The following is a 57,671-nucleotide window of genomic DNA, read 5'->3' on the forward strand; positions in this document are numbered from 1 at the left end:
TTTATCAAAGATATGCAGACCCAGGAAAGCGTTTTTGTTCACATTAATGCCGTCGCCTTTGCAATTAAAGAAAACGATAACGTTACTTTCGAAATAGAGCAAGGATTGAAAGGGGCGAGCGCTGTCAAGGTCTTGAAATCAAATTAATGATACGCAATATTGTCGTAAAAGGAATGATGCCTCCAATGATGCAAAGGCTGCGGTGCGGTTTTAGCGTCAGCGTTAAAAATAATAAGCGAATGATTGTACCTAGATCTTCCGAAGGCATGACTAACGTTAAAAATTCAGACATTTCGGAGTACGCCCTCACTTCAGTTAAATTTTACCAAGATCGCAATTATGAATATTTACAACTTATTTTTCCAGACCTAAATGGGAAATTTCCTAATGAAGTAGGTTATAATTATGATCAAAAAGTATTAGGAAATTTGAGATAACTGTTGCAAATAAAGATTTGCTCAAAATCGGTCGAAATTTTAAACTTCAGAAATACTTGTCCAAGTATTTCTAAATGGTTTTTTAACGGGAAGATCAGAAATGACTATAAACGAAAAACGTTCGCAAGAGTTTAGCAACTTGCGAACGTTTGTACTCAGAGCGGGAATGGAACTCTGGTATTAATTGCTTTAAAATCAATATTTTATGATGGGTGATGTATTCTACTCAATGAATCGCTTACTAAACATTAATTGGCTTTTACCAACGCGTCCATAAATTTACGGTTAATTGAAGAAAGATCCAACTTTTTCCTGCCTTTTACGGGTTAGAAGGAATCGGAAAGGCAATTTACTCTTGCATGGCGCTAATAAAATTATTTAACCAACGTTCCTGATTTCCGAAAATTGTTCGCCAAGGCAAGTCATATACAAGTCTTGCAGAATGTCGAAACGGCAATAATACTCAAATCCACTTCGCAGCAAAACTTTTCTTGCAGCATGGTTTTGTCGGTTTACTGCAGCTGCAACTTGTTTGATGCCCTGTTGCTGCATTGCTTCCAGTAAGAGAGGCAAAACAGAACTCATTAGGTTTTTCCCGGTTACCTCGCTGTTTAGATAAAATTCTACAAAATAAAAATATTCTGATAACTCGTAGTATTCCATTGAAGTTTCAGGTGGTATGATATCAATCATGCCGGCAAGCTTGCCGGTTGCGCTTTCCGTTATCAAATGAATGAAATTTTTACCACAGTAATAGTTCAAGATTGCGCTTTTTAGCCAGCTTTCTGCTTCTGCAAGCGCATGGATTCGTTTTTCGGGTAAGAATTGCAGGGTTCTTTGATCTGTCAGCAGGCTGTATATCTCTTTGATCAGTTCACTATGCCGCGCTAATTCCTCGGGCCGGAAGCTGTGGATTTGCCAGTCTTGATATTCCAGGCGGATGGGTTCGATCATAAGTACGGCAAAATATCGATCTCCGGGCTTGACTGCAAAATTATTTTTAAATAATGGGAACTAACAGGTTTTATCAGTGCAAATCAATACGGATCAAAGTTTTAAAACGTCACCAACAAAATAACGGCGAGTGGACTAAACGTCACGGCCGTGGCATTTTGGAAAAAGTTTAACAGGTTGAGTTAGCGGACAAATTGATTGTTATGGAACGAGCAACAGTTCCACACGGCTACCGAGGAGCGGGTGGTAAGATGGTGTGTACCTGATATAGCCATAGTCCTGAAGCTGGCTAATGCATTTGTGATAAGTGATATTACTTTGAATGCGAGATAACTTCATAAGTTTCCTTCGGGAAATGTTTATAGATTTTTTCATACCGGTGGACTGCCATAAAAAGTATATCGCCATATAGAGACTCAGGTGCCAGGCGGTAATCCGGGCGTCTTCGCTGAAGCAGTGAAATAAACGGGATAAATGTTGAGTAGAAGACATGTTAACGAAATGCCTCCCTGCTGTTTTCCAACAATTTAATGATGTCCTGGTGACGATAATAATAAGTTCCCCCAACCTTGGAGTAAGATAATCTGCCTCCTGTCCGGAGATTTTGCAAAGTGCCGGGTGATACTTTTAACAGTTGCCTGACTTCAGCGCCTTTGAGCCATTCTTTTTGGATATCTTTTTTTGTGTTTAACAAATCATTGATATCATGAAGTAATTGCAGCCTGAAATTCTGCAGATCTTCTTTGGTAATAATCTCTACATTCATGGTCTATATAATATTTAATCTTGTTGAATTAATTTCTTTTGAATGGTGGTATTGATAAAGTATATCCGGAGTCAAATAGATACAGGATATGGTTACGATAACTCATACTACCTGAAATCTTTGCGATGTTTATAATTTTATGTGCCATGGTTCTCATAATGGTGTATATTCTGACATTATGATTTTTTAATTTCCTGCAATTACTGTTTATCGTTTGCAAACAGGCAGATCCCGGGGAACAAGAATGATTTTACTGCGCCTCTTCTTGTTGAAAGAGGGGAAATACTGTAAATAACCAAAGTCATGCAGGTCACGGATACAGCGATGATAGGTAGCCCGCGAGGAAATCCGGGCCACCTCCATCACCTCGTAACTATAAGCCTCGATATGATCCGGAAAGCCAGCGCTTTGCCACAACTGCAGGAGCGTAGCAAAAAGGCCGATATGGGCAATACAGATCCGGGGATCGTTGCCGATCCGTTCAAAGAAAACCCATAAAGGCCTGTACAACTCCATACTCAGATCTTAACAGTTTGCTTGCGCTGCGGAGCAGGTTCCTGTTTTTGTTCAGCCGCCGCTTTCTGAGCAACCGGTATTGCCTGGTCCGAAGCCGGAGTGCCCTCTTTGGCTTGTGCCACTTTAGCCAAAGCTGCCCGTTGAACTTCCTGCGGTGATAAATCAGATTTCTGGCTTTGCTCAAAGGCCTGCCTGTTCACAGGTTTGATATCCAGCTTTTGGCCGTTCTCATCATAAAAGTCGATGCGCATCATCGGCGCATTCGCGACCATTTTAGCTTTTGCCTCCTGGCCGTCCTTCAATACGTTAACTTCAACCTGGTTGCCTTTTTGCAATTGCGCCAGTAAACGCGCCTGCATGTATTTCTCTTCCGCACCGACTATCGGGAATTTTTCCAATACCTTCCCCTGGTCATGCCAGCGGATCATTTTTGGTAGAAAGTTCCCGTGCTGATCCGCTTCCTTGAAGTTAAGCGCCCGCCAGGCCCAGTAGGTTTCACCGGTCGGCACCATTTTCAATTTACCATCCATTTCTTTCCTTTCCAAAACTGGTTGTTCCCGGTAAACCGCGCGACCGTCCATCATATTGTAGCGTTCCTGTAGCGTGTAGTTAAATTTCGGGCCGATAAAGAAAGTTTGTGAGAGGTCTTCCATGCCTTCTTTCTTCAGCGTCGAAGTAAAACGGTTAAAAAAGGTAAGGTCTTTAGCGGCATCATCGCCTTTCGAAAAATACAGCACCGAATGCAGTTCATCTTTTCCGAACTTGCGTGTATGGTTCAGTGTAAACTCCGTCAGGTTCTGTTCCATTTTGGTATGTAAAGCCTTGGCGATGTCTTCGCCAAAACCCATGTACTGGAGTTGATCCCTGTTGTATTCAAAACTTGCCTGATTCATAATACTTAAATTTTTAATGGTTAATACTTCTTTGATAAGATAGGTCGGATAGGTTGAGGTATCTAAAAGCCTCGGATCCGTCCGTTTCAACTGCTCATCATGCAGCCAAATGGTACTGCTGCTACGGTCGAACCGGGCATAAAGTGTTTGCTCGATGGTGAGCGGACGGTAGAGCGAGTGGGGCGTTGAGAATTGCAGCCTGCCATCCCGGTTGGAATGAACCCTGAGCAGGGCGATACCGCAGTGTTGTTCCGGGTAACCATCCAGATCCAGCTTTAGGAAGCGCCCGCGGTATTCCCCCGCCAGGATCAGATCGGCCTGTTTTTTATCCGCTGCCAGTTCTTTGGCTTTTTTGCGCAGGAAACTTTCACCATCTGCCTGGTGCTCGAAATATTTTAAAATATTCACCTCGTGCCCGATCTCATAAATATGGTGCCCCGGATGGGTATGTTCGATCACCAGAAAGCGCTTCACTTCTTTATCCGGCTCGATATCCTGTCGCCATTGCACGGGGAAGAACAATTCCTGTCGCAGGTAAGACCCGGGGGCCTCCATCTTCCAAAAGGGTTGCAACTCCACATGAAGACCCGATAGTTGCTGCGCAACATCCGGCAGGTTTATCTCGGCGGATACCGGTTTTTGCCCAAAACTTGCCGCCAGATTGGCCACCGGAAGAAAGGCATAATCGGCCTCGACAAAATCCTGCATGACATAATCAAATACATTATTCGATGCTGCACAGAATTCTGAAGCTTCACCGGCGGAAACATAGCCATGAAATACAGGTTGATCCCGACCCCGGTCAAAGGCGCCCCAGTTCCATTGTTGCTCCGCAGCTTCGGACAAAAAACCGGCAATTGCTTTGCGATCCGTTAATTCCATAGCCAAAAGATTAATGCCCGTCCCGAACGGTCTTGTTATTGCGCAGCAGCAGTTCGTGCCCGTCCTTTAGTTTTCCTTTCACGCGTTTGACCTTTTTGGAGAAAAGCCCTTTGGCGGTATTGATCCCTGCCGTCGTCAGCTGCGCCGTCACTGACGGGTCGAGGCTCATCATATCCATAGACTGCATCCCGTTGACGGCACCGTCGCGTAATGCTTCACCGGTTACGGCTTCCGGCACACTGATGCCCTCCATGCCATCCGTCCGGTCATACACTGTCAGGTCGACCGGGATAATGTTTAGCCCTACATGGATCAGTTTGATATTGATCTTTACCCGCTGGTTGTAGAGGTCGCCGCTGCCATAGACCAGTTGCCCTTTTGCGAAGAGTTGCCCGTTCAGACTAACTGAGTCCAGCAGGCGCATGCGGATCACTGTTCCCTGCACGATCTTCTGGTTGCCCTCGACCACCGCGGGGATCGCCTGGAATTGCTCCGGAGCAGTCTTCACTGCTACCTCCGGTGTTTTTTCCTTCAGCCGCTCCGGATGCTGAATATCCAGGATTTTTTCCAGCAGGCCGTTCATTTGTTTCAGTTCCGGGTCTTCGCTTACGGTCGCAGGATACCGCATGGAATCGTGTTGGCTGTAAACCGTTTGTTTAGGTATGGCGGCAGCCACCGACGCAGGCGGTTTGTTGATCACCGATTGTAACTGGTTTAAGCGCTGGCTGATCTTGGCGGCATTGGCCGCAGGCTCTTCGTTATTCCCGGCAGCCTGATCGCCAAAATGAGCGGGCTGGCGAGGGGAAAAAGAAAAGCTGTTATCCGGCGGGGCTAAAGCCCCGCTGTCCGCGCCGCGTTTGAAAAAAGGGTCTGTCTTGCGCAGTTGCGCTTGTTTATCGGAGTCGGCACGGGCGCGGTCGTATAAGCTCATTTTGTCGCCGTCCGGATGGACACCCAGTAACGCGGATGGTATTTTGTACTGGAGGCTGTGCCGGGCCCCGGTTTGCGACTCCGGGCCTTTGCCGCCGCCGAAGGCCCAGAAGCATACGGTGCTCAGGCAAAAAATAAGGAGCGGCATGCCCAGCAGTGCTTTGCGCTGGCGTTGCAGTTTTAAAGGGTTTTTGGTTTCCATGTTAATGATTGCTGATAGTTAAAACTTTATTTTCTATGGTGGTCCAGTGCTCGATGAGAAAGCCGAGGAGGTTATTGTCGCTGCGTTCCACTTCGCGGAGGTCGCCTTCGGTGATGAGGCTTTGCGCGACCTGGCTGGTGGAGCGGATGATGCGCAGGGTGGCGTAGCACCGGAAATGGTAAGGACTGGCGCGGGTATCGACCTGTACGCTGTCGACGTTGAGGCGCTGGCTGATGTTGCCGGCGATGATATTGGCGTAATAGCCGCTGACCGTAAGGCTGTCGTAGACTTTGCGGGCCGAGTTATCCGCGAGGTAAAGGGCGCGGGACAGGTTGCGCTTGTTGACTTTTTCGTCGGGGTCGAGCGAAAAGAACAGCTCGTGGAAGGCACGTACATGGCCGCGGGCGGCGAGGGGCAGGTATTCGCTTCGTTCGACGGCTTTGGCTGACCAGGCGGTATTGCCGGAAAGGACGTAAACCTTTTTTTGCAGGTCGACGGATTCGGATTTCAGGAGCCAGGCCATCAAGCAGACGGTGGCAAAGGCCAGCAGGACGATGGCGATGCTAAAAACGCGCACGTGCTGGAAGGCGGTTTCCAGGTTTTTGAGTTTCTTGAACATGGCTATTGGGATTTTTGGGACGAGCCTTTGAGCTTTTCCGTGTTGTAATTATTGTTCTGGGTTTGTTTGCTGTCGCCTTGGTGGTTGTTGACCTGGCTGTTGCCGGCAAAAGCGTTGCGCATGATGGAGCCGCTGAACCAGGAAACGGCCATTGAGGCCATCGCGGAGGTTTTGTTGAAGAGGGCGTGCCCGCCGACGTTCATAATGTAGTTGGCAATGCCGGGTACGGTAAAGTAACCAAGGATACCGATCAGCAGGAAGATCAGGTATGCCGTACTGGTATTGCCGAATTCGTTACCACCGAGGTTCCCGCTTTGGATGGCCAGCAGCATATTGACCTGGATTTTGGCAATGATGGCGCCGAAGATGTTGGCGACGGGCAGCCACATGAACACGTTGACGTAACGGGCGATCCATTGCTTCAGGGTATGCTGGAAGCCGTCGAAGATGCTCAGCCCGAAGCAGAGCGGGCCGAGGATGGCCAGTACGATGAGTTTAAACGTGCGGATCGTGTCAAGGCATAGCGCTGCTGCCTGGAAGAGGACATTAAGGACTTCGTAGAGGAATTTACGTGCCCAGTTCTTAATGCTCCAGCCGGAAAAGGCATCCGAAATGGGGTTGCCCGCGCTGGCATTGGTGCCGTCGGGGTGGCTGTACTGGTACCATTTGTCCGGGTCGGAATTGAGTTCGTCGGGCGTTTGCTCATTGTCGTTTTGCGGTTGTTCGCTGAGCATCTGCCCGATGGCCTGGTTGGAATTGTTGACCATATTTTCCGTGGCGGTCACTACCGGTTGCAGTACGCCGTTCATCAGGCGGAGCACCAGCGGGAAAAAGGCGACGCAAAAGCCGATGGCGAATGGGCGCAGCAGGGGGTAATAATCGACGGGTTCGGCTGCGGCGAGGTGTTTCCAGACACGCGCGGCGATATACCACAGGGCGGCGAAACCGCCGATGGCGCGGGCGACACCGATCATACCGCTGCAAAGCGGGATCATCTGGTCGTAAAGCTGGCTAAGCATGCCCTGCAGGCTGTGCAGCTCGTCGGCGACGCCTTCGGCATGGGAACGTAATGGGCAAAGCGCGGCCAGCGTTGCCAATGCGGCAACCGGTAATAGTTTCTTTTTCATGGGATCAGGGTTTAATGCCGTAAATAGATTGGAGCGCCTGCCTGTCCTTTTCGGTCAACGCCCGTTGTTTCGCCATGGCGGATGCCTGGTCGTTGAACCGCCGCAGGTAAGTCAGCTGGTTATGGCTTTCGAGGTATAGCCGGTCGATGGCACTGAGCCGTTCGGCATCGCTCATCCGCAGCTGGCTGTCCGTGACGATCATGGCCAGGTTACCGAGGTTTTGCAGGCTGGCGCTGATGAGGTTATTGTAGACTTTCATCATATAAGCCAGTTCACCGGGCTTGAAGCGGCCGCTCCGGCTGAATGAACCGGAAGCCTGCCGGTACACGCCGACGAGGATGGTCTGGTCGCTGATGATATCCGTAATGCGGTGGTACTTGCGCACGCTTGGGCTGACCAGGTAAAGGCCGTCCAGGAACGCCTGGTGCAGGCTGAAGTTGCCCTGCGCAACGCCTTTTACGGCGCTATAACCTTTGGACAAAACCGCGTAGCCCTGGTACATCTGGCTGAGGATATTTTTCAGGCTGGCCAGTTTTTCATAGTCGAGTATGAGTTGCTGGATGCAATCTTCAACGGATTGCGCTTTGCTTGACTGCGGCAGCATGCCGCAGAGCCCTGCCGTCAGCAGGATGGTAAAAATTAACTTTTTCATCGCTTTCAAGATCTCCTTTCACCTTTGTTTTGGTTATTGTATGCCATAAAGCCTTTTCATTTGTTCGCGTTCTTTTTGCTGCTGCTGTCGATGGAGCGCCAGTTTGCGGCATTTGGCCGTGAAGTAAGCTGCAAAGTCATGTTTGTCCTTCATGCGTTCGTAGAGTTTATCCAGCCGGTTCAGTCGTTCGGCATCGTTCAATTGCAATTTGCCGGGTGTAAGCACATCGGTCAGTTCGTCCATATCCGTTTTACATTTGGCAAGCAGTCCGGCGCTCACCTGATCGAGATATTGCAGTTCTTTTGGGTTAAGCAGTTTTTGTTTGGCCTGCCATTGTTTTTCGTTCGCGAAAAGCGAACGGATCTGCTGGTACAGGCTGTCGGTGGCGCGGCTTTTTTGGTCGTTTTTCACCACGGGCGCTACCTGCTGCAAAGTATTGAAATAAGTAGTATGCAGGACAAATGTGCCGTTCTTCAGGTCATGCGCTGCGGTCAGGCCTTTATCGGCGATGTTGTAGCCGGTTTTAATCGCGCCCAGGTAAAGCTGGTAAGCGGCCATTTGCTCGGCCATCAGCTTTTTCTTCGTGGCCTGCTGGCTGAAGAAGCCACCGGGGAACTGGGCTTTGGCCCGCGTGATGCAGAGGCAGGCGAGGGAAAAAATAAAGATGGCGGCTAAGCGCGCGGCTTTGATGAATGTATTTTTCATATAGGTCGGTTTTATAGTATCCCGTAAAATTGTTTCACCGCCGCGCGGTCGCGGCCGTCTTTGGCCCGGAGCAGGCTGAGACCGGCGTTCTGGCGGTTGAACTGCCGCAGGTGGTCGAGGTTGGTTTGCATGGCTTTGGCCGCCAGGCTGATCCGCTCCAGCCGTTCGGCATCGTCCATCTGCGCGGCGAGGTCGCTGATGACCGTAATGGTTTCGTCGAGGTTGCGCAGGCTTTCCTGTAAGATGCCGCTATAGATATTGCCCATGTATTTCAGTTCCGTTGGGCTGAAATGCGGGTCGCGCCGGAACAGCGCATTGGCGTTCCGGTATTCGCTGAGGACCTGGCTTTGCTGGCTGATAATGCGCTTAACCGCGTCGTAATCCGCGATGAGCCGCCGCACTTTGGAGAGTTCCCGGTAATATCCGGCATAGAGGTCTTTTTCCTTATTCAGCCAGCTGGAGATCTCGTTGAGGCTGTTGAGGTGCAGGGTGTTTTCGACCTGTTGTTCGGTGTTTTGCAGCGCGATGGTCTGGTTTTGCAGGCGCTGCACTTTGATGTCGATGGCGACGATCACCTTTTTGATCAGGCCTGTAAAGGCGCTGGCGGCAGGTACCTGCGCTTTGGCTTTAGGCGTGGCCGTCAAATACAACATGCCGGCAACCAGGATGATGATATGTCTTTTCATGATGCTGCTGAATTAAGTTTCCCGGCCACCAGCGCGGCGATGCCCGCCTCGATGCTGCCGTGTTTTTCCGCGTATTCCCGGACTTGCACCCGCTCTTTGCCCTCGGTGGTAAAGGCGTAATATTCCTCCGGACAAAGTTCATTTTTATAAACTTTCATGATCTGCCCGCCGATGTCGATAAAAATCTCCCGGTTATCCTTATTGACCGACAGCAGGATGGTTTTGCCTTTATCCGATAGGCCGAGGGCGTTTTGCAGTTTGTCGAACTTGCCCTGGAACTTGCGCATATCCATTAAGATTTTGATATCGGCGTTATTGATGATAGCATCTTTAATGACCGGCGAGGATATCAGGTCGTCCAGTTCCTGGGTGATGACGATAGGTACCCCGTTGAACTTACGGATGGTTTTGAAGGCGTAGCGCAGGAATTCGGCCATACCCGATTTGGCGATGGCCTTCCAGGCTTCGTCTATCGTGAGGACTTTACGGATACCGGCCAGCTTCCGCATTTTCGAGATAAACAATTCCATAATGATGAGCGTCACGACCGGGAAAAGGATCGGGTGGTCTTTGATCTGATCAAGCTCGAACACAATGAAGGGCTGGCTGAGCAGGTCGAGGTTTTCCCGGGCGTTCAGCAGGTAATCGAATTCCCCGCCTTTATAGTAAGGCCGCAGTACGTACAGAAAATTGTCCATATCAAACGCGCTTTCTTTTACCCGGTGGCTTTTCAGCACTTCGCGGTAGTCGCGTTCTAGGTATTCATAGAAAGAATCGAAGCCTGGGAATACCGTGGCGTTTTGTGCTAAATACACATAATAGCCCTGCAAGGCATTGGAGAGGGCCACGTATTCCGCTCGGTTAAAGGTTTCGTTTTCTCCTTTCCAAAGGGAAACCAGTAGCGCCTTCAGGCTTTCTTTTTTCTCGGTGTCCAGCACTTCCCCCTTGGATAAATAAAATGGGTTAAAGCGGATGGGATCCGTTTCGGTATAAGTGAAATAATAACCTTTTAGCACCTCGCAAAGCCCGAGGTAACTGCCGCCGATATCGACGGTCACACAATGCGCGCCCTGATCGTAAAGTGAGCGCAGGATGTGGTTGACCGTCATCGATTTGCCGCCACCCGAAGTGCCGCAAACCAGTGTGCCCATGTTAGAAGTAATGCCTTCCTTTCGGGGGGCGTCGAAAAGGTCGGCATAGACCGGTTTGCCGGACAAGCGGTCGCAAAAGCGGATGCCTTCACCGGCCTCGGCGCTTTTATAATTGCTTTCGAGATTGAGAAAGCAGGCGGCTTGTTCGGCAAACGTATCGAAAGTATCATTGACCGGGAAATCGCCCGCATTGCCGGGGATACCTGCCCACCAGATCTGCGCGGCGCCATCGGTTTCGGGTTTGGCGGAGGCATCCATCGCGGCCATCGCCGATAAGACCTGGTTGCCTTTGCTCAGCAGTTGTTCCTGGTAATCCGACCACACCATCACGTTGAAATGTGCTTTCACCGGCAGCCGCTGGCGTCCGATGGCCTCGTTGAGGTAATCGTTCGTGGCCTCCAGCGAGATGGCGTTCTCGCGGGAATAAGCCGAGAGCGATTGCAGGCGCAGCCTTTTCTTTTCCAGTTTTTTGAGCGTGGCCTGCGCATCGCCAACAAAAATGTATTGGTTATAGATATGGCTGGTTTGAAGTAAAAGCCCGAGTTGGGCGGCAAAGCTCACCGGGAACTTGGTCTGGTCAGTAGAATAGGGCTCGTAGGTCAGGCGGGAACCGCAATATGGCGGCAGGCTTTCGGTATCGCCCAAAGTATAGATGGCCAGCCGCCGGTTCCCGATACGCACCGTTTCGTCAAAAGTGATATCCTGGTATAAGGCCCGGTCATCGCTTTCGGCGAGGAAACAGTAACGCTCGATCAGTCCGGTTTTCTTCAGCTGGCTCTGCAAGTCTGCGGCGCCTAGAGCGATAACTTTAATTAGGCGGGTATCTTCCAACAGGCGTTTGACCTGGGCAGCTACGTCACGGAATTCTCGGACAGCCTGTGAGCCCAATAACTCTTTCGGTACCAGGGTCGGCCGGATCAGGCTGGAAAATAGCGAGCCGCCGGGTTTACTGCCCTTCGGTTTTTTGGTCAGGTAAACGATGCTGTCGTGCGCGAGGTAGGGCCTGCTTTCAAAGTAACGATTACCGGCTTGGTTCAGAAAAGTAGGACGGCCTACGGTTTCGCCTACTTTTGTTTTTTGCTTAAAAAACCAATCCTGTTTATGCAGCACGCTGTCTTTGGGCAATATCCGGATGGCTTTTACCCAGGCCTGGTGCAGGTTTTCGTAATCCTCATCCGAGAGCGTGAACACTTCCGGCAGGCTGATGCGGAAGGCCAGCGTAAACTCACCCTGTTTGGATAAGATGGCGTCGTTTTCGATCCCCAGGATGGGCAGTATGTTTTTCAGTTGTTTTTCCATGTCACGTATCTCTTTCACATTTTCAATTGGGCTGGCGAGGGGAAAAAATTAAAAGCGGTGGCGGTTGCGCGGCCTGATCTTTTGCATGTTTTCCTGGTGGTCACGCTGCAGTTGTTCCTTGTTCTGGCGGATCAGCCTCGGAATTTCCGTTTCACTCAGCGGGATGACTTCCGCTTTCAGTTCTTTTTGGATCGGATGCCGGCGTAGCAGCGCGCGTTCGTCCATGCCGTAGATCTGTGCAGTTCCTACCGGGTCGAGCCCGATCTCATTGGGTAGTTTGATTTTGATCACACCAGGCGGGAATTCCAGCAGTTTCGGGTCGATGGATACGGTTTGTTTCATCAGCGGTTCATAAAATGCCTCGTAATTCCAACCGTCATTGGTCAGTTCAAAAGATTTCAGGCTGATGACCGGGAAGAAGTGCTGCGCATGGCGGAGTTCGTGCAGGCGCAGGTCGACGATGAACCGCTCACCGGCTATGTCGATGGCTGGCAGGATACCCGCGCGTCTGGCTTCGAGCGCATCAGGATCTACGATTACGTCGAAATCCGCTTTACCGCGTAGTTGTTCGACGGGCATGTTGTACTTTTCGGCCATCCCCTGTGGGTCAAGTTCGGCCAGGGTTGGTACGGTAACGAGTTTGATGGGCCAGTCAGGGTCGAGGTCGGTCGTAGCGCAGCAGTATACCGTATCGTAATGAAACTGATAATGGTTACCCTTGTCCTGCATGTCGCTGATGAACGAAATCTTATTGTGCGGCCTGTCCGTTTGTCTTAATTCCTGTTGATGGATATCCACCTCAAAGGACGTGCCTTCTATCGTGAATATTACGGGCTCTTTAAATTTCATACTTCTGTCCTCCTGTAGTTATTTGTTGGAAAAAGCGGCGGCCGTAGGATTTCAGAACGCGGGGCACCCGTTTGCGGGCCATGGCTTTCATCAGGCCGTGTTCGCCGTATTTGCGGCTTAGCGCGAAAATTTTCATGGAGCCGAATGCGGCTGCGGGACCGCAAGCAACAAGGCAGATGATGGTCCCAGCGCCGATAATGTACAAGGAGGCGAACAGGATCATCAGCACGAGCACCAGCCCGGCGAAGTACCAGATGTATTGCGCCCTTAACCCGTGGAACTCAATGCTTTTGTTGATGCCTTTGTTAATGGTATAGATGCTGTTGTTCATGGTATGTTTTTTTAGCTTTCTTTGCAGATTGTCTTTTCGTGCTGGTGCTGTTCAGCCCGGCATTTCTAAAAAAGCGGGGGCCGGCGAGGGGAAAAAACAAAGGGTCAGGGTGGTGAAAAGCGTTCCACGCTGGCGAGGGTATCGTGGATCGCGCCGCCGTGGGAGAAAATGGCCAGTTGCTCCAAAATAAAACCCCGGCTTTTGCCCATGACGATGGAATGGTAGCCGAAGGTGAGTACGAGGCCCCCGGGTTGCAGGTGTTTAACGATCTCATCCTTCAGTTGCCTGAAAGGGCTGCAAACAATGCCTTTATAGAGTTCCATGCTTTTTCGGTAGGCGTAGGGCGGATCAAGCAGGATGCTGCCGAACTTTTCGCCCCGGTAGCCCCGCAGAAAATCCAGTGCATCGAGGTGGCTATGGGCTGGCATCTCCGGGTCGGGGTCGTTCCGCCATTCGTCAACGGCTAACCTGGTTATCCCTGCAAAGAGGTTGAGCACCCGGCCGGAGCAGGTACGTTCCACCCATTCCCGGATCGGTTTGACCGAAAAGGTATACCGGTGCAGGGGGCAGCGGATATGTTCAAAGCGGATGCTCATAACCGTACTCCTTTTGATCTCCGGTAGGTTTCATCCTTCCAGGGTTGAGCAATGTTGATCGCTGTCCCGGCTTGTTTTTCCTGGGATTCGCGGTAGGCTTTCTCCCCGGCAAGCGAAACGACAATGGCTTCTTCAAGGCTATCTTTACGCTGCTCACCGGCAGGTACGGGGCTTGTAGCCGGTGCGACCCCATCGGCCTGTTGCTGCGCCTCCTGTTTTTCGCGGATCTTCCGGGCGATCTCTTTTTCCAGCACATTGAGCTCGCTTTTCATGGCAATCAGTTCCTGCTCTTTCTCAAAAGGCTTGCCCAGCAGGCTTTGTAATTGCGGGATCTGCGCCTGCTGTTCCGCCCGTTCCTTGCTGTATTTTTCTACCAGGCTTTCTACCTTATTGATGGCATGGATAAAATAACGGGCGGCGTTTTTCGGGTTATCCGTATTGGGCGTGCCGGAACCGGCGGTATAGCGGATGCTACTGCCCGGCCTTTGGGCGTATAAGGTATTATAGTCGTTCTGGAAAAGTTTTCCTTCAGCGAAGCTTTGCGAAACCTCATGCCGTATGTACAGCTTAAAGCCGTAGAGTTCGCCCAATTCTTTAAGGGCGGGTTCGCCCGCGCCGGGTTTCCAGGACTGATACAGCCGGATCAGGTAACCGCCGATGGCTTTGGCATCGGCGCTGCCCACTTCATGGAGCCGGATGGGGTTGGATTTGCTGCCGTCTTTTTCATGTTTCAGTACTTTTTGATAAGCTTCATGATCCGCGCTCAAATCTTTTAAGGTTGCCGCCGTTTTTACGCTTTCATTTTCGAGGTTTTCCAGCGCGTAGCGGGCACGGGAGAGTTCCCGGAAATGCGCGGTCTTCAAACTTTCTGTCACCGCGATCTTTTTTTCCAGCTTGGTTTTGTCGAGCAGGCTGGTGTCCCCGGAAAGAATAGCGATGTATTCTGAAAAGTTCATCCCGCTCTTTTCGTCGATGCTGCCTTCATCGATGCTGCGCACGTTGAGTTCGCAGTTTTTCATCTGCGAGATAAACGTCTGTTTATTTTTGAGCAGGTTGAACTTATAGTTGTCCAATGATTGCTCAACGGCATAAATAAAGTTCAGTACTTTGTTGCCGTAATGCGATTTGGCGAGCTTGTTCCCCTGGCGGGAACCGCGCCCGTTGCGCTGTTCCAGTTCGCTCGGTTTCCAGGGGATATCGAGATGGTGCATGGCGATGACGCGTTCCTGCACATTCAGCCCGGTGCCCGCTTTCTCGGTACTGCCGATCAGGATACGGATCTCGCCCCGGTTCATTTTCTTGAACAGCTCTGGTTTTTGTTTATCCGTCCACTGGTGGATAAACGTGATCTGGTTTGCCGGGATGCCCTGGTCCTGCACCAGTTTGTTTTTCAAAGCGTCGTATAAATTGAAAGCGTCCGGTTTCGGGGTGCCGATATCGGAAAAGACGATCTGGGTGCCCCTTTGCGCGCTGCTGTCCCGGTAGAGTTCGGCCACTTTGCGTGCGCAAACGTTTACTTTATAATCCGGGTGGTCTTCGTACTGAACCGGGTTGATCAGGCGCATATCCGCCGCCATTTTCTTGGCGTAATTGGTCGCTATTAGCATCCGTCCTTTATCCTCTTCTTCGGAAAGGGGTAAACGGCCGATCAGCGTTGCATCACCGTTCTGCGCGAATTGCATCAGCCTTTTGATGAATTCCTCCTGTTCCGGTGTAGGTTTGATGTTCACCAGTTGCTCATCCAGCCCGGGTTTGTCCAGGTTGATGTGTTTGGCGGTTTTATAATCGGTGATCTCGTTGTAGAACAGCGCCAGTTCGGGCACTTTGATAAAATGTCGGAAGCGTTCCTTGGCAATGATCTCGTTGGTCACAGAGAACTCGAAGTCGGTGGTTTTCTTTGCGAATACAGCCGCCCAGCCATCGAAGTTTTCGATCCGCTGGCGTTCCATTTCTTTCGGCCGGAGGTATTTAAAAATGAGGTACATTTCCGTGAGCGAATTGGAAATGGGTGTACCGCTCAGGAAAGTGATACACAGGTCGCTGTCAAACTTTTGCTGCAAAGTGCGGACGGCGAAAAGCATATTGAGCGCTTTCTGGCTGCCTTCCATATTGCCCAGCCCGGCTACGCGGTCATGGCGGGTGGTAAAAGTGAGATTTTTAAACTTATGCGATTCGTCGATGAAAAGATGGTCGACGCCCATCTCCTGGAAATCGATTCCTTTGTCCTTTTTATCCGCAATATTTGCCGCAAGCGTTTTGAGTTTAACCGTCAGGTTTTCCTTTCGGATCTGCAAGCCGCGCAGCATGCGCCTGGAAACCTTGCCGCCTTCCAGCTCCAGGGTAGCAAGATCGGCGGTTACATTGGCGAGTTCGGCGGCAAAGATTTGCTGCTGGATGGCCGGCGACTGCGGGATTTTGCCAAACTGGTCATGGGTCAGGATGATGCAGTCCCAGTTATTATTTTTGATCTCGTGGAAGAGGCGCAGGCGTTTGTCCGGCGTAAAGTCGTTTTCAGCGGGGGCTAGTATCCGCGCCTGGGGATAGGCTTTGCGGTAGGTATCGGCGATTTGGCTTACGTTCGCTTTGAGCGCGAGGATCATGGGCTTGTGGCAAATGCCGAGGCGTTTCAGTTCCTGCGCGGCCATGATCATGATCAGTGTTTTGCCCAGTCCCACCTCGAAGTCGATCAGGCCCCCGCGGTTTTGAACGATGCGCCATACGGCATTTTTCTGGGCCGGGTAAGCATCTTCAATACCCAGCGCCTGTCGGTCCAGCCCAGGAAAAGTCTGGTGGTCGCCCTTGTACTCCCGCAGTACGTAACAGTTAAAAGTATCATTGTACAATTTCTGGATCGCCTGTTTTTCTTCGCCGGGTAGTTCAGCCAGCCAGTTCACAAAGCCCGTGCGGATCTGCTCGATCTTCTCATGCGCTAACTGGATAGCCTCGGTGTCTGGGTAACGTTTGGTTTTGCCCTCGCCCAGGTTAACCTCATAACTGAAATAAGCCGAGGTGTTTTCCAGGGCATGTTCCAGTAAGGTGTAACCATAGGTCGTCCGGTTGCTGTCTTTGGGTGAGATGGCGAACTCCCGCGTGATCTTCAGGTTGCTGCCTTTGACATCGACCTTGAAGCTGTCCGCATCTTTCATATAATGGATGCTGACCGGCAGTTCGAAAAAATCACTGGCAAAGCGCTCGTAATAGGCTAACGGGAACCAGCGCTCACCGAGGTTGAAGTCCAGCAGTTCAAAAGGGATCGGTTCCGGCTGCACGCGGGTGATCTCCGCCAGGCTGTGCGCCAGCTGCCGATTATCCGGGTTTTCCCCGGCGACACGGGTGGCGGTTTCCAGCTTTTTCACCACATTGCCCGAGAGGTACTGATCAACAGTTTCCCAGCGGAAATTAGCCGGGTTGAGGCAGATATGGCTTTGCAGGGCAATATGGACTTCCCCGCTGCTTAGCCCGGTGGCTTTGGCGATAAAGGCAGGGTCGACGATGCCGTTTTCGTTCAGGCAGCGCGCTAACGCGGCCAAGGGATCGTCTGTCTCAAACGTTTCCCTGGATTGGAAGACGGGGTGGTCAAGGATATCTGCTGCCACGAATTGTTCCCCTTCTTTTCGTTCGACCGAGGACAGGGTTTTAAAGCCGTATTGTTCATCGGCGAGCATGAGCCGGCGGTTGTTCGGCCGGTTGAGCTGGCCGTAATGAGCGGTGAAATCGGTATAGGCCGCATTGAGTTCATCGCGAAAATGCGGGCAGGCGATCTGTGCCGTCGCTTCGGTTTCTGCAAGCGTCAGGTAACTATCACGCAGACGGGTATATCGATCGTAAAATCCGGCCTCTTTTTGATCTGCCAATGGCGTGAACAGGGCTTGTGTACGCGTTTCATTAAGCCGGCTGATATGGCCTGCTTTGCCGTCGAGCATGACCAGGCTACCTTCCTGGTGAAAAGCATTAAGCCTGTGAAAATACAACTCGGCGTTCTTCCCAAACCGGAAATGGTCTTTTAAACTTTGGTCGCCGTTAAAGCTGAAATCATGGTTGTATTGCTGCAGGGCCGGTGCTACCTTTTGCAGTTCCTGGGCGAAGCGGTTCCCGTTCATCCAGTTGTCCGGGAGCATGTACTCCCGGAAATTGGGAAAAAACTTATAGAGGTATTGCTTATTGTCCCGCTGTTTAGCGGTCATCAGCACCAGCAGCTCATGGCCGGGTTTGTCGGCGGTATAGATGGTGCCCAAGATACGGGCGGTCGGGCCGGTGACCGTGCCGAGATCCGGCTGGCGGAGATAATCGATGGCCCGGTTGGCGCTTTCCGCAGGCTGGCTATCAAAAAGGCCTAACTGTACGCTCACCGTTTCCGCTTTCTTTTCGGGCATATCGCTGTAAGTGAGCGATGGCTTTTGCTCGGGAATAAATTCAGGTTCATCGAGGAGGCCCGCCTGCGCTTTTTGAAATGCTGCCACATCGAAATGCTCCCGGAGTCCGGTGCTGATGTTTTCGCGCAATTTAACGGCGATCTGGTTGATATCCCCGGTCTGCCATATTTCCTGCCGGGCTTTGCCGTACTGGTTCCTGCCCGGACGGACGGTATCACCGGCGACCAGGCTGGCATCACCGACCAAATACAGGTTGACCGGATAGCTTCCGAATTCGTTGCTTTCGCTACGGGTATCGACGGCCAGTTTTTCATATTCGCTGAGCCATCGTTTATGTGCGTTCTTCTGAACGATGACCAGGTGGCTGGGCGCTTCGGTATTGGCGCTGTCCTTCATCAGGTTATCGGGCATCGTCGTTACGCTGATCAGGTCGGCGTGTTCTAATAGGTATTGACGCGCATCCCGGTTACCCGGCGTATTCAGAAATGCGTCGGTCGTTAAGAAAGCCAGCAGGCCGCCGTCCGCCAGTTTGTCGAGGCCTTTGGCGAAGAAGTAGTTGTGGATGCTCCCGGCTATCGCGGCGTCGCGGTGCTCGGGATCAAACACTTTAAAATTTCCGAAAGGTATATTGCTGGCGATCAGGTCGTACTGCCCGTTTTCCTTATTAGACGTTTCTTCCAAGCCTTTGACCTGCACCTCGGTGTTGACCGCAAACGTGGATGCCAGCGCGTCCAGCACCTTGCCTGTCAGCACATCTTTTTCAACCGCGTTGATTTGCTGCAGGCCGGGAAACGCTTTGATGGCTTCTTCAATAAAAATGCCCGCCCCGCTACTGGGTTCATATAATCTTTTAGGGCTGATGCCTTGTTCCTGAAGTACGGCGTACAGGGTTTGCGGTACGATTGCCGGAGTATAAAAAGCGGTCAGCACGCTGTCACGAATGGATTGTACGGCTTCCCGGTAACCTGCTTCGTCCAGGTGTGCTCTGAGCAGGCCGTGGAGCTCCATCATCGAGGGATAAAGCTGCAGGTCGGTTTTGGAGGCATGGCGTTTCTCCCATTCCTGTTTTTCGCCTGCGGGGTACAATACGGCCTTAATGCCGCCGAAACCCGCGTATTTGCGCAGGGCGGCGGTACCGTCCGCGGATAACACATCGCCGGGTTTGTAGACCAGCGCGATACGGATCGCTTCGATGTTATCGCGTAATTTATGGAATGGGTTAAATGACATGCGGGTTTTAATTTTCGGTTTGCTGGTTTTCGAGGTATTCGGCGATCATGCCGGTGATAGCTGCGCGCAGGCCGCGATGGTCTTCGTGTTCTTCGCCGAAACCGAATACTTCGAAAATGGGTTCGCAGGCACCGATGATGTTGATGAGTTCGTAGGTGAGGATGCCACTGCGGTTCAGCCGCTGGTAGTTCTCCGGGAATTCTTCTTCCAATAGTTCGCGCATCCAGCTGAAGCGGGAGGGGCGCAGGTCACGGGTAAGTTCTTCGAGGCAAAGCGCTTCGATGACATAGGCCGGGCGGTTGTCCTGTTGCAGCTCTTCGATCAGACCGCTAATGGAATCGACCTTGGTGCTGAGGTAATGGTTCAGCCGGTGGTCTTCCTGCAAAGCGATGAGCAGGTCGGTATGATGCTGCACCATATAGTTGTGCAGCTTGCCGATGAGTAATGTTTTCATTTTGCTGTTCTTGGGTTAATCCCCCTTCAGGGGGCGGGCTACAGGCCGAAGAATGATTTGATGATGGTGGCCACGACGACCAAAAAAATGCAGGAACCGAACCAAGCGGCGGCGACTTTGGAGGTGTCCTGGTCCCCGCTGTTCCATTTCTGGTAGACTTTGACCGCTCCGATCAGGCCGACAAGGGCGCCGATACCGTACATCAGGTTGGTACCGCTTTCAAAATAACTTCTGACCTGGCTATTGGCTTGCTGGATGCCGGCGTTGCCGTCCTGGGCCTGCGTCGTTAAATAAGCCAGGGTGATCAATACCGCGCATACGGCGGCTTTGGGCAGGGTTTTGCCCCACGATTTTCTCTTGCACTTTTCCATTTCACTATCGTTTACTTATTGAATTCTGAGGCCTTTTTTGCTTTTCGCGTTCGGCCTTTTGCTTTTTTCAGGGCATGGGTTTCCCATACCCGCTCCCGGTGTTTCCGGGAGGGGCGGGAAAATGCTGCTACCGTAACCCATTTCTATCCAGTCATGGCTCTACAGCTCGGGGCCGGCGCAGCTTTTTTGGGTTGTCTCAGGGTTTCTCCTTAATGGCCCCGCGGGTTGCGGGGCCGGGGAATGGCACAGCGGGCTAAGCACTCCACCACAGATCCACCTCACTTGCACTCAGCAGCGCCGTGCCGGTATTTTCGCATTCGCTGACGACGAGGGCGTTGATCTTTTCGCGATCCTTCGTCGCAGCGACATCGGGGTAATCGTTGAGTATTTTCTGGAGTTTGGGGATGAGCACTGCGGGGGCGAAAGGTTCGTCGGTTGCCTCACCGATACATTGTCGTAATTGCCAGGCCAGATCTCCGGCAGTTCCGCCGAAAGCAGGCTGTTGTGCATAGGTCATAGGTTCCTTTACCATCGTTTCGAACTTTTCGCCTGATTGGATAACAGGTGCTTCCTTGTATTCGAATGCTGAAGGCAGTTCCCGGGTATTTTTAGTTTTGCCGGTTATCCGGTTGACCACCTTCCTGATCTCTGAACGGTAATGCTTCCAGGAGATAAAGGCGTAGTAAATAACCATAGCAGCAATTGAGGTGCTGATGTATTGTTTCCAGGTGACATTGTTTAAAAGCTGTTCCATTTTCTTATTGCTTGAGTGATAATCCCGGCAGTTATGTGCCGTTTGTTGATACAAAGCAAGCGGATTTGGAGACGCGCATAAACTTCAACTTTGAGTTGAAGCTGTATTGAAGTTCTTGAAGCCAGCATAAAAAGGGGCGTGCTTTTTTTTAGGTTGGGTTGTTTGCAGGAAAATATGACCAGACTGGGTGGGTATTGGAGGTGGGGCGTCTATGGCTAAAAAACAACTATAAGCGTAAGGGAATATTTTCCCGGCCGTTTTTGCGACTAATTCTTCCCAATTCTGTCCACCGCAACGATCTGGCTGGTACCGGAAACGACTATCTGTAACAGTCATTATATGTTGAAGAGAATCCTTTGAAGACAAAGGTCTTGGCTTCGAAAAGCATTTCGGGGGAGGCAAATAATCCTGCGGTCATTTCCCTTGATTACTTTAGTAAGGATTGGATTGAGATATACTCTACCTACATCAAGCAGCTTGAGCTGGTATTTGTCAAGGCATTTACCGTCGTAATCTCTGAATACGACATCCTGCCGGGGACCGAAATATTTAAGCAGGCTATCTTTCGGCGGTATGGTTGCCATAGGTAACTATTGTGCCTGGCTGCCAACGGCGGTGGTGATCAAGCCCAGGGCAATTAAAATTTGTGTTATATACTTATTTTTTTTGATGATGATTCTTTAATAAGCTTATTTTACGGGTACCCTGCAGCAAATCATAATTGTATCTACCAGAATTTATTATTAATGTATTGCTGCGTAACGTGTTCATCAGGGTTTCCTTATAATAGGGAAGTATTGCTATCTTCCGGTTGCCTGCGGGTTCACTAAGATATTTTTTGAAATTCAGGGAGATCAACTCGTCAGGTAGATCTTAAAAAACTGCGTTGAAACATTAGCTTTGCTGCTTTTTCTTAATTCAAAGTTAGTCCAACCGTTTTTATTCAAAAGTGATAGCACAGCTTTGCTGTAATCCAGCTGCGGGTCGTTATAGTATACGACCTGGTTATGCGAATGAGATATGTCATAGGGGGCGGCATCCAGGTTAGCTTGTACGCCGTTTTGCGTTAGTATCTTATTTATGCTTTCTGCCTTTTCTTTCAGGGCCGGCAAATAATAAATTTTGACTACTGCAGCTTTTAAGATAGTCCCAAAATTGTTTTTTAATAAAAGACCGGACACCTTTTCGTCAGCGCTTTGAATTTTGTTTTGGGATGGTTCACTTAGGCTATTCATTGAAAAGGCTACCGCGCTTTTCATTTCTATATATGCCTGGGAAACCTGTTTCAACGCCTTTGATGCCGAATCCACTTTGTGGGTGATCCTGCCAAGGCTATCATTGTATAACCGAATCTGCCTGTCTAAAGTATCCTTTTTAGCTTCAGCTATTTTGGTCTCCAGATCGGCCTTGGCATTATTAATGTTTGACAGATAACTTTGTAAGCCAAAACCGAATATGGCGATAATAACCGTTACTATAGAGGTCCAGTAGGATAATTTCTTATACGACGGTTTTTCCAGGTCTTCTACCTTTAGTTTCAGTTCCCGGACTTTTAGATCAAGTTCACGGAGTGCCAAGTCGTCCTTTAATTCTTCGTTTGCCATAAGGAGTATAGGTTTAAAAATGTTAACGCAATTTAAGTATTACTAAATAAATTTTACTGCAATTTCATAAATTCCCTAAGTATATTTATTGAGATATTATTTATTTTTCAATTTCGCCCGTTTCAGTAAATAGTTATATGATATCCAAAAGTGAAGGGTTGAAAACCGGTCAGGCCGACTGCCACTTTACTAAGTCAAACTTTGACCTTCTCAATTCATAATGCGAACGAGTTTAATATGTCAACTATTGGTTTCTCCGGATCAATAGTTATATTCATTTATAAATCTAAACTTACTTATCATGGCCGATGGAAATATGAATTCAGAATTGCTAATGATGATGATCGGGCAAGATATCATTAGTGATATCACCAAATCAGAGGATCACATCGATGCTTTGCGCAAAGCGCTTCTTTTTATGATTTTTCTCAGTGAAGAAAGTGAAAAGCCATCAATCAGGATGTTCACAGAGAGATTGCTCGGCATATTTCCCGCTTTACATTATGGATTAAAAAAAGGTAAATATCCTATGACGGGATCACATTCTTTCAGTGTCGTCCGCGATGAAAGCAACAGGAACCTTGTTACAGTAAATAGGGTTGTTGTAGCTGAATACCAGAACAAAATTCTATTGGCGAAGGAATTAGAGGATCTTCTACCCGCAAAATACCTTCGCGCAATTGTTGATTATTATAAAGAGCCTTTATTCGAGTGGGAGATTATTGCAAAAAGACACATAGGCTTTTTCGATATCATGGGGTTTAAAAATGTAGTTGAAAGATTTGAGGGCAATTATGAAGAGTTTCACTTGATTCTATCGAGAATTGTGGAAGCGGTAAAACGTGCCGAGCTTATGCATGTAAAAAAGCATCAAACTAAAAAGCACTCCTTTGAAATGAGCCACGAAGATGACGCTCCTGGTCAGCTCCGTTTTATACAATTTTCCGATTCCATTATGGTATTTACACACGATGATTCAGCTGAATCTGCAATGGCGTTGGAAATGGCTGCGCAAATCATTTTTCTGAATGCGTTATTTGAAGGCCTGCTTTTGCGTGGGGCTTTGGCGACAGGTGGAATAGTAGCCGATTTCGAAAAGAACATATTCTTTGGACAAGCTATTATCGATGCTTATCTTCTCGAAGAAAAGCAACAATGGTATGGTGTTGCCTATCATGAAACTTTTGCGGCTCTGCGTTCCGAAGTGGGTGACACTGATGATATTCGTTCAGCCACTCCCGGTGATATACCTATCAATATCCATACTCAGGTTCCCCTTAAAAGCCAAAATCCCCAGGAAAGAACAATGTGGAAGGATATGGAGGTTTTGAACTGGCCAATTATGGCGAAATACATGGCAAATGTTCCTGAGTTATTAGCGCCATTTGAATATCCGGAGAATCCCAAACTAAACTATTACTATCAAAATACCATCGCTTTTATTGAAAAATCTTACAAATCAATAAATTGATGATTTTTATGAGACTATCGAGGTTTATAACAATGACTCGAAAACAAATATGGTCGTCACTTCAATGTTCTGATGACGGCCATCCAAAGCCAACCGGGCAAAGGAACCAGTTTCGAGATTAAATGTTTGAAGTAAAAAGAACCCGAACCATCAACAGCTAACCTATTAAATGAAGACTACAGCAGAGTTAAAATTCGAAAAGATTATTAAGGAAGGTTTTCAGGAACAACTGAAACCACTCGGTTTTAAGAAAAAGGGCAATAATTTTTATCTGCAACTGGAGCACATTGGGCAGATTATCAGCGTGCAGAAAAGTGCCTGGGGTAATAAAAACGCCATCAGGTTTACCATTGATACCGGAATCTTTGTGCCCGAATACTGGACAGGCTTTTTCAATTTTCGTGACAGCGAAATGCCGGATTACCCGAAGTATACCGACTGTCTTATCCAACTAAGGATTGGCCAAATCAAAAAACAGCGCGATACCTGGTACGATATAAACGATGGCACAGATGAAGAAGAATTGATTGCGGAGATGAAAAACAATGTGGCAAACTTTATACTTCCCTTTTTTGAAACGGTGAACAATATGGAAAAAGTACTTGGTTTCCTTGAACGCGAACAGCTGATTTTAGCACCTTTGGGAAAGATGATAACTTATGCCGAACTTAAGCTATTTGAAAAAGCGAAACAGGAATATCAAAGATTATTGACAGGAGGCGCGCAACCGGGTTTTCTTGAAAACGTTAGGAAATATGCAGAAAAATACGATCTCTTAAATTAGGTTTGACAGCAATGGTCATATTTGTTTGCTATTGGGCCGCACTACTTTCATGCGTCCGGGGATAACAAGAGGCTGATCTGATATGGCGGGTTATGGCTATGCTGTATAAAAAAACGTTGATTTAGGCCCGCTTAACTGTTTTGCTTTTAAAATCGGGAAAACAAAATTGCCAGAACTTATCCGGAAAACCTCGCTAAGAAAGGAGGGAGAAGTAGCAATTATAAAATGGAATGATAGAGGTTGGCATAACCGGCATTAGCCGGTATGCCCAATCTTCGCCCAAAGTTCAGGGGTGCAGTCTCCTACGGTCAGTTCCGGGCCGATTGCGGATTCCAACTTGAACGTTCCGGAATGGTTGTTTGGCTTTGCCGGCATCCTGCCGAAATAGTCGTATAAAGCCCTGTCGCCGGGAGCAAGGCTGTCCCGATAGGCTTTGTCCTCATCCGATAAGGAATTCAAATAACCCGTATTGTTATTCATGATATTTTCTTACTCATCTTTAAATAAACAGGAATGATAAGGTAATGCAGGGAGGTAATTATTTGTTTTTAATACCTGCCCGAAAAAGAAGTCAAGGGCCTCAAAATACATTGCCTTTGGCTTCATAAATCCATCAATTTTCTGATCACAGGCTAATATCGTAAACACATACTGTGACCTGATCTCCCAATCGCCATAGTTAAAACGCAAAGGCTGCGCATCCACAAAAGGTTGTAACAGCATGGCCGAGAGGATCGGCCCGCTTTCTGTCTCCTTCAGTTCACGTTCTTCGATACTCATCTTGAAACTGCCGTCCGGCAGGTAGATCAATTTTTTATCTCCCCCTTCAAAATATTTAAAATCATATTCCACCTTTTCAGCAGGTTCATTGATGCTATCTGCGATAACTTCTTCCAGGCCATCCAGGTCTATGATCTGAATTTGTTGGATGCCAGCTTTCAGTTTCGAGGTGCAGTAGTATTCTATTGCCGCCCTGATGTCCTCAATCGTCGATTTTGCTTTTATCGGTTCACTATTTACAATCAGAAAGTCGTAAACCTGGGTAACCGGGAACAATGTATCTGGCAGGTCAAGATTATTGATGAGTACGCTGATATAGTTCCCTGTAAGCTCAAACACATCGGTTGCACAATTTTCGCGCTTCTCCCGTTGTGCAGGTGTAATGACCCTTAAGATGATCTCCGTTTCTGTTAAAAAGATCAGGTCATCACCGTCCTGCCTGATGATTTCAAATTTCTTATCCATAATCCCCTCCATTATTTACCAGGCGGGAGGCCCGTTCATATCCGTTAACTCACAGCTGGTAATTTCGTCATTCTACTCAACTTTTGTTTTGCCGGTCAGAAGCAAAACAATTTGCCTGGTTACAACTGCTTTATACTTCTCAATAACTCATCCATTTCACGCTGACAGCCGGTGATTACTGCGGTGACATCTTCCTGTTCGTTTACATTCAACAAGTCACCATCATAAATCCAGTTATCCTCCTGGTCAAACAATAATCTTCCCAATTTTAACTCCGGCAAAGGCTCATAGAGCCAATAACCACCGGTGGTATCCGGCACGAGCTGGATCCAGCGTCCCGACCGGGTTTTTACCCTTACTACCTTATCATCGAATAACTTACTTCTCATTTAAAACAAAGGTGAATAAAAAATTGTAAAAAAGTATAATGAATTGCTAAAAATATTAGCATAGTTTTGTAGTCCCAAATTGAAGTGTTATGACAGGCGAGAAACAGGCGATTATCGACAAACTCAGGCAGGATATCCTGACCTGGGAGGGCTTCAGGACCGCAACAACAGGTGAGTCCGGTCACATCGGCCTTGGTCCGCTCGAAGCAGCATTTCCCAACAGGGTTTTTCCGATAGGGGCTATTCATGAATTTATAAGCCGGCGGCCCATTGAGACGGCGGCATGTGGGGGTATAATAGCCGGGATACTCCGTGTATTGTTGGAAAAAGGGGGCATTTGCGTTTGGGTAAGTTATACCAGACGGATATATCCTCCGGCATTGAAACGGTTCGGGCTGAACCCGGATCGAGTGATCTTTGTCGATGTTCCCTTGCAGAAAGATGTGCTGTGGGTCATGGAGGAAGCGCTGAAATGCCAGGGCGTTGCGGCGGTGGTTTGTGAAACCCATGATCTCAGTTTCATGGAGTCCCGCCGCCTGCAGCTCGCCGTTGAACAAAGCCAGGTAACAGGTTTTGTGCTTCGGAAGGATGTAAAAAAAGAGAATACGACGGCCTGCGTTTCGCGCTGGCGTGTACGGCCTGTCCGCAGCCAGCTCAGGGCGGGCATGCCTGGAGTCGGTTTGCCCCGTTGGCAGGTTGATCTAACTAAGATCAGGAATGGCATCCCCGGTACCTGGATCCTGGAATGGTACCGGCAGCAGTTCCGGACAGTAACACCTTTGGCCATACCTGAAAAATCGCACCGGTATGCCTAAGCGTTTTTTGTCCCTTTGGTTCCGTTACCTGCTGACGGATTGGAAAGCGGTCCGTCAGCCCGAGCTCAGGGGAAAGCCTTTTGTTTTTGCTGAACCGGATCACGGGCGGCTGATCGTGAGAGCGGCGACTGCTACTGCTCAGCGGTTTGGTATAGCAGAAGGGATGACCCTGGCTGATGCCAAGGTCATTACACCGGACCTTGCAGTATTTGATCATAAGAAGGGACGGGAAGTGAAGCTACTTGGAGGCCTGGCAGACTGGTGCCTGCGGTATACGCCATTGATCATGCTGGACCCGCCGGACGGATTGTTACTCGATATTACCGGCTGCGCGCATCTCCGTGGAGGGGAGCGCGAATACCTGAAAGATATGGTCACCAGGTTAAAAGCTAATGGTTATGACGTCCGCCCCGGGATTGCCGATACGATCGGTGCGGCCTGGGGAGTTGCCCGCTGTGCACAAACCGGCCTGATCGTACCGGAAGGGGGGCACCGAAACGCCTTGATGCCCCTGCCGCCATCGGCGCTTCGCTTACCAACGGATTTGTTGATCAAATTGCAGAACCTTGGCCTGGATAAAATCAGCAGTTTAGTGCATATGCCGCATTCCGTGCTTCGCAGGCGGTTTCAAAAAGAGTTGGTATTGCGGCTTTTACAGGCACTCGGTCAGGAGGAGGAATTTCTCATTCCGCTGAAAGAAGTTTTACCTTATAGCGAACGGCTGGAATGCCTGGAACCTGTCCGGACCCGGGAGGCTATCGAGATCGCAGTTTTTAAATTATTGGATGCGCTTTGCAAACGCTTGTACGGGGAAGGTAAAGGCCTGCGGCAATCGGAGCTGATCTGGTTTCGTGTTGACGGGAAGAAGGGGCAAATAGGTATCGGTACCAGCCAGGCCAGTAACCGTACCGATCATCTGTTCAAACTTTTTTCATTGAAGTTCGATCAGATCGAACCGGCACTGGGAATTGAGCTTTTTGTACTGGAGGCATCGCTCGTGGAAGCCGTCTGTGAGCAGCAGGCCGGCCTTTGGGCCGGAAAGCCGGGGGCGGAGAGCGAAGAGATCGCGGAACTGATTGACAGGATCGCAGGGCGGATCGGTAACCAGGGTATCAGGCGTTACCAGCCCTCTGAACATTACTGGCCGGAGCGTGCGGCTTCACCCGGTAAGCACCAGGATAACAGCACTGACGGTGAATGGTGGAGCGACAGGCCCCGGCCTATCCAGTTACTGGAACAACCTGAACTGATCCAGGCGATGGCTTTGACACCGGATTATCCGCCCAAAATGTTTAAGTACCGGGGGAAACGCCATGTGATCGCCGCCGCCGACGGACCGGAGCGGATCGAGCGGGAGTGGTGGCTGGAGCCCGGTGAACACCGTGATTATTATATAGTCGAGGATGAAGAGGGGGGACGTTACTGGCTGTTCCGTTCGGGGCATTACGATTCGGAAGCGCCGCAGCTTTGGTATTTACATGGATATTTCGCATGAGCTACGTAGAATTACAGGTGACCAGCAATTTCAGTTTCCGGCGTGGCGGCAGCCACCCGGAAGAACTTGTCGACCAGGCGGCCGACCTGGGCTATGACGCGATTGGTATAACCGACCGTAATACTTTTGCCGGACTCGTTCGCGCTTATGTCGTAGCCAAAGACAGGAACATCCGGTTAATACCCGGTGTCCGTTTGGACCTTGTCGACGGCCCTTCTTTATTGGCTTATCCTACTGATAAGGATGCCTATACCCGTTTGTCGGCCCTGCTGACCAAAGGTAACCTGCGGGCGGAAAAGGAAAAGTGTTTTATCTATAAAAAAGATGTTTACGAACACAGTGAGGGTTGTATTTTTATCATTATCCCTCCGGGGAAACTGACGGAAGATTTTGAATTTGAACTGGTATTCAAAGCCCATGTCCGGGAATACCGGGCCAACCTGAGCGAACTTTATATAGCGGCTACCCGGTCATACCTCGGTGACGATCAGAAACGGCTTTTTCTGCTATCGGAGCTGAACGTGCCGATGGTGGCGACAAACGATGTGCATTACCACGCCCCGGAGCGCCGGGAACTGCAGGATGTGCTCACCTGTGTGCGCGAGAAATGCACCATATTCAATGCTGGCTACCGGTTGCATCAGAACGCCGAACGTTTCCTTAAGCCCGCGGCTGAAATTGACAGGCTCTTTAACCAGTACCCGGAGGCCGTAACCAACGCCCGCAGGATCGCGGATGCCTGCACATTCGACCTCAAATCGTTGAAATACCGGTACCCGCATGAACTGACCACCGAGGGCCGCAGTCCCCAGCAGCAACTGGAATGGCTGACCTGGAGGGGTGCAAAGGAAATGTACCCGGGTGGCATCCCGGAGAAAGTACGTGCATCGCTGATTGATGAGCTGAATATCATTGAGGAAACGGAAACTGCAAATTATTTTCTCACCGTAGAGGATTACGTGCGCTGGGCGCGGAGCAGGCGCATCCTTTGCCAGGGGCGCGGATCTGCGGCTAACTCGGCAGTGTGCTTCGTGCTGGGTATCACCTCCGTCGCGCCGGATAAATTCAACCTGCTTTTCGCCCGGTTCCTTTCCAAAGAACGAAACGAACCGCCTGATATCGATGTCGATTTTGAGCACGAACGCAGGGAGGAAGTGATCCAGTATGTGTTTGAACGCTTCGGGCGGGACCGGGCAGCGATATTGCCTACGGTGACGATGCTGCATTTCAAAGGTGCTGTACGTGATGTCGGCCGGGCAATGGGCCTGTCCGCAGACGTGGTCGGTAAGCTGTCCGATGCTTTCGGCGACTTTTCGGAAGAAGATATGAATTCCGGCCAGCTGCGGTCATTCGGCCTGAATGCTAAGGAACCGCTGTTGCTCAAAGTGATGCAGCTTACTTCCCAGATGATCGGCTTTCCAAGGCAATTGGGGCAGCACACCGGGGGCTTTGTGATCACTGACGGCAAGCTCAGTGACCTGTGCCCGATCTTTCATGCCCGCATGGAAAACCGTACCAATATCGAATGGAACAAGGATGATATCGACGCGCTGGGGTTCATGAAGGTGGATATCCTGGCGCTGGGTATGCTGACCTGTATCCGCAAGGCCTTCGACCTGGTAGAAGAACACTATGGCAAACAGCTAACGCTGGCCAATATACCTCAGGATGACCCGGCTGTTTATCAGATGATCACGGAAGCCGATACCCTGGGCGTATTCCAGATCGAAAGCCGGGCGCAGATGTCTATGCTGCCAAGAATGAAGCCGACCTGTTTTTATGACCTGGTGATCGAAGTCGCCATTGTCAGGCCCGGTCCGATCCAGGGCGATATGGTGCATCCCTATATCCGGAGGCGTAACGGGGAAGAGGCGGTGGATTATCCCTCGGATGAAATTAAATCGATCCTGGAGCGTACGCTGGGTGTTCCGCTTTTCCAGGAGCAGGCCATGGAACTGGCCATTGTGGCTGCAGGCTTTACGCCGGGTGAGGCTGACCTCCTCCGGCGTAGTATGGCGACTTTCAAATTCAACGGCCTGGTGACCAAATTCGAGCATAAGCTGATCAACGGTATGATCTCCCGCGGCTACAGCAAGGAGTTCGCGCAACGCATCTTTAAACAACTCGAAGGTTTCGGGAGCTATGGTTTCCCGGAAAGTCATGCGGCAAGTTTTGCCCTGCTGGTCTATGTTTCCTGCTGGTTGAAATATTACCATCCCGATGTCTTCGCGGCAGCGTTGCTGAACAGCCAGCCGATGGGGTTTTATCAGCCGGCCCAGATTGTGCGCAATGCCCAGGAACACGATGTCAAAATGTTGGAGATCGATGTGAACCATTCACAATGGAACAATACCCTTGAAGGCAAAAGCGGACGTTATTGCCAGCTACGTCTCGGCTTCCGGCAGATCAAAGGGATCCGTGAGGAAGAAATGGAAAAGTTGGTTGCCGGGCGTCTAAAACCTTATACCGAAGTCCATCAGCTTTGCGATGCCGGGTTGAGCGTAGCGACTATGGAAAAACTGGCCAATGCCGACGCATTTCGTTCCATGGGCCTTGACAGAAGGCAGGCCCTTTGGGAAGTTTCCGCATTGAACGACCGCCCGGTCGCACTTTATGCAGGTCAGCCTTCGGACAGTAAATATGAGCCACAGGTACAACTGCCATTTATGCGGGATTCGGAGCACGTGGTCAGGGATTATGCGACAACTGGTTTATCGATCAAAGGGCACGCACTAAGTTTTATACGGAATAAACTTGAATTGTTGCATATCGTAACAGCCAGCCAGGCAAACTTGACTGAAAATAAAAAAGTCATTAAAACTGCAGGGTTGATCCTGATCCGTCAGCGGCCCGGTACTGCCAAAGGTGTTTGCTTTATCACATTGGAAGATGAAACGGGTACCTGTAACCTGGTCGTTTTTCCAAAGTTATTCGATAAATACCGCAGGGAGATTCTCCACGCCCGTTTACTCATGGTCGAGGGTGTTGTAGAGCAAACAGAAGTAACCCATATCATCGTTCGCCGTTGTTTCGATATAACCAGCTTGTTAGGCGACCTGACCGCGGTGCGAAATGAACAGCAGCCGATCCTGACGCTTTCCAGGGCAGATGAGAAAGCATCGCCATTTGTTCCAATGGAAAAGCCATTGAAAACGCAGCAAGCTGAGGACAGCTTTCATAAAGGGAGGAACTTTAAGTAAGAAAATTAACTGAAAAGGTCGCCTTGTCCAGCCGTACTTGGCGGAGCATAAGCCCTGGCAGGATTTCCAACCACAGCCATTTCAGGTGGTCGTTTACCTGTCACCGGTTCCAGGTCATCCGGCCATGCGTTGAACTCCAGGTCTTCCGTGACATCGAGGTAAGTAGTGTCCAGCGGCGCGAGTTCGGGGAAATTCCGTGGCGTAGCTTCATTTGCCGTACGGTAATCCGGATCGACCGTGCAAAACTCCAGCAAGCGTGAAGGGATCTGTGTCCGCGCGATGGTACTCAGACGTTCTTTCCCCGGCTTTCCCAGCAACCATTCATAGGCAAGGTCGTCGGTTAGCATGGTGGGCATCCGTAATTTTGAATTGTGGATCTGACGCATCAGCGTGTTGGCCTGCGTGATTCCGATGGCTACGGTATTAACAAACTGGCTCGTTTCCGGATCTAACCACTCATTGTATAGGCCCGGCATAAAAAAGTATTCCTGGCTTTTTACAGTAATATAATAAGGATACTTGATAGTCTCTTTTAACTCTTGGCCTTTCTTGCCGATTTTCGGCACATGCCGGCTTTCGACGATACCGGTAGAGAGCACCAGGCAGCGGCGGTTTTTAGCGGCGTCCGCCCACATCGACCGTTTTCCGGCTTCATTGATAAACAGGTTCTCAGACCTGAAATTCAACGTGGTGAATTTAGTCCGGAATATATTGGCCTCCGCTCTTGTCTTCACAAAGCCGGGTACATATCCCCATTCGGCCTGCACGATCTCAAAATCTTTACCATCCTCAGATGGTACCAGAATGGCGCAAGGAGCATAATTAAAACCATTATGCACGCCAACATTCAGGAAATTGTATTTCCTGACCTCTTTTTCGAGGTTTTTCAGTCGAATAAACTCGGAGCGGGTGACTTTTTGGCCGTTGTAGTAACACATATCTCGTTTTTCTTATTTCTGATATAAGCGGCAACATGCCTGCCAACTTCCTCAGCCAGCTCCTGGCGGCCTTCCGGCACCGAGGTCCAGAACTTTTTATCGTCCGAATCGTAGGCTACGGTAATAACCAGGGGCTGCATGGCTGGTTGCGCAAATTCAATATGAAAAACCCTGCCGCTTTTGAGGCTGTGCTCTGCAACCAGCGCTGCTGAGCCCCGGTAAGTTATTTCAAATTGTTGAATTGCTGCCATGTTAAAGATAAAAATTAACGCGAAGAAATAATAATGCTAAATTAATTAGTATTATTGTAAATTCAAAATAGTGTAGCGGAATTTACGTTACTTCCGTAAATTTAGAGGAGAACAACATTATCTAAATACTATACCTGCTATGGAGCTTAATACCGGGACCGATATACTAGCTAAGCCCCGCTGCCCGGCTTGCCGGAGGCCTCTCATCTATGAAGTTAACATGAATTGGTTTTACAGATTAGTTAACAGGTTTCATCCTGTCCGTAAGTTTTTTTGTGTGAGCTGTATGTCGGGTAAATATGTATGGCGCAAACATTCCAGGCACTAAGGGATAGGACCCCCTTTGGCAATTCCTTCAGATATTGGGTTAACTCTAAAAGCTACTTAATTCGGCATCGATCTGTTCGCCGATGCCATCGATATCATCGCGGGTTAATCCTGAGTGCCCAACGATAATATAAACCCCTTCAACCGTTTTACAGATCGTTCCCAAAACGATACTATCCTGTACCAACTCAAAACACGGTCCCTTATGTTCGGCGCACGCTATCTCTCTGGCTTCCATATCGCATTGCTGCGAACCTACCTGGCAGTTAATTTTAATCGGATCCATCATTTCATTGGTTACGCCCCTCGATCTTTGATACTATTTTATGGAACAAGTCTTTATCTAAAGGATTTCCCTCGGTTTGCTGCCATTCTTCCTGTTGTTCAATAACCGCTATCATTACCCCTTCCTTTTCAACCCCAAAATGCCCTTCATTGTCAGTAATACGGTAATAGTTTGTTATACCATGAGTAGTTTCGGTAAATGTAAAAGAGTCAAATGGCTCTTTCTCCCTGATGAAATCGACGATTTGTTCCTGTTCCTCCATGCTGAAATGCTCTCCGGTAAACTCCCAGATCTGGTTGTCATCCAGGTTAAAGGCTACCTCTCCGAGCTCCTTTCCGGTCATATCGGTTTCCAGGATACGGTAAACGCCGGTAAAATACTTTGATTCCGGCAGACTGATTAAAATCGGTTCAATCGTAACGGTAGACTGGCTACCGTCAGGTTTCATTAGTGTTAGCGACGAAATGTTGATCATGGCACTTGTTTTCTTTAAAAGGATTAAAATTGAATAAAGTTTCAACAGCTTATCTGGCTTTATCACAGATCTTTGATGACGGTGAAATCTTGCTGGCTACCTTTTACTTTTATTTGCCTTTTAATATCACATGACTCCGTAACTTCGGCCTATGCACTTTGGAAGAAACGAAAACGATCTGACAAACTTTGATCATCACTTGCCCGCTGATCCAGAGCTGACCACAGCTACGCTGCGGGTCGTTCAGCCCGCAACTCAGTTTGAAGCTTTTGTAGGTGCGCCAAAGTGGGGCTATAAAAACTGGTTAGGCAAAATATATCCAAGGAAGACCAGAGACGCCGATTTCCTGCGCAGCTATGCCGCCCACTTTAACACGGTTGAGCTGAGTACGACATTCTACCAGCCGCAGCCTCCCGATAGGATGTATGCCTGGAAACAAATGGTTCAAAACTTTCCGGATTTTAAATTCTGTCCAAAGTTTCCGCAAAGCATTACGCACATGCGCAGGTTCCGGAACGTGGAGGAACAGACCAATGAATTTTATACCAGTATTGCTGTCCTCGGAAAACACCTCGGCCCGATATTCCTCCAGCTGGCAGATAACTTTACGCCTAATAGCTTTAACGATTTGAAAGCTTACTTAGCAACCTTGCCGACTGATGTTCCCTTATTTTTGGAGGTTAGAAATAAGAACTGGTTTGCAGACACTGGTCACCGCAAAAATTTATTTGAGTCGCTCAGGGAGTTAAATATGGGGGCCGTGATCTCCGATACAATTGGGCGGCGTGACTGCGTTCATATGGAACTGACCATTCCGCATGCCTTTATCCGGTTCGTCGATAGCGGGGATGAACAAACAGACCTGCAACGATTAGACGAATGGGCTATACGACTAAAATCATGGAAACAGCAAGGCCTGCAATCCTTATACTTTTTTATCCATGCCGGCGATGCGCCCGCTTTGACCTTGTTTGAATATTTCACCCCTAAACTCAATGAGGAACTTAACTTAGCTGTCAAAATTCCCGGCAGCGCATTATCTTAGTGATTATGGAAGATCAAATACCTTCTTTTAGTTTTGAACTGGAATACGCAGGCAATACGGTAACTTGCGAGGTAACGATGCAGGCGCGATCGTACGATATATTTTTCGATGGCCGGTTGATGGGGGCTATCGCCCATACCGGTGATGCCGCCTGGATACAGGAATCCGGGGTCATACTGCCTGATTCGATCATTGAAGAAATTGGCCTGCGGGTCGAAAGTGAATATCAATAATAATTAAAGCCATGCCGGAAATCCCTGATTTAAATGTATTCAGCAGCAATCTTGCCCGAAGACTCGTTGGAAAGACGCTGGCGTCAATCCATATCCCGATAACCCGCCAGCTCAAAGTCCCCGAAAACGTCATTCAGGAGGCGCTCGAAGGCCAGTCTTTAACGGCCATTAACAGGATAGGTAAAGAACTACACTTTTTATTTGGAAACGGGCATGTATTAAGCATCCATCTGATGCTGCACGGCACCATGTACTGGTATGAAAATGAAAATACCAACCGGTTCACGATCGCGGAATTGCTGTTTGCCGATGGTACCGGGCTGGCGGTCACCGACTGGCAAAAGGCGGTGATCCTGACGCTCGATCCTAAATCCAATGGAGCGCCGGATGCCATGGACCTGCCTGCCGGTTATTTGAAGGCGGCACTCTCCAAATTGTCCAAGCCCATCAAAACGGTGTTAACCGATGGCAAAACTGTCCAGGGTATCGGCAACGCGTATGTGGATGAAATCCTTTACGCGGCAAAAATATCACCTTTTTCAAAGGCCAACAAGATCCCTGAAGCCCATATTGAGGTTTTGACCCAGGCCATCAACAATGTGCTAACTGATGCGGAAAACCATATCCGCGGAAATTTTCCGGATACCATCACTGAAAAGGAACGTGATTTTCTGCAGGTGCACCGGCCGAAGCAATCCTTGACGCTTAATGGTGAAGTAATACTCAAAGCTGAATTGGATAAGCGTAAAACGTATTATACGGAAAGTCAGCAGTTGTTTGAATAAGTTTTTTTCAAAAGCGAAAACCCCAAGAGGTTGCTCTAAATGGCACGGAGAGGGAGGGGTTTGTACTTAAGTACTTTTTTGCAATTTCCGGTTATGGAAAGTCATTTCTAAAAACATACGGGTTCTTATTGACTTAAAATTATGCTCAAATTGGCATAATATTATCCGAACACCGTCAAGACTTCAGTCCTAAAAGGAGTGGTTCGAAAAACGCCTACTAAAGGTTCATTAAATGTGTATCAATTCGCTCAAAATGTCTTCGCGGTGCTATTGTCCAACTGGTAAAACGACGTTAAGAAAAATAGCGTTAAAAGTGAAAGGTGAAAAAAATTGGCCGCCGCTTTAATAAAAAGCAGTACGGCCACAAGATGAATATCAGTTAGATTTTCCGAGGATTGCGACGATTTTTTCACCAACACCTTTACCGGAGGCTGGATTTTGGCCGGTTACTAGTTTACCATCCGCAATACTAAAGGGTTGCCATGGTGCTACGGTGTGATAAATCGCGCCTTGTTTGGTTAGCTCAGTTTGCAGATCAAATGGCACATCAGCCCTGGCATAGCCATCTTCTTCCTCGGTGGTGAAAGAAGAGATGTTTTTGCCGTTCACGATGTAGCTGCCGTCACTGAGCTTAACGTTAAGCAGTGAAACCGGCCCGTGGCAAACAGCTCCAACTACCGCACCACGCTCCCAGGTTTCCTTAACAACCTTTTTGATCAGCGCATCGTCTGCCATGTCTACTAAAGGGGCAAGGCCTCCCGGCACAAAGATGGCATCATATTTACTGACATCAACCGTAGAAAGTTTAACAGCATTTCTCATTTTTTCCCAACCTTCGCCGGTTAAGAAATCGAGATTATCCGGGTCAGCTGCTGACTCAAGATCATCAAGATACGGACTTTCTCCGGTTAGCGTAGCAAAATCAATTTCATAATTAGCTCTTGCAAATTCTGCGTAAGGATGTGCTACTTCCGGTAAAAAATTACCTGTTCGTCTTTTGTTTGGACCAATGGTATTGGTGTTTGAGGCAATGATTAAAACTTTCTTTTTCATGATTGTTTTGACTAGATGGTAAATATTGCGCTGTTTATTTTTGCTGTCAAAGTTCGTATCGAGATTTAAGTATTGTATATCAGCGAAATTATATGACTTATAACATGACTGATAAATTCTGTCTGTACTATTATGCAAAGGCCATTTTGAACATATGAATTTGGCTCACCAGGATTCGGCTTTAGAACCCAGGAAAACTTCTTTAGAAGACAACTTTTAACTGGGTAATAGGAAAGATATAAATATGGGATGATGACCATGACAGTGTACGGTGACGGTCCTGACTTTAAGAAATGATACTGCGGCCAACGAACCGCATTTTATTTGTTAATACCGACAGGATTTCACCAACAATGGTTACCGTCGACACGAGATATCATCGATTTTCGAGATTCAATGGATTATGTCTCCTGATCTTGATTTTGACATATTTTGATGCGGGCATGTTACTTTCGCCAACGACGTTATTTATAGAGACCAGCACATTGGTTTCCGGAAAATAGGTGAGCGTGTTTCGCTCAGGTATGGAGTAGGGTACTATGATGAAAAGTGGTGCGATCCGTTCGATGCCATCGTCGTAGTTAAACAAATCAACTTTGTCACCGGCTGCAAAGCTACCATCGTCAATATCTTTTTGATTCATGAATATTACTCTACGTTCGTTTTTAATCCCGCGATACCTATCCTCTAATCCGTAAATAGTTGTATTGAACTGATCATGTGTACGAGTGGTAGCCATCAAATATTCGTTTTCCTTAAGCGTGTTGTCAGGAACCATCGTCATCGTAAATATGGCACGGTCTGCATATTTTTCGGTGATGAAATTCCCCTCACGTGCAGCGTTGGGTAAATAAAAACCACCTTTTTCACGAACTCGCTTATTATAATCCTCAAAGCCGGGAATGCACTTCTCAATAACATCCCTTACGGCATCATAACTGTTGGCATACAATTGCCAGTTAATGACAGATCGTGTACCGAGTGTTGCCATAGCCATTCTGCAAACGATTTGTGTTTCATTGATGAGTTTGTCGGATATAGGCTTTAAGATGCCTTGTGATGATTGAACAATTCCCATTGAGTTTTCCGTGCTGATGAACTGCGGTTTTCCGTTTACAACATCCAGATCGCTCCTGGAATAGGTTGGCAATATCAGGGCTTCGTGGCCGTGCACCAGGTGACTACGGTTTAACTTGGTAGAGACACAGATACTTAAACGAAGTTTCCGAAGGGCTTCGGCCGTATAGGTTGTATCAGGAGTAGCTGATATAAAATTCCCTCCCATACTGAACAGCACTTTGACTTTTTCGGCATGCATTGCCTTAATGGCCCGTACAACGTCGTAACCATGTTTCCTTGGAGGCTCAAATCCGAAAACCTCTTTTAGTCGATCCAATTGCTTTTGTGTGGGCTTTTCATTAATCAGCATAGTACGGTTGCCTTGAACATTGCTGTGCCCGCGTACAGGGCAAACTCCCGCGCCGGGTTTTCCGATACTTCCCTTTAGTAATAACAGGTTGACAATTTCTTTGAGCATATCTACGCCATTTGGCTGTTGCGTAAGTCCCATTCCCCAGCAAAATATAATCCTTTTTTTAAACGCCATCATTTGCACAGCCTGATAAATGGATGCGGCAGGTATTCCACATTTTTCAGCTAAATCTTCCAAATGATAGTTTTCAAATTGTTTGATGAAGTCATGGTAACCGGCTGTCTTTTTATCAATAAAATCGTGATCAAACACCTCGCCGGGGCTTTTCCTTTCAAAATCAAGAAGCAAAAACTCCATTGCTTTTAAAAGCGCCATATCGCCGTTTATTTTAACAGGGAGAAAAAGGTCGGCCAGTGAAATGCCATTGCCCAACACACCATTTAGCTGCTGCGGATTGTGAAACCCCATTAGCCCCGCTTCAGGTATTGGATTGATTGCAATGATCTTTGCTCCATTGAGCTTCCCTTTTTCAAGGGCGCTCATCATCCTCGGCGCATTTGTACCAGGGTTATGGCCTATGATGACGATGACATCTGTATTGTAAAAGTCGTCCAGTTTTACCGTACCCTTACCAACGCCCAGCGTAGGCATTAACGCAAAACCGGATGTTTCATGGCACATGTTCGAACAGTCAGGCATATTATTAGTGCCATATTCTTTCGCAAAGAGCTGATAAAGAAAAGAAGTTTCATTGCTGGTCCTTCCCGATGTATAAAAAGCGGCTTCATCAGCTGAATCGAGCGCATTCAGATGTTCTGCTATTTTTTTAAAAGCATCGTCCCAGCTAATTGGCTCATAATGTGTGCCTCCTTTTGGCATATACATTGGTTCGGCTAATCGTCCAAAACGGCCAATTTCAAAATCGGTTAGCATGGCGAGGTCATATACCGAATTTTTTTTAAAAAAGGCGGCGGTAACTTTCCTGGTTGTTGCTTCTTCTGCCAATGCCTTAGCACCATTTTCGCAATATTCTCCTACCGGAGACCGTTCATCATCTGGATCCGGCCATGCGCAGCTCGAGCAGTCAAAACCTCCTTTTTGATTCATCGAAAAAAGTGCCCTCATGCCTCTTATTGGAACGCCCTCCTCAAAAAGATCGCTGAATGCGGCCATTACGGCAGGAATGCCGGCTGCCCATTTTTCGGCACCTGTAGATTTTAGTTTCAGTAATTTATAAGGGTTTTCTGCAGACGGTACTTTTTTGTCTTCACTCATGGCTTTTGGCTTTGATCAACAGGTTAATAATGGATTCGGAAAATTGTCGCTTTGGTCTTCTTCAGCATTGTCCAAACAGGCGAAATCTTTTTCTACCAGCAAGCTTACCCGGCGACTCTGATCCATAAAGCCTACCTTTTCCGTGTTAATAAGTTCCTCAATCATCTTTCTTGGCATGTTCAGCTGAATTTTATCTCCGGTAAAATCCGACGATAAATGTTCATCATCAGTGATCGTGATTGCGTAATGCAAAGTTTTACTGGCAAACTCAGTTTTATCTTTCAGGAAACTACCGCTGCCCAATTGAGCAATGTCAGATTTGGTTAACCTGTATCTCACGGAATTACCTTTAATTCTAATTTTCATTGTAAGTGGATAGCGTTATATGGTCACTGGAATTATAAATACAGGCCCGTTCGTCCCGAAGAAAACCGATCAATGTCAAGTCAAATTCAATTGCGAGTTGTACCGCAAGACTGGACGGGGCGCCGATAGCGGCTACAACAGAAATACCGGCAATGGCAGCTTTTTGAATTAATTCGGAACTTGCCCTTCCGCTCAACAGCAGAATGTGCTCATTTAAAGGAACCCGTTATTAATAAATGCGTTGTTGCCGATCAATTTATCTAACTCTTTTTCGTACTATAAAGTTAATACTGCATTTATGCCTTTTTAATCATTATGAAAATAATTGTTATAAAAATTCTGATAAATAATGTCAGGAGCATTGGTGTACATTTTGGCATACTTATGACAAATGGCACTCAATTTAACTCACCATTCATAAGGATGAACTATATAAAAAGCAGTTGAGCTCAAATCTTATCTGTACTTCATTGATTGATGCTGATCTGTTGTTTATTAATTGGCAATTATTCGTTTAGTAATAACTTATACTTTAATAGCTTGGATTTGTTACTGTGCTCATATCTTGAATAACAGGCATGGACTGTTTATTTTCCATTGACACATTTGTTGCTATTTCAGGAGTTGCTGCCGCCAGTAGGTTTTTATCCCGGCTTGCCCTTTATTGGATTTAATCTTCGCTTTTTGAAATCAGCCTTTAGTTGCTCCATTATCCGCTTACATACCCCCTTGTCACGCTGCTTCTCAAAATACTTGATTAACGAGTCGAATGATTTTTTTAGGTTCTTTTTTTGCTTCTTTTTTGCCCATCATTGTCGTTTTAAGGGTTAGATCGGCAATTAATATACTGGTATTAGTTTGAAATCTTTGCTTGTAGTTCGGCTAAATATTGATAGTGCCAATGGAAGAAGTTGAACCGTTGACACTTATTTAATGGAAACGACTTTTTTCTTCCTCGAGGTCGATGTGAAAAAGATGTCGACGAATTACATCTTCAGTGATGGCACTGCGCCGGTGAATTAGCATCACCAGCCAATCCCTCTGAACTTGTAGTACCTCGTGATAGATCCTTAATGACTCTTCGGAGAAAGCAGCTGTCTCGGCTTCGGTGGCTGTCAATTGCCATTCCCTGGCCATTTGCTGTAACACCGGGTGTTCATTTAGTTTGGCGCAGTAGTTCGTGTTTAGATAATCGAATGCCAGTTGACTGAGCTGAGTTTTTAGTTCGTTATACATTTCATCTTTAGGAATTGCGTAATCGGGATCTGTAAGTTTGAATTTTTTTATAATTACAGGTAAAGAAAGCCCCTGCAACAATAATGTGCTTAGGATAACAACAAAAGTAATAAAGATGATCAGGTTACGGTGAGGAAATTCCACGCCGTTAGTAAGATGGGCCGGTATGGAAAGTGCCACCGCAAGTGATACTACTCCACGCATTCCCGCCCAACCAAGTATGAATGGGCCTTTTACACCCGGATGTCTCATGTCTGCAACCGGAATATAATTTCTGGCAAATAAGGTGATGGCCACAGCGCCGGTGATTGCTAAAAAACGGGTGATGATCAGCACAAGGGTGATGACAAGACCGTAACTAATTGCTGAAGATAGACTGACCCGCTCAAGCCCGGCAGTAATTTGCGGGAGCTCAAAGCCAATGAGCATGAACATTAGCCCGTTGAGCAAAAAAACTAAACTTTCCCATACGCTTGTCGTTCGTAACCGGGATGTGCTGGTTAAAAATTCGAGGCGGTGATTGGAAAGTAGTAAGCCACCGGAAACAACAGCCAGAACCCCCGAACTGCCAATTGCCTCACCCGTGATGTACATGGCATAAGGCGTTAGCAACGTCAGGATAATATCCATATTGGCATCGGTAGGCAATAGTTTTTGCACCTTCATAATAGCGTAGCCAACTATTGATCCGCTGCCAATGCCACCCAATACCATCCAAATAAAGGATAATGCAGCGTGTTGCCAGATAAACTGCCCCGTAGTGGCGCATATTATTGCGAAACGAAATATTAAAAGCGATGAGGCGTCATTAAGCAAACTTTCACCTTCTAATATGGAAGACAAACGTTGGGGAACTTTAACGAATTTAAGAATCGCGCCGGCGCTAACAGCATCAGGGGGAGAAACAATGCCGCCAAGTAAAAAGCCAAGCGCTAATGAAAATCCCGGGATAAAATAGTTTGCCGCCAGTGCCACAGCCAGCGCTGTAACAAAAACTACGATACAGGCAAAACATGTAATCAGGCGCCTCCAGTGCCATAGTTCTTTCCAGGATATTTGCCATGCCGCGTCATAAAGCAAAGGAGGTAAAAAGATGACAAATATAAATTCAGGTTCCATTGTTACGGGCGGTATTCCTGGCGAGAAACTCAACACCAGTCCGGCCAGCACGAGAATGACAGGGTAGGCAACCTTGAATTTATTCGCCATCATGATAAGTAGCAGCATGATAACAACAAGGCTAAGATATAAATAGAATGTTTCTATCATATATTCCAGCTTCGGGGCTTGTCGAGGGCAGTGGACAGCAGTATTAACATGGTTTGATCAAGTGTTTAAAAAAGTGCAAATCAGGTTCGAAGCCTCTCTTCCATACTCCTCCAAAAGAAAATGACCGCCCTCAAACAAGTGGATCTCTGCGTCAGGCAGGTCCTTTTTATAAGCCAATGCGCCGGGACCGTGAAATATTTTATCATTCTTACCCCAAATGATGAGACTGTTTGGTTGGTTGTTTCGGAGATATGCTTGCCATTCGGGGTACATTGGAAAGTTAGTGCTGTAATTTTGGAACAGTATCTTTTGAATTGCCCTTCTGCCGGGTTGCTCGAGAAAAAAGTGATCCATATTGTAGCTGTCCGGACTTACAGCGCCCGGATCCAGGGAACCGAACAAGTATTGCTCTTTTATTCCATCCAAAGACAACATGTAACGAACTGCTGCTTCCAGACCGGCAACGTCATTAGCTTCTGTCATAGCGCCAATTTTTTGAACATCGGGGCCTAGCCCTTCCAGGTAAGCATTGGCATTTTGTATGATCAGGCTTCTGACCAGTTCGGGCCGCTTGCTGACGATCCGGAAGCCGACAGGTCCTCCGAAATCCTGCATATAAAAGCAGATATCACGAAGTCGCAATACGTCGATAAATTGCTCTATAATTTCAGCAAGATGATTGAATGAATATTCAAATGTTGTAGGGTCAGGGCAGCTGCTATACCCGAAGCCAGGATAGTCTGGTGCAATTAAATGAAAATCAAATGACAGCCATTCGATCAGGTTCCTGAACATGTGTGAAGACGACGGAAAACCATGTAATAATAAAATAGTAGGTTTATCCGGGTTCCCAGCCTCACGATAGAAGATATCCAGGTCGTTAATCTGTGCTTTATGATAGCGAACGCGTCGGGCGGAATTGGCTTGTTCTGTTTGCATGATCTTTAATTTTTATAATTCTTTATTAACCGGGCAACGATGATAAACAGCGGCATTGTCACTGCGCTTTTCGCAACCTTTATCCTTGATTTTGTCCCGTTTTTAAAACTCAAAATTAATTGGATGGGCTTGTTTTACATTGGATTATCCTATTACTTGAATAGTAACACTTATTGTTTATGTGATATATCCACACCGGTTCCGGGTCGTAGATTTGATTGATGAAAATAATTATAAGATATCCTCAAAAATTGTAAAAAGCCGGATTATTGATACTCAATAAAATCGTATTTGCAATTCCAAATTGCCTGAAGATAAAATCAGATCATTCTAAAAATAAAAAAAATGGGAAAGAACATCAAAAACAAGGTCGTCGTAATTACGGGGGCAAGCAGTGGCCTCGGCGAAGCAACTGCTAAGTATCTGGCAAAAAAAGGCGCGTTCCTGGTACTCGGCGCGAGACGTAAGGAGCTGTTAGAAAAAATAGTTCAAGAGATCACATCAGATGGAGGGACTGCTATTTATCAGCAAACTGATGTAACAATTAAAGAACAGGTTGCTTCATTGGTTAATAAAGCAGTCGAATCCTACGGGAGAATTGACGTGATAGTCAATAATGCGGGAATAATGCCTATAGCGCCAATGTCAGAGGTACGGACGGATGAGTGGGACAACATGATCGATATCAATATTAAAGGCGTACTTTACGGGATAGCGGCTGCCTTACCACTGTTTCAAAAACAGGGTTCAGGTCATTTCATTAACATCGGCTCAGTAGCCGGTATCAAAGTCTTCAGCCCGGGCGGAACCGTTTACAGTGGGACTAAATACGCCGTACGTGCTATCAGTGACGGTTTAAGACAAGAGGTAGGCGGTACTATACGTACAACAAATATTGAGCCCGGAGCGGTTGACTCTGAATTAAAATTAAGCACTTTGCATCAACAGAGCGCCGAAAATATCAAGGAATTTTATACAATAGCCATACCCGCGATAACGATAGCCAAAGCTATAGCTTACGCGATTGAACAACCAGACGATGTAGACATCAACGAGATTGTTATCAGACCAACGGTACAGGATTTTTAATATTATATTTAAACAAATACGTCATGGGTATAGTTTCAATTAATCCCGCAAACGGAAAAACCATTAAAGCCTACATGGAGATCAGTGCAGAGGAGGTTGAACAGAAAATAGGGCAGGTGCACGAAGCATGGGAAAGCTGGAAAAAGTCAGAGTCCGGAGTCCGCAGCAAATTACTCCATAAGATGTCGGCTGTATTACGGGAGCGCAAGCAGGAATTAGCGACGTTGATGGCAAATGAAATGGGCAAGCCGATCACGCAAGGGCTTTCTGAAGTCGAAAAATGCGCGGTTTGCTGCGAATATTATGCTGAAAATGGTGCAAAGCATCTGGCAGATCGTTTCATTGAAACGGAAGCGAGTAAAAGCTTCGTTTCCTTTCAGCCGCTCGGGGTAGTTTTGGCAGTTATGCCCTGGAACTTTCCGTTATGGCAGGTATTCCGTTTTTTGGCGCCGGCGCTTGCAGCAGGTAACTGCGGGGTTTTAAAACATGCTTCAAACGTACCGGGATGTGCGATAGCCATAGAAGAGATAGTTAAGCAGGCCGGTTTTCCGGATAATGTTTTTTTAATCCTCCTCATTGGCAGCAGCAAAGTTTCGGCCATCATTGAACATAAGTATATTAAAGCGGTTACGATCACAGGGAGCACCAATGCCGGCATACAGGTGGCTACCAAAGCTGGCTCAGTGCTCAAAAAAGTAGTGCTCGAACTTGGCGGCAGTGATGCTTATGTTGTGCTTGCCGACGCAGATCTGGAAGCTGCTGCGGAGATATGTGTTGATAGCAGGCTGATTAATAGTGGGCAAAGCTGCATAGCAGCAAAAAGATTTATTGTTGAAAGTTCGGTGCTTGAAGAATTTACGGCGTTGTTTCTTAAAAAGATGCAAGCAATGAAAATGGGCGATCCGCTCGATCCGGGAACAGACGTTGGGCCACAGGCGAGGGCCGATCTGAGGGACGAACTTCACAATCAGGTGGCCAGATCAATCGAAAAAGGTGCTGTTTGTATCCTTGGCGGTGAGGTACCCGCGGGAGATAACGCCTACTATCCGCCAACCATCCTAACCAAAGTGAAACCAGGAATGGCTGCTTACAGTGAGGAATTTTTTGGCCCGGTAGCCTCAATAATAGAAGCCTCCGACGAAGCAGACGCGATCAGAATAGCTAATGACAGTATTTTTGGCCTGGGATCAGCAGTGTTCACCAACGACCTTGCCAAGGGCGAAAGAATTGCGAAAACAGAACTTGAGGCTGGTTCAAGCTATGTCAACCACAAAGTGCTCTCTGATCCAAGATTGCCTTTCGGAGGGACAAAAACATCAGGATATGGCCGAGAATTGAGCGAATTTGGTATACATGAGTTTGTAAATATCAAAACGGTTTACATTAAATAATAAATACTTTATGTAATTGCTAACAGCTGTTCTTATAAAGACTTAATCTAACTTAAACCGCCGATGCCAGGGGCACTGAATATAGTGTTCCTTGGCCATCGTTCCGCCAACCGGAATGTTTTCAATAAAAAAGTAATCAGCCTGCTGCAGACACTGGATATGCTTTTCATAGAGGTGTGTTAAATTATTTTTCTAAATTTCTGATGAATAAAACTACAATTATCTCTGCTGCAATATTTGTTTTTTTATTAATAACGTAGTAGGCGTGATTATCTGTTATTATTTATAGGTGACGTGGCCAAACTATCCGTTTGACTTAACTATGATTCCGTAGTACTGTCATTGACTTTTGATAACGGTAAAAAGCCCGCGATTGAACGGATGGACAGCTGATATCCTCGGATGCGCAGTTAGTTTGATCATATCGCAGGTTCCTCTGCTGTATATTTTGCTATTAGTGACTGGCATTATATGGGTGATCGTAATTGCTTACCTTTTAAGTTTGAATGAAATGGTCAGGCTGGTGTTGGCGGCGTTTGTACTTGTGATGCTTCGTGGGCATGATGTACAACATTGGCTGATACTACCACTACATCGTTTAGGTGCTGTCGTTGCAGGTTGTATCGTAGACTTTTTAACATTACTGTCTGGAATTTTAGTACCAATTCAATTCCAAAAAAAAAGTTAAAATAACGGAAGATCCGTAATTGTAATCTTAGGAGCTTTTTTCCTTATCTCTGAAAATGGGAGATTTCATTCATATGTTCTTTCATTAAAAAATGCGGATATGTAATGTAGCGTATGTTTGATGTAATAAAGCCATCGCATTTTATTATTTTCGTTTACAGTAAAATATATTTTACAAAGTGAAAGGAATGAATTCTATCGGGTATATTCCTTTTGGAGCATTATACAGGTTTAAGTATTCCTCCAAAACTGTTAAACTATTTGTGCGAACAATATCAGTGTTAGCGTTTGTGCTTTTGTTTTCCATAAATGGCTATTGCCAGCAGAACTTAAGTGGATATAGTAATGTTTCCAAACAGCGTTTGCTGATCCGTATCACTGCTCAATATATTCATACGATAAGCCAGGGGCAGATCGATATGGACAGTGCTATACGCATTCCTTGTAAATTTTATAAGTTAAGTCCTCTTCTTGCATATAACGAAGGATATAGTGATGGAAGACCTTCAGCAGGATCCACGTTGCTCGATGCCGGCAAATTAAATCAGGCCCGTTCTTTACTTAATAAAACCACTGGCGAGGGCCACCTTAGGCTGCTTGTTGAATTGGGGACTTATTTAGTTTTTAAGCCTGGGGATAACAAAGCCGATCTTGACGAAGCGGCGAAGTACATCAACGAGGCTCTACAAATGAGTAAAGCCGCATCGGTAAAATGGGAAATTGAAAGCAAGACCCTGCAAGGGCAGTTGCTTCAACAATACGGACGCCAGGAAGAAAGCCGGAAAGTTTTTTATGAGGTAGGGAAAATAAGCGAACGGGCAAATAATAAATTTGTTTTTGGGCAGGCTATGCTTAACGCCGGAAGCGCGCTAAATTATGGTGATCCCGAGAGACTGATAGATTTCGAAAAAGCGCTTCAGGTTTTTGAATCTTTAAACAATAAAGAGAAATCAATCGAAACCTTATCACAGATAATCATCGAAAATTTTGTTGCCAAGCGATATGACGTTGCCGAACAACTATCTATAGAAATTATTAAACGAGAGCAAGCGATAGACTTTCATTGCCGCCAATACTCTTACGACGCGCTCGCTTATATCACCAACCGAAAGGGACAATTGACTAAATCTTTAGAATATTCTAATAAGTCCATGGAAGCTATTAATTCGGGGATAGACTCTGCTTTTTTAGGTTATTTTTATGTTCGCAGAGGGATTATACTTGAGAGCCTACTTAAGCATCAGGAAGCTATTCAATGGTTTAATAAATCGCTCAATGCAAAAACAGAACTAACCAAGTTATATTGGCTCAGACCTATAGCCGGCTCAGTTCATTCGCTTATTCTTCTTGGCAAGCCGACCGATGCTTTAACCTTGCTCAAAACAACCGCCCATAAGTATGCAATTTCTTCCTATTTTGAAAAAATGCATTATTTCTATTTATTGGGGATAAGTTATGACAATCTTCGGCAAACAGCACTGGCTCAGGAGAATTATCAGCTATTTATCAGCATGGCAAAACTTTTTCCGCCAGAATATGTGCATGATGAGTTTCCCATTGCATTTTATCAGATAGCTACTTTTTACCGCAATAGTGGCAAAACTCAAATTGCCCGTGAAATGCTTGAGCGGGGCAAAGCTTTTACAACAAAGCAGGATATGCAAGGAAAGGGGTTGTATTATTCAGAGTTGTTCAAGATTGATTCTACCGAGGGGAAATACCTGTTTGCAGTTAAGGATCTTCAAAAAAGTCATGAGTTTTCTGACTCCGCTTTTAGCAACGATCAGATCAAAAAATCGGCTGAATTATTAGTTAAATATGAAGCAGAAAAAAAAGATAAAAACATTAAATTGCTGAACGGGCAAAAGCAGGTAGCGCAGTTCCGGGCGGCGGAGGCAAACAGAACAAAAAATATTACCCTGGTGGGTTTAGCATTATCAACAATTATCGTAATGTTGCTGATAAGCCTTTATGTAAACAAGCAAAAAGCTAACCAAAAACTGGAGGAAGGCAGAAGGGAATTGGATCAGAAAAACACATACCTTGAAAAAGCAAACGAAGATAAAGATAAGCTCCTGAAGGAAAAAGAATGGCTGCTCAAGGAAGTTCATCATCGGGTAAAAAACAACCTTCAGATGGTGACAAGCCTGCTTTATTCGCAATCCGTTTACCTGGAAGATAAGGTGGCAAAACTGGCTGTTAATGATAGTCTACGTCGGATGCAGGCGATGTCCCTGATCCATCAAAAGCTGTATCAGGATCAAAACTCATCAGAAATTGCTATGCCCGAATACATCGATGACCTTGTGCGCTACCTGCATGAGAGCTTTGACATAGAAAATAAGATTATTTTTAAACAGGATGTTGAACAGGTGAGCCTTGATGTGTCTCAAGCTATCCCTTTAGGCTTGATTGTTACTGAAAGTATAGTAAATGCTATAAAGTACGCCTTTATAAGCGAGCAAAAGGGTGTGGTGAAAATTATATTACAACACGACGGGGTAAATTATCTGCAATTGAAGATTTCGGACAATGGGATTGGTTTTCCTCAGGGTTTTAATACGATGGAACACAATTCGCTTGGACTTGATTTGATGCAGGGCCTTGCCAGACAATTGAATGGCGACTTTACTATCGAGACAAATAATGGTGTACATATTACCGTTACTTTTGCTGTTTTAGGCAGCGATGTTTCCCAAATCCCACAATAGATATAGAATAAATTAATATGAAGAGCAAAATATTAATTGTTGAAGACGAATTTGTGGTTGCTAATGCCCTTCGTCTGGTCATTAATCAGGCCGGACACCATGTATGCGGAATAGCTACATCTGCCGATGACGCTGAGATAGCCGCTCAGAAGCACAAGCCAGATATTGTATTGCTGGATATCCAGCTGAGCGGCAAAAGGTCAGGGATTGATCTTGCTCATCAGCTTAAATCTAATAATATTCCTTTTATTTATCTTTCAGCTAATTCAAGCCAGAAGATACTCGAAGAGGCTAAAGCAACAGAGCCATATGGGTTTTTAGTAAAGCCATTCAGAGAAAAAGATGTGCTGGTAGCCCTGGATATCGCTGCATACCGACATCAAAATAGCCAGGAAGCCAGGCTGCGGCGGGAGCTGTTTCTGCAGGATCAGCTCGTTGATATAGGTAATGAATTGTCAGACCCTGTGCAAGGCATTTTAAAGGTTACACATTTGTTGCAGCCTTATGTGCCGAACGACCTGCTCGTATCCGGGCGAAAGCCGCTGCAAGGTGCAAACTGCACCGGGTTCGGATTTTTACGTACGGGATTGGAAGAGTACCAGGTTATAGGTAATGATGAGTTGGCGGCCATTGTTGGTTTAACACCGAATTATTTTTTTGAAAATGATATTCTTAACAATGAGGTTAACGCTCTGATATATAACGCCGGCGCCTATAAAAGTGTTAATAGGCTGAATGAAATGGAGCGTAAGTTATTCGATCATTTTAAAATAGAATCTAATCTTATTTATACCGTTGTTTTGAACAACAGCATACGGGTTAATTATTTTTTCTATAGCCGTCAGCGCGACGCTTACAATCAGGAACACATCAATTTACTCAACCGGCTGAAAATCCATCTTAAAGAGATCTCAGAAAAATTGTTTGGTGAAAAAGCCAGGCCGGCGGTCCGCCCTCCGGCACAGGAGGATCCGATTATCCTGCCAGTATCACAGGTGCCGGAATTTGATTGTATTGTTGGAAACCATCCGCTTTTGGTAGCTGTGCTTGACCTTGTTAAACACGTTGCTCCCTACAATTCTTCTGTTTTGATACTGGGCGAGAGTGGTACCGGGAAAGAAAAGATAGCGGAGAGTATTCATTTGCTTTCGGGGCGCAGGGACGAACCTTTTGTAAAGATCAACTGTGCTACTATTCCGCAGGCGTTGGTGGAGTCGGAACTTTTTGGCCATGAGAAAGGAGCATTTACCGGAGCTACAGAAAAAAGAAGAGGAAAATTTGAACAAGCCAGTGGCGGAACGATATTTTTAGACGAGGTAGGGGAACTGCCGCTGGATATGCAAGTTAAACTATTGCGTGTTTTGCAGGAAAAAGAAATAACCTATGTAGGGGGGAGTGGCGTTAAAAAAGTAGATGTAAGGATTGTTGCGGCTACCAATCGAAATCTTGAAAAAGAAATTGCTGCCGGCAATTTCCGGCTTGACCTTTATTACCGCTTAAATATTTTTCCGATCACCCTCCCCCCCTTACGTGACCGAAAAAGCGATATCGCTTCGTTGGCATCACACTTTGCGAATAAGTATTGCCGGGAATTTAATAAGCCATTTACAGGAATTTCTGAATCCATGCTTGCAGAAATGTTTGCTTATGACTGGCCTGGAAATATAAGGCAATTAGAAAATGTGATAGAGCGTTCTATTATTCTTAATGACGGAAAATCTGAATTGAAGTTATGCCAAAGCCTCACAGAAAATTCGGTTGCGATAACAGGGCCGGTAATGCTTGCTACGTTGGATGACGTGAAATACGTGCAGCGGGAAACCGAGCGCGAATACATCATTTCCATTCTGAAAAAAACTAAAGGGCGTATCCGTGGCCTTAACGGTGCCGCCGATCTGCTGGATATCAAGCCAACAACCCTTGAATCTAAGATGGCCAGATTGGGAATAAGAAGAGATGATTTCCTAAATCAATCCGGTAAAGTTTAGGCAAAAAAAAAATAACTGTTTGATTATTCCCATATACTCCGAAATGAGCGGAGGTTGGTCCTTTCAACTCCGATAATTTCGGAGTCTCCCGTGGGATTTTTATTGGATATAAGGGTTGTTGTTATTTTTAAATACCTGTATTTCAGATGTTTGAATTGTGTTTTTTCGTTTTCTTTAGTTTTTAGCTCAAATGGCATGTATTTTAATTAGTCATATACATGGAGTCAACAGCAAAGCAGCGAACTTCCTTTTTTACAGACGCTAAAGGACGGAAAATTTTTTTCAGGAATTGGATGACCGACAGCAAACCTAAAAGTATAATTGTTATTGTTCACGGACTTAATTCTCATAGTGCTTATTATCAGAAATTCGCGCAAAACCTCAACGAAAATAATTATGAAGTATATGCTCTGGATCTTCCGGGGCGAGGTCAATCTGATGGCGAGCGATATTATATCGGAGATTACAAAGAAGTTATTGACACCATCGATCTGTTGATTACGATCATACAAACAGCGCTTCCAAGCGTCCCGGTGGTTTTATTAGGCCATAGTGCCGGTGGTGTATTTACTTCGGTATATGCATGCTATCATCAGAAAAAGCTATTCGGCCTTATTTGTGAAAGCTTCGCATTTCAGGTTCCTGGAACAGGCATTGCACTGGGATTAATGAAATTACTTGCGCATATTATTCCACATGCAAGGATTATAAAGCTATACAACAAAGATTTTTCAAGGGACCCAGCCTATATTTTTAAAATGAATAGCGACCCCTTGATAGTGAATGAAAAGCAACCGGCCAAAACCATGCAGCAATTATTATTTGCCAGTGAATTTTTAAAAAGAAAGATGCCCGAAATAAAATTGCCTCTTTTAATACTGCATGGCACTGCCGACCGCGCGACCTCGCCCGAAGGAAGTAAATATTTTATGGAACAGGCAGGCTCTGCAGACAAAGAGCTGAAAATATATGAAGGACATTACCACGATTTGTTGAATGATAAATATAATACAATTGTAATCAGGGATATATTGAACTGGCTTAAAATAAGACTTGCAAATTGAGATGGATTGATGGCGGGACTGCGGACTGCTAAATCAATAAAATACAACTAACCAAACACATAATATGAAACTACAATTTACTATCAATTACCTTTTATGCATTACCGGGCTTCGATGCTGTTATCTGTCAAGGCCGAACCCGTTTGATCAGCATTAATAAGCAATAAGGAACGTATTTTAAAACAACAGGCAATGATAAATTTGGAATGGTTCAGGACTTTTAAAGTTATTTACGAAGCAGGTTCCTTATCTGCGGCCGCACAAGCTTTGTTTATTTCACAACCAGGTGTAAGTCTCCACTTGAGTTCGCTTGAAAGCTACACAGGTGACCGTCTTTTTGACCGGAGCACACGGCAAATGATAGCTACAGAAAAGGGTATTTTCCTTTATAACTTTATTATCGAGCACATGAATAAGCTCGAGGAAGCGGAAAACATTTTTCACAGAAAGTCTAAATTCGAAAAAACAACTGTTAGCGTAGGAATGTCTATGGAGATTTTTCAATACATGCTTGAATCTCACGTTTCAGCGTTACCGTTTAATCTCACAACCCGCTTTGGCGATTGTCAGCAAATGTTGCAGGAACTAAACAATGGTACGTTGGATCTTATCCTGACAACACAAAAAGGGAATCAACATAACCTGGAATATACACCGTTTACTAAAGAGCGGATACTATTAGTTTGCGGAAGTAAAACAGATGCAACAGAGTTAAATGAATTGTTGCGCATTGATAACCGGCCGGCGATAAAAAAATGGCTGACGACCCAGATTTGGTATAGCACGGATGCAGATGCCGAACATTTGAAAAGGTTTTGGTGGTCCAGCTTTAATACTCTACCTGGATTCCGCCCTAACTATGTTTTACCATATTACGGGTCAATCATTCGATGCCTGTCCAATAATAAAGGTTTTGCAGTGATACCAGATTTTTTATGCAGGCAGGAGATTGCTGACAATGTTATTAAGCTTGCTTGGGAAGGTAGCCCGCCCATTGAAGATACACTTTATTTTGGTAAAAGAAAAAGTATGGCGTACTTGGACGAGATTAAACAGCTGGAAGCCATTCTGTCAAAGAGTTGGCCGGTTTATGCCGACATACAATCGGCCTGATTTTATTAATAGCCAAGCAGTCCCTGTACCCAAACTTTTTCGAATCATAATTTGGAGATTAAAATGGAAATGCTTGTTGATTAATTGCAATTGCTTTGACGGCGCTTCCCTCACAGAGTGCAAAAGGTTGTATTTATCACTATTAAAAACAAAAAAGTAAATAGAATGGCTTCTGATTTTAGGAACGGCTATAATTTCAGCATCCGTCTGGCATATAGCCCCCAACCTTATTATTGTGCGTATTGCGCTCAAAATTTACTTGATAGCTCCCTCATTTATATGGGATCGTCCGGCAAAAGAGGTTTGTCACTTTATACGAGCGGATTAAAATAGAGCATCGGATTTAAGCAGAATGAACTGTGCGTTATATCTTATAAAATTTTGTGCCCTGCGGTTACATCCTTTAGCTGAACGTAAAAAACTAAGGCAGGTGCCCGTCGCAAGGGATGCAGGTTTTTCATTGGACAGACTCGGAAATTAGCACAAACAGGTCTTCCGCTTCGCCATCAAAATACACCCAGTTAATATAAAATGCAGGAGTGCCGTTCACTCCCGCTTGCCACAATGGCCTCTTTATCTTTTGGGATCTTTGCACGAATTGATGGGCTAATCTAATCGGTAACAAATATTACTTCCTTCAGATAAAGGTTCTGGGCCAGTTCCATCAAATAATCATCGCTTAAATTTGTTTGATTTGAAAAAATTAGATCATGCATCTCTCAATATTTATCTTGCTTACCCGCGGCTTCAGCGGCGCAGGCGGCATCGAAAGCATGGAAATGCTAAGTAGTTTATGGAAAATTTCGAAAAGTTTATTTACATCAGGTCCAAAATGCTGAAGTAAACTTTAGATCAAATATTCGACCGCAGCGCAGGTCCGGCGTGAAAATCGCCAAGCTCAATAATTTGAAATTGGGGATATGCAGCAATACGCGTATGATCGCTGGCTGATAACGGAAATTTAAGATGAGTCATTATTTATTATCAATTCGACTTTTGATCTTACATTACCGCTGAACCTGGATTTATTGCTTTAATTAGGGAACTATTTATTTATCTGATCGTTATATGCGGCTGCTCCGGCGGATGCTACCTCGTAGTCCTGATCTACCGAACCTCCGGAAACTCCAATTGCGCCAATAACTTTATTCGCACTGTTTTTGATCACTATTCCTCCGGGGAAGGATACCAATCCACCATTGGTTTGCTCGATATCATGTAGCGGACCGCCCGGTTGTGACTGCTTTCCTATCTCACCCGAATCGCTGTTAAAGAGACTGGATGTCCGAGCTTTTTTTAAAGCAATATCGGCACACCCTAACATCGCGTTATCCATTCGCATGAAGAATTTAATGTTGGCTCCTTCATCCACAATGGCGATATTCATCGGGATGCCTATCTCAAAAGCTTTATCCCTTGCTGCTTGGGCAATTTGCCAGGATTGATTAAGATTTATAGTCATGTCGTTAAATTTAAGCCTAAGAAAAAATGAACTTAGAACGATAGTGGCGTAGTGACATTTATTTCACGAGCCTCCAGCAAAGGGACTATTTTCCCGACGACTATATTTTGAAAATGCGCGGCCCCCCGGTGTTCGGCAGCAGCTGCCTCATCTTTATAACCTTCAAATAATAACAGAGTATTCGGATCGGCGTTGTCTTGTTGTATTTTGTAAAACAAGTTACCTGCTTCGGCCATGGTTGCTTTAACAACTTCCGGTAACAAGCCCAACACCTTGCTAAGCTGGCCCGGTTTTACTTTCCATTTGGCGATGACGTGAACTGCTGATTTTTCCATTTTTTTACATGATTGGAGCTGTTTTAGGAAAGTCGACTTTCTTTTGAAACAGCACGGGATGAATTGAAAATAATGACTGCTGCTTTCTTTTAAATTTTAGCAGCTTTAATAAATACTTTTATTTGTGCTATGCCCCATTGCTTGTATGATGACGACGTCAGGATTATTATGCGCAGCCAGGACTACATGTTCTGCATATTCAGTAATTATCATGTATAAAAATGTAACGTCTAAATTTTAAACAAGTTATCGGAATTTGAGCCGCTGTTATCCTGCAGTCTTTTTAGCGCGAATCGGAATATGCTTGTTCAAAAGTGACGCATCGGATAAAATGCCAAGCATACGAAAGATCGCGGGTTTTTCCTCTTTCTCATATTGATTTTGTTTAAAGGGCATTTGTCACTGGGAATAATGGCCGACAATGTAGAGGTCCTTTATTCGCAATTGACGTAGTAGTTACAGCTGTTGTTTTCACAATGAGTCTTAAAAATGTTAATTAAACCTGTTGCCGATTCTGCGTTTTACCGTTTAGGGATGTTCAAATTTATCCTCAGTTATGTGATGTTGTATATCAGCAGAATTATATTAATTATCAGATAGCTGATAATTGATCCAACTTTGCACAATATGTTTTTGAAGGCGAAGACTAAAAACTCTTAAAGAAAAAGGTGAATTCAGCTTATCAATAATGGTTTGGAAATGAATTATAAAGTGGTTTTTAATGGGGGACAGAATAAAATGTGGCTGATGACGAGTACGGTAAAACTGTTGATAAAAACATACTTACTTTCCGGCGAGACGGGCGCAGTAGATGTTGGTTTAGTATGCGGAGAAGGACTGGGGGGGGGGTAAAACTTAACAACATAACATTACGATTAGGGCATATTACTGTGTACCGGAGAGGCCGGTTATTAGCATGTGAAAACCGGTAGCATTAGCAATAACGCTATGGCAAAAGCAGCATATACGCAGTTCGAAGAAACCGAACTACATTCTTCCTGGGACTGCCACGCGGATCCCGTACTCCGTTATGTGATTACAATAAAGGGCCTCCCCAAGTTCGAGACATTCAAAGGTTAAATTTATACTTCAACCGGGGGAGGTTCTTATAGCGACCGATTATACTGGTACAGGACATCAATGGGATATATTTAACGAGGACCTCTGGTGACGGGTTTATGTTGTCTTTAAAAAGGGAGCTGACTGCACTTTGTACCTGGCGGGGAATGATTAGCACGGTTTAAATCAAGCATGTTCATGAAAGGACCTGCAAACGTTCGGATCATTATAAAGGTAACCGGTTTTATTACTTAATTAATAAATCTTATAAGTTATGTTATTTAAAATATTACACAACTAACCCGAGCTTGGTCAAAAGAAAGCTGGTTAAGATAAGTCGTTATTATATATTAATAATTGGTTTATGATCAGTGTTTTAGTAATCTGCACAGGCACAGAAAGCTAGGAGCCGCAGAAATTGAAAAATGGGAAACGTAAACTGATGTGCTTTTTAGCAAAGGTCTTATTTGATGGGGTGACCACCGCGGCTGATCAATGATATTCTCTGAAATGAGGGTTATTTCATCTATCGGGAGGGGGGAAGATAATCGGTTTATTTCTAAATATAATGATATGTATAAGACAGATAATTATGATTAAGAACAAAATATATCTGTGCCTTCCATTTTTTGTGGCAACGATATTTATGTCCGTTAATGTTTTTGGACAAGGGGAGTCGCCTGATTACAAGGAAGGCATGACCCTTAAATTTGACAGTACTGGAAAGAAATATATCCGATTTATCACGTCGGCCACTTTCTGGGCAAGATATACCGATGCTAATCCTGGAACGACTGTTAACGGTGTACCCAAAAACAATTGGACTGATTTCAGCCTGAGGCAGTTCAGGTTCATAACGATCGGGCAATTGAGCCCCCGGTTCCTGATCCTCACCGATATCGGTATGGATAATCAGACATTTTCTTCTGGCGGGGTGCCCGGAGGCGGAAATACCGGCAACGGCGGTACAACCTTCAATGGTACTTTAGGGAAAAAACCGGGCATATATCTGCACGGCTTGACCAATGAATTCACCCTAATCCCGGACAAGCATATGAAGACAGGCAATAATAACCGGTTTT

The 57,671-nt window shown here is 46.3% G+C and carries 51 protein-coding genes and 1 pseudogene (1 of these 52 running past the window's edge); 18 read left to right on the forward strand and 34 right to left on the reverse strand.

All coding sequences use genetic code 11. The annotated features are described in order from the left end of the window. Window positions 1-12 precede the first annotated feature (12 nt). Entirely contained in the window at window positions 13-147 is a 135-nt protein-coding gene (locus tag AC59JO_RS24550) for a cold-shock protein (protein WP_497309047.1), read from the forward strand. Next, the gene (locus tag AC59JO_RS24555) at window positions 147-437 is read left to right on the forward strand and encodes a DUF4262 domain-containing protein (protein ID WP_413666751.1); all 291 of its coding nucleotides are present in this window, start codon (window positions 147-149) and stop codon (window positions 435-437) included. Before AC59JO_RS24550 ends, AC59JO_RS24555 begins: the two co-directional genes overlap by 1 nt. A gap of 378 nt (window positions 438-815) precedes the next feature. Here the strand turns inward: AC59JO_RS24555 and AC59JO_RS24560 are convergent, their stop codons facing one another. Together AC59JO_RS24560 and AC59JO_RS24565 are read right to left on the reverse strand one after the other, a co-directional pair. Beyond that, window positions 816-1,391 carry a GNAT family N-acetyltransferase gene (locus tag AC59JO_RS24560; RefSeq protein WP_497308678.1) on the reverse strand — a complete coding sequence of 192 codons (576 nt, stop codon included), beginning with the start codon at window positions 1,389-1,391 and terminating at the stop codon, window positions 816-818. 493 nt (window positions 1,392-1,884) lie between these two features. Continuing rightward, on the reverse strand, window positions 1,885-2,157 hold the full coding sequence (locus tag AC59JO_RS24565; protein ID WP_497308680.1) for a helix-turn-helix domain-containing protein: 273 nt from the start codon (window positions 2,155-2,157) through the stop codon (window positions 1,885-1,887). Between the two features lie 303 nt (window positions 2,158-2,460). Here AC59JO_RS24565 and AC59JO_RS24570 point away from each other — a divergent pair, with 303 nt between their 5' ends. After that, window positions 2,461-2,655 (forward strand): hypothetical protein, encoded by a 195-nt coding sequence (locus tag AC59JO_RS24570; protein ID WP_497308682.1) that lies wholly within the window; start codon window positions 2,461-2,463, stop codon window positions 2,653-2,655. A 20-nt stretch (window positions 2,656-2,675) separates the two neighbouring features. Here AC59JO_RS24570 and AC59JO_RS24575 read toward each other — a convergent pair whose 3' ends face one another. The 16 genes from AC59JO_RS24575 to AC59JO_RS24650 all read right to left on the reverse strand — a co-directional run bounded on the left by AC59JO_RS24575 (window position 2,676) and on the right by AC59JO_RS24650 (window position 22,381). Next, entirely contained in the window at window positions 2,676-4,448 is a 1,773-nt protein-coding gene (locus AC59JO_RS24575) for a hypothetical protein (protein WP_497308684.1), read from the reverse strand. Window positions 4,449-4,458: 10 nt separating this feature from the next. Beyond that, window positions 4,459-5,580 carry a conjugative transposon protein TraM gene (locus tag AC59JO_RS24580; RefSeq protein ID WP_497308686.1) on the reverse strand — a complete coding sequence of 374 codons (1,122 nt, stop codon included), beginning with the start codon at window positions 5,578-5,580 and terminating at the stop codon, window positions 4,459-4,461. A 1-nt stretch (window position 5,581) separates the two neighbouring features. Continuing rightward, the gene (gene traK / locus AC59JO_RS24585; RefSeq protein WP_497308688.1) at window positions 5,582-6,199 is read right to left on the reverse strand and encodes a conjugative transposon protein TraK; all 618 of its coding nucleotides are present in this window, start codon (window positions 6,197-6,199) and stop codon (window positions 5,582-5,584) included. Between the two features lie 2 nt (window positions 6,200-6,201). Further along, window positions 6,202-7,326: a conjugative transposon protein TraJ gene (gene traJ, locus AC59JO_RS24590; protein ID WP_497308690.1), complete on the reverse strand. Its 1,125-nt coding sequence runs from the start codon at window positions 7,324-7,326 to the stop codon at window positions 6,202-6,204. A gap of 4 nt (window positions 7,327-7,330) precedes the next feature. Next, window positions 7,331-7,978 carry a TerB family tellurite resistance protein gene (locus AC59JO_RS24595; RefSeq protein ID WP_497308692.1) on the reverse strand — a complete coding sequence of 216 codons (648 nt, stop codon included), beginning with the start codon at window positions 7,976-7,978 and terminating at the stop codon, window positions 7,331-7,333. Between the two features lie 33 nt (window positions 7,979-8,011). After that, a complete protein-coding gene (locus tag AC59JO_RS24600; protein ID WP_497308694.1) occupies window positions 8,012-8,683 on the reverse strand; it encodes a hypothetical protein in 672 nt (223 codons plus the stop codon). 11 nt (window positions 8,684-8,694) lie between these two features. Then, window positions 8,695-9,369, reverse strand: coding sequence for a conjugal transfer protein TraI (locus tag AC59JO_RS24605; protein ID WP_497308696.1), 675 nt, complete (start codon window positions 9,367-9,369; stop codon window positions 8,695-8,697). Further along, window positions 9,366-11,819, reverse strand: coding sequence for a TraG family conjugative transposon ATPase (locus AC59JO_RS24610; protein ID WP_497308698.1), 2,454 nt, complete (start codon window positions 11,817-11,819; stop codon window positions 9,366-9,368). The genes AC59JO_RS24605 and AC59JO_RS24610 overlap by 4 nt, the downstream gene beginning before the upstream one ends. A 48-nt stretch (window positions 11,820-11,867) precedes the next feature. Then, window positions 11,868-12,668: a hypothetical protein gene (locus AC59JO_RS24615; protein WP_497308700.1), complete on the reverse strand. Its 801-nt coding sequence runs from the start codon at window positions 12,666-12,668 to the stop codon at window positions 11,868-11,870. Further along, on the reverse strand, window positions 12,658-12,999 hold the full coding sequence (locus AC59JO_RS24620; protein ID WP_497308702.1) for a DUF4133 domain-containing protein: 342 nt from the start codon (window positions 12,997-12,999) through the stop codon (window positions 12,658-12,660). The genes AC59JO_RS24615 and AC59JO_RS24620 overlap by 11 nt, the downstream gene beginning before the upstream one ends. A 104-nt stretch (window positions 13,000-13,103) precedes the next feature. Beyond that, window positions 13,104-13,595 carry a hypothetical protein gene (locus AC59JO_RS24625; protein ID WP_497308704.1) on the reverse strand — a complete coding sequence of 164 codons (492 nt, stop codon included), beginning with the start codon at window positions 13,593-13,595 and terminating at the stop codon, window positions 13,104-13,106. Beyond that, window positions 13,592-19,198 carry a helicase-like domain-containing protein gene (locus tag AC59JO_RS24630; RefSeq protein WP_497308706.1) on the reverse strand — a complete coding sequence of 1,869 codons (5,607 nt, stop codon included), beginning with the start codon at window positions 19,196-19,198 and terminating at the stop codon, window positions 13,592-13,594. Before AC59JO_RS24630 ends, AC59JO_RS24625 begins: the two co-directional genes overlap by 4 nt. Window positions 19,199-19,205: 7 nt before the next feature. Continuing rightward, the gene (locus AC59JO_RS24635; RefSeq protein ID WP_497308708.1) at window positions 19,206-19,652 is read right to left on the reverse strand and encodes a hypothetical protein; all 447 of its coding nucleotides are present in this window, start codon (window positions 19,650-19,652) and stop codon (window positions 19,206-19,208) included. A gap of 38 nt (window positions 19,653-19,690) precedes the next feature. After that, the gene (locus AC59JO_RS24640; protein ID WP_497308710.1) at window positions 19,691-20,023 is read right to left on the reverse strand and encodes a DUF4134 domain-containing protein; all 333 of its coding nucleotides are present in this window, start codon (window positions 20,021-20,023) and stop codon (window positions 19,691-19,693) included. Between the two features lie 253 nt (window positions 20,024-20,276). Then, the gene (locus AC59JO_RS24645; protein WP_497308712.1) at window positions 20,277-20,777 is read right to left on the reverse strand and encodes a hypothetical protein; all 501 of its coding nucleotides are present in this window, start codon (window positions 20,775-20,777) and stop codon (window positions 20,277-20,279) included. An 854-nt stretch (window positions 20,778-21,631) separates the two neighbouring features. Then, a complete protein-coding gene (locus AC59JO_RS24650; protein ID WP_497308714.1) occupies window positions 21,632-22,381 on the reverse strand; it encodes a hypothetical protein in 750 nt (249 codons plus the stop codon). 301 nt (window positions 22,382-22,682) lie between these two features. On the opposite strand from AC59JO_RS24650, the gene AC59JO_RS24655 reads away from it, so the two are divergent. Beyond that, entirely contained in the window at window positions 22,683-23,852 is a 1,170-nt protein-coding gene (locus AC59JO_RS24655; RefSeq protein WP_497308716.1) for a hypothetical protein, read from the forward strand. 169 nt (window positions 23,853-24,021) lie between these two features. Then, complete coding sequence (locus AC59JO_RS24660) at window positions 24,022-24,636, forward strand: DUF4304 domain-containing protein (protein ID WP_497308718.1); 615 nt, start codon at window positions 24,022-24,024, stop codon at window positions 24,634-24,636. A gap of 255 nt (window positions 24,637-24,891) precedes the next feature. On the opposite strand, the gene AC59JO_RS24665 is transcribed toward AC59JO_RS24660, so the two are convergent. The 3 genes from AC59JO_RS24665 to AC59JO_RS24675 all read right to left on the reverse strand — a co-directional run bounded on the left by AC59JO_RS24665 (window position 24,892) and on the right by AC59JO_RS24675 (window position 26,270). Further along, the gene (locus AC59JO_RS24665; RefSeq protein ID WP_497308720.1) at window positions 24,892-25,116 is read right to left on the reverse strand and encodes a hypothetical protein; all 225 of its coding nucleotides are present in this window, start codon (window positions 25,114-25,116) and stop codon (window positions 24,892-24,894) included. Window positions 25,117-25,125: 9 nt separating this feature from the next. Then, window positions 25,126-25,881 (reverse strand): hypothetical protein, encoded by a 756-nt coding sequence (locus tag AC59JO_RS24670; RefSeq protein ID WP_497308722.1) that lies wholly within the window; start codon window positions 25,879-25,881, stop codon window positions 25,126-25,128. A 119-nt stretch (window positions 25,882-26,000) separates the two neighbouring features. Then, window positions 26,001-26,270, reverse strand: a complete 270-nt coding sequence (locus AC59JO_RS24675) for a hypothetical protein (protein ID WP_497308724.1) — start codon at window positions 26,268-26,270, stop codon at window positions 26,001-26,003. 455 nt (window positions 26,271-26,725) lie between these two features. Here AC59JO_RS24675 and AC59JO_RS24680 point away from each other — a divergent pair, with 455 nt between their 5' ends. The 3 genes from AC59JO_RS24680 to AC59JO_RS24690 are packed head-to-tail and all read left to right on the forward strand — an operon-like array spanning window position 26,726 to window position 31,780. After that, window positions 26,726-27,085: an ImuA family protein gene (locus AC59JO_RS24680; protein WP_497308726.1), complete on the forward strand. Its 360-nt coding sequence runs from the start codon at window positions 26,726-26,728 to the stop codon at window positions 27,083-27,085. After that, on the forward strand, window positions 27,078-28,580 hold the full coding sequence (locus tag AC59JO_RS24685) for a Y-family DNA polymerase (RefSeq protein ID WP_497308728.1): 1,503 nt from the start codon (window positions 27,078-27,080) through the stop codon (window positions 28,578-28,580). Before AC59JO_RS24680 ends, AC59JO_RS24685 begins: the two co-directional genes overlap by 8 nt. Then, window positions 28,577-31,780 carry an error-prone DNA polymerase gene (locus AC59JO_RS24690; RefSeq protein WP_497308730.1) on the forward strand — a complete coding sequence of 1,068 codons (3,204 nt, stop codon included), beginning with the start codon at window positions 28,577-28,579 and terminating at the stop codon, window positions 31,778-31,780. The genes AC59JO_RS24685 and AC59JO_RS24690 overlap by 4 nt, the downstream gene beginning before the upstream one ends. A 5-nt stretch (window positions 31,781-31,785) precedes the next feature. On the opposite strand, the gene AC59JO_RS24695 is transcribed toward AC59JO_RS24690, so the two are convergent. From AC59JO_RS24695 to AC59JO_RS24710, 4 genes are all read right to left on the reverse strand, one after another. Then, window positions 31,786-32,718 (reverse strand): SOS response-associated peptidase, encoded by a 933-nt coding sequence (locus AC59JO_RS24695; RefSeq protein WP_497308732.1) that lies wholly within the window; start codon window positions 32,716-32,718, stop codon window positions 31,786-31,788. Then, window positions 32,667-32,969 carry a hypothetical protein gene (locus AC59JO_RS24700; protein ID WP_497308734.1) on the reverse strand — a complete coding sequence of 101 codons (303 nt, stop codon included), beginning with the start codon at window positions 32,967-32,969 and terminating at the stop codon, window positions 32,667-32,669. The genes AC59JO_RS24695 and AC59JO_RS24700 overlap by 52 nt, the downstream gene beginning before the upstream one ends. A gap of 373 nt (window positions 32,970-33,342) precedes the next feature. Next, entirely contained in the window at window positions 33,343-33,582 is a 240-nt protein-coding gene (locus tag AC59JO_RS24705; protein ID WP_497308736.1) for a hypothetical protein, read from the reverse strand. Between the two features lie 4 nt (window positions 33,583-33,586). Next, entirely contained in the window at window positions 33,587-34,057 is a 471-nt protein-coding gene (locus tag AC59JO_RS24710) for a hypothetical protein (protein WP_497308738.1), read from the reverse strand. Between the two features lie 151 nt (window positions 34,058-34,208). On the opposite strand from AC59JO_RS24710, the gene AC59JO_RS24715 reads away from it, so the two are divergent. The 3 genes from AC59JO_RS24715 to AC59JO_RS24725 are packed head-to-tail and all read left to right on the forward strand — an operon-like array spanning window position 34,209 to window position 36,120. After that, window positions 34,209-35,102 carry a DUF72 domain-containing protein gene (locus AC59JO_RS24715; protein WP_497308740.1) on the forward strand — a complete coding sequence of 298 codons (894 nt, stop codon included), beginning with the start codon at window positions 34,209-34,211 and terminating at the stop codon, window positions 35,100-35,102. 5 nt (window positions 35,103-35,107) lie between these two features. Further along, window positions 35,108-35,335: a hypothetical protein gene (locus tag AC59JO_RS24720; protein ID WP_497308742.1), complete on the forward strand. Its 228-nt coding sequence runs from the start codon at window positions 35,108-35,110 to the stop codon at window positions 35,333-35,335. Window positions 35,336-35,346: 11 nt separating this feature from the next. Then, window positions 35,347-36,120, forward strand: a complete 774-nt coding sequence (locus AC59JO_RS24725; RefSeq protein ID WP_497308744.1) for a DNA-formamidopyrimidine glycosylase family protein — start codon at window positions 35,347-35,349, stop codon at window positions 36,118-36,120. A gap of 375 nt (window positions 36,121-36,495) precedes the next feature. Here the strand turns inward: AC59JO_RS24725 and AC59JO_RS24730 are convergent, their stop codons facing one another. The 6 genes and pseudogenes from AC59JO_RS24730 to AC59JO_RS24755 form a co-directional block, all read right to left on the reverse strand. Continuing rightward, complete coding sequence (locus AC59JO_RS24730) at window positions 36,496-37,173, reverse strand: type 1 glutamine amidotransferase domain-containing protein (protein ID WP_497308746.1); 678 nt, start codon at window positions 37,171-37,173, stop codon at window positions 36,496-36,498. Window positions 37,174-37,549: 376 nt separating this feature from the next. Further along, complete coding sequence (locus AC59JO_RS24735; protein ID WP_497308748.1) at window positions 37,550-39,880, reverse strand: FdhF/YdeP family oxidoreductase; 2,331 nt, start codon at window positions 39,878-39,880, stop codon at window positions 37,550-37,552. Window positions 39,881-39,895: 15 nt separating this feature from the next. Next, entirely contained in the window at window positions 39,896-40,246 is a 351-nt protein-coding gene (locus tag AC59JO_RS24740) for a DUF7009 family protein (RefSeq protein ID WP_497308750.1), read from the reverse strand. Next, window positions 40,236-40,457: pseudogene (locus AC59JO_RS24745) on the reverse strand (formate dehydrogenase accessory sulfurtransferase FdhD); the annotation flags it as partial. The gene AC59JO_RS24740 and the pseudogene AC59JO_RS24745, both read right to left, overlap by 11 nt. Window positions 40,458-41,176: 719 nt before the next feature. Beyond that, the gene (locus AC59JO_RS24750; RefSeq protein ID WP_497308752.1) at window positions 41,177-42,751 is read right to left on the reverse strand and encodes a Na+/H+ antiporter; all 1,575 of its coding nucleotides are present in this window, start codon (window positions 42,749-42,751) and stop codon (window positions 41,177-41,179) included. A 57-nt stretch (window positions 42,752-42,808) separates the two neighbouring features. Continuing rightward, the gene (locus tag AC59JO_RS24755; RefSeq protein ID WP_497308754.1) at window positions 42,809-43,690 is read right to left on the reverse strand and encodes an alpha/beta fold hydrolase; all 882 of its coding nucleotides are present in this window, start codon (window positions 43,688-43,690) and stop codon (window positions 42,809-42,811) included. Window positions 43,691-44,035: 345 nt separating this feature from the next. Here AC59JO_RS24755 and AC59JO_RS24760 point away from each other — a divergent pair, with 345 nt between their 5' ends. Together AC59JO_RS24760 and AC59JO_RS24765 are read left to right on the forward strand one after the other, a co-directional pair. After that, window positions 44,036-44,779, forward strand: coding sequence for an SDR family oxidoreductase (locus tag AC59JO_RS24760; protein WP_497308756.1), 744 nt, complete (start codon window positions 44,036-44,038; stop codon window positions 44,777-44,779). Window positions 44,780-44,802: 23 nt separating this feature from the next. Further along, window positions 44,803-46,170: an NAD-dependent succinate-semialdehyde dehydrogenase gene (locus AC59JO_RS24765; RefSeq protein WP_497308758.1), complete on the forward strand. Its 1,368-nt coding sequence runs from the start codon at window positions 44,803-44,805 to the stop codon at window positions 46,168-46,170. 515 nt (window positions 46,171-46,685) lie between these two features. Here the strand turns inward: AC59JO_RS24765 and AC59JO_RS24770 are convergent. Next, complete coding sequence (locus tag AC59JO_RS24770; protein ID WP_497308760.1) at window positions 46,686-46,811, reverse strand: hypothetical protein; 126 nt, start codon at window positions 46,809-46,811, stop codon at window positions 46,686-46,688. Between the two features lie 234 nt (window positions 46,812-47,045). Here AC59JO_RS24770 and AC59JO_RS24775 point away from each other — a divergent pair, with 234 nt between their 5' ends. The 4 genes from AC59JO_RS24775 (at window position 47,046) to AC59JO_RS24790 (ending at window position 53,733) form a co-directional block, all read left to right on the forward strand. Further along, complete coding sequence (locus AC59JO_RS24775) at window positions 47,046-49,568, forward strand: histidine kinase dimerization/phosphoacceptor domain -containing protein (protein ID WP_497309049.1); 2,523 nt, start codon at window positions 47,046-47,048, stop codon at window positions 49,566-49,568. Between the two features lie 17 nt (window positions 49,569-49,585). After that, window positions 49,586-51,556 (forward strand): sigma 54-interacting transcriptional regulator, encoded by a 1,971-nt coding sequence (locus AC59JO_RS24780; RefSeq protein WP_497308762.1) that lies wholly within the window; start codon window positions 49,586-49,588, stop codon window positions 51,554-51,556. 218 nt (window positions 51,557-51,774) lie between these two features. Next, window positions 51,775-52,620, forward strand: a complete 846-nt coding sequence (locus tag AC59JO_RS24785; RefSeq protein ID WP_497308764.1) for an alpha/beta hydrolase — start codon at window positions 51,775-51,777, stop codon at window positions 52,618-52,620. Window positions 52,621-52,812: 192 nt separating this feature from the next. Then, complete coding sequence (locus AC59JO_RS24790; RefSeq protein ID WP_497308766.1) at window positions 52,813-53,733, forward strand: LysR family transcriptional regulator; 921 nt, start codon at window positions 52,813-52,815, stop codon at window positions 53,731-53,733. A 1,045-nt stretch (window positions 53,734-54,778) separates the two neighbouring features. Here AC59JO_RS24790 and AC59JO_RS24795 read toward each other — a convergent pair. Together AC59JO_RS24795 and AC59JO_RS24800 are read right to left on the reverse strand one after the other, a co-directional pair. Continuing rightward, complete coding sequence (locus tag AC59JO_RS24795) at window positions 54,779-55,195, reverse strand: GlcG/HbpS family heme-binding protein (protein ID WP_497308768.1); 417 nt, start codon at window positions 55,193-55,195, stop codon at window positions 54,779-54,781. A 32-nt stretch (window positions 55,196-55,227) separates the two neighbouring features. Next, the gene (locus AC59JO_RS24800; RefSeq protein WP_497308770.1) at window positions 55,228-55,530 is read right to left on the reverse strand and encodes a putative quinol monooxygenase; all 303 of its coding nucleotides are present in this window, start codon (window positions 55,528-55,530) and stop codon (window positions 55,228-55,230) included. Between the two features lie 1,651 nt (window positions 55,531-57,181). Between AC59JO_RS24800 and AC59JO_RS24805 the strand changes: the two genes are divergently transcribed. Further along, window positions 57,182-57,671: the start of a hypothetical protein gene (locus AC59JO_RS24805; protein ID WP_497308771.1), read on the forward strand. 962 nt of this gene lie beyond the right edge of the window; 490 of the gene's 1,452 nt are visible here — the first part of the coding sequence; it begins with the start codon at window positions 57,182-57,184; its stop codon lies beyond the right edge, outside the window.

The sequence above is a fragment of the Mucilaginibacter sp. A5337 genome, assembly GCF_059690695.1.

Coding starts and splice junctions, on each gene's coding strand:
- AC59JO_RS24550 (WP_497309047.1), top strand. CDS start 13: ATGCAGACCCAGGAAAGCGTTTTTGTTCACATTAATGCCGTCGCCTTT.
- AC59JO_RS24555 (WP_413666751.1), top strand. CDS start 147: ATGATACGCAATATTGTCGTAAAAGGAATGATGCCTCCAATGATGCAA.
- AC59JO_RS24560 (WP_497308678.1), bottom strand. CDS start 1,391: ATGATCGAACCCATCCGCCTGGAATATCAAGACTGGCAAATCCACAGC.
- AC59JO_RS24565 (WP_497308680.1), bottom strand. CDS start 2,157: ATGAATGTAGAGATTATTACCAAAGAAGATCTGCAGAATTTCAGGCTG.
- AC59JO_RS24570 (WP_497308682.1), top strand. CDS start 2,461: ATGCAGGTCACGGATACAGCGATGATAGGTAGCCCGCGAGGAAATCCG.
- AC59JO_RS24575 (WP_497308684.1), bottom strand. CDS start 4,448: ATGGAATTAACGGATCGCAAAGCAATTGCCGGTTTTTTGTCCGAAGCT.
- AC59JO_RS24580 (WP_497308686.1), bottom strand. CDS start 5,580: ATGGAAACCAAAAACCCTTTAAAACTGCAACGCCAGCGCAAAGCACTG.
- traK (WP_497308688.1), bottom strand. CDS start 6,199: ATGTTCAAGAAACTCAAAAACCTGGAAACCGCCTTCCAGCACGTGCGC.
- traJ (WP_497308690.1), bottom strand. CDS start 7,326: ATGAAAAAGAAACTATTACCGGTTGCCGCATTGGCAACGCTGGCCGCG.
- AC59JO_RS24595 (WP_497308692.1), bottom strand. CDS start 7,978: ATGAAAAAGTTAATTTTTACCATCCTGCTGACGGCAGGGCTCTGCGGC.
- AC59JO_RS24600 (WP_497308694.1), bottom strand. CDS start 8,683: ATGAAAAATACATTCATCAAAGCCGCGCGCTTAGCCGCCATCTTTATT.
- AC59JO_RS24605 (WP_497308696.1), bottom strand. CDS start 9,369: ATGAAAAGACATATCATCATCCTGGTTGCCGGCATGTTGTATTTGACG.
- AC59JO_RS24610 (WP_497308698.1), bottom strand. CDS start 11,819: ATGGAAAAACAACTGAAAAACATACTGCCCATCCTGGGGATCGAAAAC.
- AC59JO_RS24615 (WP_497308700.1), bottom strand. CDS start 12,668: ATGAAATTTAAAGAGCCCGTAATATTCACGATAGAAGGCACGTCCTTT.
- AC59JO_RS24620 (WP_497308702.1), bottom strand. CDS start 12,999: ATGAACAACAGCATCTATACCATTAACAAAGGCATCAACAAAAGCATT.
- AC59JO_RS24625 (WP_497308704.1), bottom strand. CDS start 13,595: ATGAGCATCCGCTTTGAACATATCCGCTGCCCCCTGCACCGGTATACC.
- AC59JO_RS24630 (WP_497308706.1), bottom strand. CDS start 19,198: ATGTCATTTAACCCATTCCATAAATTACGCGATAACATCGAAGCGATC.
- AC59JO_RS24635 (WP_497308708.1), bottom strand. CDS start 19,652: ATGAAAACATTACTCATCGGCAAGCTGCACAACTATATGGTGCAGCAT.
- AC59JO_RS24640 (WP_497308710.1), bottom strand. CDS start 20,023: ATGGAAAAGTGCAAGAGAAAATCGTGGGGCAAAACCCTGCCCAAAGCC.
- AC59JO_RS24645 (WP_497308712.1), bottom strand. CDS start 20,777: ATGGAACAGCTTTTAAACAATGTCACCTGGAAACAATACATCAGCACC.
- AC59JO_RS24650 (WP_497308714.1), bottom strand. CDS start 22,381: ATGGCAAACGAAGAATTAAAGGACGACTTGGCACTCCGTGAACTTGAT.
- AC59JO_RS24655 (WP_497308716.1), top strand. CDS start 22,683: ATGGCCGATGGAAATATGAATTCAGAATTGCTAATGATGATGATCGGG.
- AC59JO_RS24660 (WP_497308718.1), top strand. CDS start 24,022: ATGAAGACTACAGCAGAGTTAAAATTCGAAAAGATTATTAAGGAAGGT.
- AC59JO_RS24665 (WP_497308720.1), bottom strand. CDS start 25,116: ATGAATAACAATACGGGTTATTTGAATTCCTTATCGGATGAGGACAAA.
- AC59JO_RS24670 (WP_497308722.1), bottom strand. CDS start 25,881: ATGGATAAGAAATTTGAAATCATCAGGCAGGACGGTGATGACCTGATC.
- AC59JO_RS24675 (WP_497308724.1), bottom strand. CDS start 26,270: ATGAGAAGTAAGTTATTCGATGATAAGGTAGTAAGGGTAAAAACCCGG.
- AC59JO_RS24680 (WP_497308726.1), top strand. CDS start 26,726: ATGGAGGAAGCGCTGAAATGCCAGGGCGTTGCGGCGGTGGTTTGTGAA.
- AC59JO_RS24685 (WP_497308728.1), top strand. CDS start 27,078: ATGCCTAAGCGTTTTTTGTCCCTTTGGTTCCGTTACCTGCTGACGGAT.
- AC59JO_RS24690 (WP_497308730.1), top strand. CDS start 28,577: ATGAGCTACGTAGAATTACAGGTGACCAGCAATTTCAGTTTCCGGCGT.
- AC59JO_RS24695 (WP_497308732.1), bottom strand. CDS start 32,718: ATGTGTTACTACAACGGCCAAAAAGTCACCCGCTCCGAGTTTATTCGA.
- AC59JO_RS24700 (WP_497308734.1), bottom strand. CDS start 32,969: ATGGCAGCAATTCAACAATTTGAAATAACTTACCGGGGCTCAGCAGCG.
- AC59JO_RS24705 (WP_497308736.1), bottom strand. CDS start 33,582: ATGGATCCGATTAAAATTAACTGCCAGGTAGGTTCGCAGCAATGCGAT.
- AC59JO_RS24710 (WP_497308738.1), bottom strand. CDS start 34,057: ATGATCAACATTTCGTCGCTAACACTAATGAAACCTGACGGTAGCCAG.
- AC59JO_RS24715 (WP_497308740.1), top strand. CDS start 34,209: ATGCACTTTGGAAGAAACGAAAACGATCTGACAAACTTTGATCATCAC.
- AC59JO_RS24720 (WP_497308742.1), top strand. CDS start 35,108: ATGGAAGATCAAATACCTTCTTTTAGTTTTGAACTGGAATACGCAGGC.
- AC59JO_RS24725 (WP_497308744.1), top strand. CDS start 35,347: ATGCCGGAAATCCCTGATTTAAATGTATTCAGCAGCAATCTTGCCCGA.
- AC59JO_RS24730 (WP_497308746.1), bottom strand. CDS start 37,173: ATGAAAAAGAAAGTTTTAATCATTGCCTCAAACACCAATACCATTGGT.
- AC59JO_RS24735 (WP_497308748.1), bottom strand. CDS start 39,880: ATGAGTGAAGACAAAAAAGTACCGTCTGCAGAAAACCCTTATAAATTA.
- AC59JO_RS24740 (WP_497308750.1), bottom strand. CDS start 40,246: ATGAAAATTAGAATTAAAGGTAATTCCGTGAGATACAGGTTAACCAAA.
- AC59JO_RS24750 (WP_497308752.1), bottom strand. CDS start 42,751: ATGATAGAAACATTCTATTTATATCTTAGCCTTGTTGTTATCATGCTG.
- AC59JO_RS24755 (WP_497308754.1), bottom strand. CDS start 43,690: ATGCAAACAGAACAAGCCAATTCCGCCCGACGCGTTCGCTATCATAAA.
- AC59JO_RS24760 (WP_497308756.1), top strand. CDS start 44,036: ATGGGAAAGAACATCAAAAACAAGGTCGTCGTAATTACGGGGGCAAGC.
- AC59JO_RS24765 (WP_497308758.1), top strand. CDS start 44,803: ATGGGTATAGTTTCAATTAATCCCGCAAACGGAAAAACCATTAAAGCC.
- AC59JO_RS24770 (WP_497308760.1), bottom strand. CDS start 46,811: ATGTTAAAAAGTCTACGATACAACCTGCAACGACAGCACCTAAACGAT.
- AC59JO_RS24775 (WP_497309049.1), top strand. CDS start 47,046: ATGAATTCTATCGGGTATATTCCTTTTGGAGCATTATACAGGTTTAAG.
- AC59JO_RS24780 (WP_497308762.1), top strand. CDS start 49,586: ATGAAGAGCAAAATATTAATTGTTGAAGACGAATTTGTGGTTGCTAAT.
- AC59JO_RS24785 (WP_497308764.1), top strand. CDS start 51,775: ATGGAGTCAACAGCAAAGCAGCGAACTTCCTTTTTTACAGACGCTAAA.
- AC59JO_RS24790 (WP_497308766.1), top strand. CDS start 52,813: ATGATAAATTTGGAATGGTTCAGGACTTTTAAAGTTATTTACGAAGCA.
- AC59JO_RS24795 (WP_497308768.1), bottom strand. CDS start 55,195: ATGACTATAAATCTTAATCAATCCTGGCAAATTGCCCAAGCAGCAAGG.
- AC59JO_RS24800 (WP_497308770.1), bottom strand. CDS start 55,530: ATGGAAAAATCAGCAGTTCACGTCATCGCCAAATGGAAAGTAAAACCG.